Origin of the sequence: Actinokineospora sp. UTMC 2448 (assembly GCF_024760565.1) — a bacterium.
Lineage (GTDB): Bacteria > Actinomycetota > Actinomycetes > Mycobacteriales > Pseudonocardiaceae > Actinokineospora > Actinokineospora fastidiosa.
Window position 1 is genome coordinate 2,855,339 of record NZ_CP031087.1, and the last position, 57,671, is coordinate 2,913,009.

A 57,671-nucleotide genomic window follows, 5' to 3' on the forward strand; every position below is an offset into this window, starting at 1 on the left:
TCGTTGGTCCACCACACACCGGTCGCGCCGCGGTTGGTGGCCATGAGCGACTGGTCGATGCCGCCCGCCTGCGTCTCGATCGTCACCGACGGCTCCGGCTCGGACTTGCGGTCGCGCAGCCGCAGGATCAGGGCGAACCAGTCGCTCAGCGTCTGGTCGGACAGTCCGATCGCGCCGTCGGCCGTGAAGATCGACTCGCCCCGCTGGCGGGCGAAGATCTCCAGGCCCGCCTCGTTGAAGCCGATGTTCTGCACGCCGTGGACCTTGCCGCCGGTGTTGGCGGTGATCGCGGCGGTGGTGTCGACGAAGTCGTCCCACGACCAGGTCTCGTCGTCCGGGATCGGCACCCCGGCTTGTTCGTAGAGGGCGGTGTCGACGACGACGGTGTAGGCGTTGACGCCGGTCGGGATCGCGTAGGTGGCGTCCCCGACCTTGCCCGTGCCCGCGACGGCCGGGTCGAGCTTGCTCACGTCGACGTCGTACCTGCCGAGGTCCAGCAGCGCGTTGCGGTCGGCGTACTCGCGCACGTAGCGCGATTCCTGTTGCATGACGTCCGGGGCGTTGCCGCCCGCGGTGCTGGTGGCCAGCTTGTCCCAGTAGTCGGCCCAGCCGGTGAACTCGCCCTCCACCCGGATGTCGGGGTGCTCGGCGTGGAAGGCCTCGATGAGCTGCTGGGTCATGGTGTGCCGGGCGTCGCTGCCCCACCAGGAGAACCGCAGGGTCACCGGGCCGTCGCCGCCGGGGTCACCGCCGCCGCACGCGGTCGCGGTCAGCGCTGCGGCGGCGAGCAACGCGCCCAGTCTCAAGGTGCGCACGGTCGTGTCCTTTCACTTCAGGCCCGTGGTGGCGATGCCGCGCACCAGGTAGCGCTGTCCGGCGAGGAAGAACCCGAAGATGGGGCCGAGGGCCACCATCGACATGGCGAACACCGGGCCCCACGGGGTCTGGCTGGTCGCGTCGACGAAAGTCCGCAGCGCCACCGGCACGGTGTACATCTCCGGGTCGGTCAGGAAGATGAGCTGGCTGAAGAAGTCGTTCCAGGTCCAGATGAAGGTGAAGATCGCGGTGGTGGCCAGCGCGGGCACGCACAGCGGCAGGATGATCCGGAAGAAGATCCCCCAGTGCCCGCAGCCGTCGATGCGCGCCGCCTCGTCCAGCTCGCGCGGCAGCCCGCGGATGAACTGCACCATCAGGAACACGAAGAACCCGTCGGTGGCCAGCAGCTTGGGCAGGATCAGCGGCCAGAACGTGTTCACCATGTCGACCTGGGCGAACATCACGTACTGCGGGACGATGACCACGTGGATCGGCAGCATGATGCTGCCGATCATGATCGCGAACCAGAGCCGCTTGAACCGGAACTCCAGCCGGGCGAAGGCGTAGGCGGCCAGCGAGCAGGCGAACAGGTTGCCCAGGATGGACCCGAGCACCACGATGGACGAGTTGATCAGGTAGGTGCTGAACGGCTCGCCGAGCGCGGTCCAGCCCTCGACGTAGTTGTCCAGCGTCGGGTTGGACGGGATGAGGCCGGGTTCGGTGAAGATGTCCGGCGTCGGCTTGAACGAGCTCGCGAGCATCCACAGCAGCGGGTAGAGCATCGCCAGGCCGAAGAGGATCAGCCCGACGTGCGCCAGCGGCCTGCGTTTTCCGGTGGTGGTCCTAACCGTCGCCATAGAACACCCAGCGCTTCGCCGCGAGGAAGTTGACCGCGGTCAGCCCGCCGACGATGAGCAGCAGCACCCAGGCCAGGGCCGATGCGTATCCCATGTCGAAGTTGCCGAATCCGCGCTGGTACAGGTAGAGCGTGTAGAACAGGGTCGAGTCCGCGGGCCCGCCGGTCCCCGCGCTGACGATGAACGACTGCGTGAACGACTGGAACGCGCCGATGATCTGCAGCACCAGGTTGAAGAAGATGATCGGGCTCAGCAGCGGCAGGGTGATGTGGAAGAACCGGCGCGTCGGCCCGGCGCCGTCGACCGCGGCGGCCTCGTAGTACATCCGGGGGATCTGCCGCAGCCCGGCCAGGAAGATCACCATCGGCGCGCCGAAGGTCCACACGTTGAGCACGATCAGCGTGCCGAGCGCGAAGTCCGGTGTGGACACCCAGCCGGGCATGCCGGTGAGGCCGAGCGCGCCGAGCAGGCCGTTGAGCAGGCCGTCGGTGCCGAAGACCTGCCGCCAGAGGATCGCCACGGCCACGCTGCCGCCCAGCAGCGACGGCAGGTAGTAGGCCGAGCGGTAGACCGCCAGCCCGCGCACGCCCCGGTCCAGCACCAGCGCCAGGGCCAGCGCGAAGGCCAGTTGCAGCGGCACCGAGACCAGCACGTAGGTGAAGGTCACGCCCAGCGAGGTGAAGAACCGGGGGTCCTCCAGCATGCGGGCGTAGTTGTCCAGTCCGATCCACTCCGGCGCGCCGATGAGGCTGTAGTCGGTGAACGACAGGTACGCCGAGGCCGCGATCGGGCCGATGGTGATGAGGACGAGGCCGAGGAACCAGGGCAGCAGGAACAGGTAGGCGGCGGTGCCCTGGCGCATCTCACCCCGTCTCGGCGGGGCCGGGGCGGGTGTCGGTCCCCGCTCAGCGGCCCGCGGTCGTGCGGTCACTGACAAGCCGCTCACCTCGTTCCGGGTTGGGCAAGTAAGCGCTTTCTAGTCCGTCTGCCGGTGTGGCGTCAAGGTTTCCGTCGGTGTTCGCCGTCCGTTGAGATAGCGCTTTCTCGATCGGCCGCGACCGGTTATCGTCTCCGGGTGTGACAGTGGAGATCGTGTTGGTCGGGCTGCACGGCTACGGCCGGTCGCACCTGCGCGCGGTCCGGGCGCTGGACGGGGTGCGGCTGGGCGCGGTCTGCGATCCCCGGGGCTCGGACGTCGACGGCGTGCCCGCGTACCCGGCGCTGGCCGACGTGCCCGCGCCGTCCGGGGACCGGGTCACGATCATCAGCACGCCCCTGCACACCCACGCCGACCTGGCGTCGACCGCGCTCGCGCAGGGCTCGCACGTGCTGCTGGAGAAGCCGCCCGCCACGTCGCTGGCGGAGTTCGAGCGGCTCTGCGCCGCGGTGCGCGCGTCCGGCCTGCTGTGCCAGGTCGGGTTCCAGAGCCTGGGGTCGGCGGCCGTGCCCGCCGTCCGGGCGCTGGTGGCGTCCGGGGCGATCGGGACAGTGCGCGGCATCGGGGTGGCGGGCACGTGGCAGCGCGGCCGGGACTACTTCACCCGGTCGCCGTGGGCGGGCAAACGGCGGCTGAACGGGGTGGACGTGGTCGACGGGGCGCTGACCAACCCGTTCGCGCACGCCGTCGCCACGGCCCTGGCCATCGACGGCAGCACCCGCCGGGGCCAGGTCGCGGACGTGGAGGTCGAGCTGTTCCGCGCCAACCCGATCGAGTCGGACGACACCTCGGCCCTGCGCCTGCGCACGTCCCGGGGGACGGTCATAGTCGTCGCGGTCACGCTGTGCGCGAAGACGGTCCGCTCGCCCCACATCACCGTGCACGGTTCGGAGGGGACGATCACGTTGTTCTACAAGGAGGACCGCGTGCGCCTGCGGACGGCCGACGACGACGTCACGACGACGTACCCGACGACCGGCCTGCTGGCCGACCTGGTCGCCCGCGTCCGCGAGCCCGGCCCCCTGCTCAGCCCCCTGGCGGAGACCGGGGCCTTCATGGAGGTCCTGGAGGCGGTGCGGCTGGCCCCCGAGCCGCGCCCGGTGCCCGCGGCGGCCGTCGGCGACCGGATGGTCATCGACGGCGTGGACGACGCGGTCCTGCGCTGCTCGGCGGAACTGGCCCTGCTCTCGGAGGTCGTGCGGTGGACCTGACCGTCGCGGGCGTGCCGGTCGCCACGTACAACTCCGGGGCCGAACTGCACACGACCCTGTCGCCCCGCCCGTACCTCCACCCGGTGAGGACGCTGTCGGGCACGGTCGTCACCGACGCGCTGCCGGAGGACCACCGGTGGCACCTGGGCGTATCCATCGGGGTCCAGGACGTGAACGGCGCGAACCTCTGGGGCGGGCGCACGTACGTCCGCGACCGGGGATACACCTGGCTGGACGACCACGGCGCCATCCGCCACGTGCGCTGGCGGGAGCGGACGCCGTCGCGGCTGGACGAGGACCTGGCGTGGCTGGGACCCGACGGCGCCGTGCTCGCCCACGAACGCCGCGAGCAGAGCGCCCGCCCGATCGCGGGCGGCTGGGCGCTGGACGTCACGGTCACCCTCGCCGCCGACGGCGTGCGCCTGGGCAGCCCGGCCACCAACGGCCGCGCCCGCGCGGGCTACGGCGGCTTCTTCTGGCGGCTCCCGCTGCCCGACGGCCCGTCGACCGTCTTCACCGAACACGGGGTGGGGGAGGAGCAGGTGCACTACACGCGCTCCCCGTGGCTGGCCTACCACGGCGGCTCGCCGTCCCACCCGTTCACCGTCGTGCTGACGGCGTCGGTGGACGACCCGTGGTTCGTGCGGCAGGCGGGCTACCCCGGCCTCGGCTCGGCCCTGGCCGCGGAGTCGCCCGTGCTGGTCGACGGCGAGCTCCGCCGCTCCTTCACCGCGCGGGTGTACGACGGCCACCTGGCCGCGAACGAGTGGTGAGATAGGTCAAAGCCCGTGCTCACCCGGCGCGGGCGTGTGCCACGATGGAGCCGGTGCCTCGTGATGAGGTCCCCGGACGAGCGGGCGCCGTACCCGGCCAGCGACAAGACGGCGCTCAAGGAGCACATCGTGTCCTGGCTCGTCCTGATCGTCTCAGGTGTCCTGGAAGCCGTGTGGGCCACGGCGTTGGGCAAGTCGGAGGGTTTCACCCGGCTGGCGCCGTCGGTGGTGTTCGGGGTCTCGCTGGTCCTGAGCATGGCCGGGCTCGCCTACGCCATGCGGGAGCTGCCGGTCGGCACGTCCTACGCGGTGTGGGTGGGCATCGGCGCCGCGCTCACCGTCGCGTACGGCATGTGGTCCGGCGCGGAGGCCGTCTCCCTGGCCAGGATCCTTCTCCTGGTCGGGATCGTGGCGTGCGTGGTGGGATTGAAGATCCTCCACTGACACCCTTCACCCGCCGCGCAACGCGCGTTCCGCGCGCAGGGCGACCTCGATGTCGAAGCGTTGGTTGGGATCGGTCAGGCCGGGTCCGAAGAGGCGTTCCAATTGGCGCAGGCGATAGCGGACCGTCTGCGGGTGGACGTCCAACAGGGCCGCGATCTCCGGCGCGCTGCGGCGGGTCTCCAACCAGACCAGCAGGGTCTCGCCCAGCTTGTCGCGCTGCTTGCCCGTCAGTTCCGCCATCGGCGCCAGGGCCTTCGCGCCAATCTCCCGCACCAGGAACGGGTCGTTGAGCAGCCAGAGGACCGACATGCTGCGGTCGAACCAGGTCGGCGAGCCGTCCGCCAGGGTGCCCTCGGCGACCAGGGCCAGCGTGCGCCGCGCCCAGCGCAGCGACTGCGCGCACTCGACGACCGGGACGGCGGGGCCGACTGCCGCCTGCCAGCCGGGCAGCTCGGCGGGCAGTTCCGCCAGCAGGGGCCGGAACTCCTCGCTCAGCACCAGGCACGGGTCGGCCGACTCCAGATCGACCAGGTAGCGGGAGTCCAGGTTGGTGACGGGCAGGTCGGCGTCGGAGTCCCGGGGGCGCACGGCGATGGCCCGCACCCGCTCCGGCAGCGGCCAGCGCGCCGCCTCCGCCAGGTGCCCCAGCGGACGGCCGGGGCCGCCGCCGGGGGCGATGAGCGCCTGCAGGAGCTGTCGCCGCCGCCGTTCCAGCGCGCCGACCTCGCGCGCCCGCGCAGAGGCGTGGCCCTCGATGGACAGCGCCGACAGCTCGTCGATGTAGGCGAAGATCGCCTCCGCCAGCAGGCACAGCGTCGCGCTGGACACCCCCGCCGCCTCGCCCGCCGCCGCGATCCGCCGCCACGCCACCCGCGCGCCGATCCGATACGCCGTCTGCAGCACGTCCAGGATCGGGCCGTTGTAGATCTCGTGGCGGCCCATGTCGCGGAACACCTGGCGGCGTTCGTCCCGGGCGCTGCTCGGGTCCTCCAGCCGGTCGACGAACTGGGTCAGCGCCTGCTGGATGCCCTCGGTCACCGCGCGTCCGACGACGCCGTCGGGGTTGCGGGCGAACGCGGGGATCGCCTGGTTCAGCTCGCCGCGGATCTCGGCGACCAGGCGGGGGATGCTCGGGCGCAGCAGCGGGGCCAGCTCCCTGGGCAGTAGCGACCACAGGTTCGCCCCGTGCCCGGCGTCGGCGCGGCCCGGCGCGAGCAGCGAGTCGAACGCGATGCGCAGCGGGAATCCGGTCGGCTCCCCCGATTCTTCCGGCACCAGTGCCACCTCCGCGATCGCGAACTGGTCGCCGAATCTAGCGCGGCAGGTCGGGGGCTGGTCAAACATTCCGAGGAACAATTCCCCGATTCACCCGGCAGGCCGCCGGTAATTGTCACCGGAACACAACCCGCGCCGCGGCGATTCACCGCCGCGGCGCATCGGCGGCTATCCGGCCGCCCGGCCTTTTTCGTCGCCTTCGGACGTCCACAGCAGACGGTGGGCGCGCAGCGCGATCTCCAGGTCGAGCCGGGAGTCCGGGTCGGTCAGCTGATCGCCGAAAAGCTTCTCCACCTGACGCATGCGATAGCGCACGGTTTGTGGGTGGATGCGCAATCGCTCGGCGATCTCCGGCGCGCTGCCGCGGCTCTCCAGCCACGCCAGCAGCGTCTCCGCGGTGCGCGCCCGCTGCTTGACGGTGAGGTCGGCCAGCGGGGCCAGCGTGCGGTTGAGCAACTCGCGCACCAGGAACTCGTCGGCCAGCAGCCAGAGCGTCGACAGGTGGTCGCGGCACCAGGTGACCGGGCCGTCGCCGATGATGTCGCGCCGCACCAGGTTCATCGCCCGGCGCGCCCAGCGCAGCGAGGTGGCCGCGTCGCGCAGGCCGACCACCGGCCCGACGCAGGCGCGCCTGCCGCCCAGGTGCTCGCGGACGGTGCGCATCTGCCGCTGCGGGTCGGGCAGCACCAGGCACGGCAGGTCGCCGTCGAAGTCGGCCAGCACCTCCTCGGGCAGGCCCGCGGTGCTGAGGTCGTCGTGCTCGCCGTCCGGCGCGGGCTCGACCACCACGACGGCCACCGTCTCCGGCACCCGCCAGCGGGCCGTCGCGGCCAGCTTCGTGATCGACGTCGGCGACGCGGGCGGGTCGCTGAGCAGCAGTTCCACCAGTCTGCGGCGACAGCGCTCGATCATCCCGGCCGACTGCGCCTGCGCGGCGGTGTAGCCCTCGATCGACAGCTTCGAGATCTCGTCGACGTAGGCGAAGATGGCCTCGGCGGCGATGGTCAGCGTCGCCGTCGGCAGCTTCTGCGCCTGGCCCCACGCCGCGACGTGCCGCCACGCCACCCGGCCGCCCACCCGGTACGCCGTCTGCAGGCTGTCGAGGCTGCGGCCCTCGCTGAACTCCACCCTGCCCAGCTGGCGGAAGACGTTGGCCCAGTTCTCGTCCGGGGAGCCGCCGACGCCGATGGTGTCCATGATCCGCATGATCGCCTGCTCGACGCCCGCGACCATGATCGCGCCGAAGTGGCCCTCCAGCGGCTGGGCGTAGGCGGGGACCGCGCGCTGGATCTCGCGGATCATGTCCTGGGTGAGCTGCCCGACCATCGGGCGGAACCGGGACCCCAGATCGCGCGGCAGCGACGCCCACAGCATCGTCGCCTGGTCGTCCTGCCTGCCCGTGCGCGGCCTCGGCGCGGCGACCGGGCCTCGTCCCATGCCGGGTCGGGGGGAAGGGGGTCGGCTGCCCAGGTGAATCGCCATATCGTCCCCTTTGTCGCTGGCGCGCTCGCTTGGCGCGAATTCTTTCGGGTTCGGCTCGCCGCCGATCGTAACAATTTGTGACGACGACCATAAGTTCGGCGCGGGCGGCGTGTCAAATGCCCGTGTTACGTGACGCTGCGGACACCCGAACGGGTGACACCGAAGATCGGGGTTTTGCGGAAAAGGGCGGAGTTCGCCGTTCGGATTTTGCGCGTCCATGACAAACTCCGCCCGCCCGGCGTCGGCCCGGGGCGCGCAGTTGTGTCGGCCATGATCGCCGGGCGGGTGTGGAACAGCACGTCAGGTGGGTCTTTGACCAGCTATCAGCCGGTTCCGTCATGCCGGTGACTGGGGGAACACACAAAACGCCGACGGAGGGACTGTGCGCGTCTGATAAAACGGGCGGTCCGGCGCGGTTGCGCCGACCGGGTTCTTGCTCGGGTCGTCTGTGTGTCAGTAAGGTTTCGGCCAGATCGCCGCGGTCGGCAGGTCATCGGACTCGGGAGCCCCTATTCGGGCCCGCCGCGCAATTCGCCAAGCAGTCGTGAGGGAAGAATTCATGAAGCCTCGTTTGGTCGCCGCCGCGGTTTCCGCGGTCGCCGTCGTCGCGTTCGCGGGCGGCTGCAACTCCGATCCGGAGGCCCCGCCGCAGATCCCTGCCCCCGGCGCCGCCGCGGACGCCACCGGGCAGACCCAGGCGCCGCCCGCCGACCTCAGCGACCCGGCCGTGGCGTGGGCGGAGCAGGTGTGCACCGCGGTGGAGCAGGGCGGCAAGAAGCTCTCCGAGTTCCCCGCGGTCGACCCGAACGACCCGGCGAAGACCAAGCAGGCGATGCTGGACTACCTGCAGCGGATCTCCGACACCCTCGGCGAGCTCAGCGCGGGCATCAGCGCCGCGGGCGAGCCGCCGGTCGACGACGGCGCCGCCGCCGTGGACGCCGCCCTGACCCGCATCGACGACCTGCGCGGCGCGCTGTCCAACGCCCGCGAGAAGCTGTCCTCGGTCGAGGCGAGCGACCCCGTCGCCTTCCAGACCGCGCTGGCGGAGATCGGCCCTGAGCTGGAGGGCCTGAACACCACCGAGGGGCCGACCACCGACCTCAAGGCCAACCCCGAGCTCAAGGACGCCTTCGCGCAGGCCCCGGCCTGCAGGCGCGTCGAGGGCGTCTGAGTGGAGACCGCCATGCCCGTTTACCGCACCATCGTCGTCGGCACCGACGGCTCCCGCTCGTCGCTGCGCGCGGTCGAGCGGGCCGCCGAGGTGGCCCGCGACACCGCGGCCGTCCTGGTGGTCGCCTGCGCGTACGAGACCGCCGACCAGCGCGCGGTCGACCGGGCCGTGGACCGCCTCGGCGACGACGTCGGCTACCAGGTGGTGGGTGCCAGCCCGGCCGAGGAGACCGTCCGCACGGCCGCCGAGGTGGCGCTCAAGGCGGGCGCCGCCGACGTGCGCACGGTCGCGGCCGAGGGCTCGCCGGTGTCGGTGCTGCGCCGGGTGGTCCGCGACCACGACGCCGACCTGCTGGTGGTCGGCAACCGCGGCCTCAACACCCTCGCGGGCCGGGTGCTGGGCTCCGTGCCCGGCGAGGCGGCCCGCAAGTCCCGGGTGGACATCCTGATCGTCCACACCACCGGCTGATCAAGCCGCCGAAGCCCCGGTTCCCGTGCGGGACCGGGGCTTCAGCGTGCCCGGCGGAAGCCGTGGAAGGCCCAGACACCGCCGCCGACGGCCGCGGCGGCGGCCAGGGCGAGCGCCAGCGCGGGCGACCAGCCCGCTGGCCGGTCCAGGGAGAGCGCGCGGACGGCGTCGACGGCGTAGGTGACCGGGTTGACGCTGCTGAACCACCGCACCCAGGAGGGCATGGCCTCCAGCGGCAGGTACGCGCTGGAGCCGAACATCAGCGGCACCATGACGATGAACGACACCGCCTGCATCGCCTCCGGCTTCGGCGCCCAGCAGGCGATCGCGATGAACAGCCAGCTCAGGCCCCAGCCGACGACGATGGTCAGCAGCAGCCCCAGCAGCAGGCCGATCACGCTGCCCGGCCGGAACCCCAGCACCGGAACGGAGATGACGATGGCCACCAGCAGGTTCAGCGCCAGCCGGGCGGAATCGGCGACGGTGCGGGCGACGAGCACCGCGCCCAGCGTCAGCGGCATCGCCCGCAGGCGGCCGATGAACCCGGTGAAGACCTCGGTCAGCAGCCCGACGCCCGCGCCCACGGCCGTCGTCAGCGCGATGGTGACGAGGGTGGCGGGCAGCAGGTAGTTGATGTAGCCGTTGTACTCCGCGACGCCCGGCAGCGTGCCGATGCCGCTGAACACCTGGCTGAACAACAGCAGCAGCACGACCGGCTGCAGCAGGCCGAAGAACACGATCTTGCGGTCGCTGAAGGCCAGCCGGAGCGACCGTCCGGTGAGGACGGACACCTGGCGCAGCGGCGTCGCGGGCCGCCAGCGACCCGGCCGGTTCGGCGCGATGGCGCGGAAGCGCACGGTCTCCGGCTCCGCCGAGCGCGCCCGGCGGGGAGCGGCGTGGCGGCTCATGACTTGCTCGCGTGGTGCAGGGCCAGGTACACGTCGTCCAGCGTGGGTTCGGTGACGGTGAAGTCGACGATGTCCGGGCCCGCCGCGTCGAGCGCGCGGACGACGGCGGTGACGTGCCCGGGTTCGGCGAGCGCGACCCGCAGGATCGGCTCGACCGGGTCGGGCGTGGCCCGGATGCCCGCGTAGGCCAGCACCCCGAGGGCGTGGCGCACGGCGCGCTCGTCGGCGAGGCGGACGGCGGCGGCGCGCTGCCCGATCCCGGCCTTGAGCGCGGTGGGCGTGCCCGCGGCGACCACGTGCCCGCCCGCCAGCACGACGACCTCGTCGGCGAGCTTGTCGGCCTCCTCCAGGTACTGCGTGGTCAGCACGACGGTGGTGCCGTCGGCGACCAGGCCCGCCACCAGCGCCCACAGTCCCGCGCGGCTGACCGGGTCGAGGCCGGTGGACGGCTCGTCGAGGAAGAGGACGTCCGGGCGGCCGACGAGGCTGGCGGCGAGGTCGAGGCGGCGGCGCATGCCCCCGGAGTAGGTGCCCGCCTTGCGGTCGGCGGCGTCGGTGAGGCCGAACGCGGTCAGCAGCTCGTCGGCGCGGTCGCGGGCCTGCTTGCGGGTCGCGCCGAGCAGCCGGGCCAGCAGCACCAGGTTCGCCCGGCCGGACACGGCCTCGTCGACGCAGGCGTACTGGCTGGTCAGCCCGATGTGCCTGCGCACCTGGTGGCCGGAGCGGGTGACGTCGTACCCGCACACGCGGGCGGTGCCGGAGGTGGGCAGGGCGCGGGTGGCGAGGATGTCGATGAGCGTCGTCTTGCCCGCGCCGTTGTGGCCGAGGACGCCGAGGACCGCGCCCGGGGCCGCGGTCAGGGAGACATCGGTGAGCGCCGCCACCGGACCGTAGGCCTTGCCGAGCCGGGTCACCTCGATGCGGGGCCGGGGCATGGCCGCGACGATACCGGCGCGACCAGTCCCGGCACAGTATTCATCGCGGTATTCATACGGCGGTGACAAGTTTTCCGCACGGCATTTTTGTGCTCGGCTATGACAAAGCGGGGGATCGCCGATGGTATTTCGTTCCGCAATTGCGCGGCGAACGTCGACACCGCGGAATGGGCGTGGTTACCGTGCCGGACATGTCCCTGCTCCGCCGCGCACTCGTCGCCGCCGTCGCGGCCGCGACGACAGCAGTCCTGGTCTGGCCGATGGGCCAGGCGGCCGCAGCCGAGGTGCCGGTCGGCCCCGACGGCGACGCCTTCTACCTCGCCCCGAACCCGCTGCCGCCGGGCGCCGCGGGCGACCCGATCCACTACCGCGAGGTCAGCACGCCGATCGGCGGCCTGAGCGGCGCGAAGTCGTACCTGGTGCTGTACCGCTCGACCAACGCCACCGGGCGGCAGGTCGCGGTGTCCGGCACGGTGTTCGTGCCCAACCGCCCGGTCGGCGGCGTCCGCCCGATCGTCTCGCTCGCGCCCGGCACGCAGGGCCTGGGCGACAACTGCGCGCCGTCCCGGGCGTTCCGGTCCGGGGTGGAGTACGAGCAGATGATGGTCAGCGAGCTGCTCGCCAAGGGCTGGGCGGTCGCGGTCACCGACTACGAGGGCCTGGGCACGCCCGGCGACCACACCTATGTCGTCGGCCGCTCCGAGGGCCCGGCCGTGCTCGACGCGGTCCGCGCCGCGACCCGCATCCCGGCGCTGGGCCTGGCCGCTGGCGGCGAGGTCGGCATCGCGGGCTACTCCCAGGGCGGCGGCGCGGCCGCGTGGGCGGCCCAGCTCGCCGACGACTACGCCCCCGAGTTGAACGTGGTCGGCGTCGCGGCGGGCGGCGTGCCCGCCGACCTGATCGAGGTGTCCAAGCAGCTCGACGGCGGCCTGGGCTTCGGCCTGATGCTGGCCGCCGCGGTCGGCATGAACGCCGCCTACCCGGAACTCGACCTGCCCGGCTACCTCAACGAGGCTGGCAAGCGCGAGTACGACGCCCGCCACGACAAGTGCGTGGCCCAGATGATGCTGTACGCGGGGAAGAAGATCACCGACTACACGACCAGCAACCCGCTGGACACCCCGCAGTGGAAGGCCCGCCTGAACGAGAACAAGGCAGGCGCGGACGCCCCGGAGATGCCGATCTTCCTCTACCACGCCACGGGTGACCAGCTGGTGCCGTTCTCCCAGGCCAAGGCCCTGCGCCAGGCGTACTGCGGCGCGGGCGCACGGGTCCAGTGGCGGGAGTACTTCGGCGAACACCTGACGGTCTTCCTCGCAGGCCGCTCCGACGCCGTCCGCTTCCTGGAGGACCGCTTCGCAGGCAAACCGGCCCCGTCGAACTGCTGATGCCCACCCCCACGACGACCACCCCCTGCCGCGTCACCGGCGCGGCGGGGGTGGTCGCGTCGGCATGGCCCCGCCCGATCACGGCGGCCCTCGCAAACCTGCTCGCCCACCGCCACCACGCCCCCGCGAGCCCCACTCGGACGCCATCGGGACAGAACGAACCGCGGTCCTCGAGCGGAGGGTTGCGCGAGAAAGGACGTCCCGGACCCTGCTTCGGCGACGGGCGCCGGGCCCGGTGCCTTCGCTCGCTGGGCGTCGGTCGGCTCAGGCTGGGGCTCGGTGCTGCGTTGCGGCCCTGGGACCGACGGGTGCGAACGCACGTGCGGCCGGGACGGGGAGTCGGCGCCGACCCAGCCCGGGACGGCGTGGCACGCGAGGTTGGGCGGCTTGGGTCGGGTGGTGGGCGGTGGGCTTGGGACCTAGGGCGGCGAGAGGGAACACGGCTGGGTTTCGCTGGCTGGCCAGGGGCTTCGGGTGGAGGGGCGTGTGAGGTTGGGTGGCTGGGGTCGGGTGTTGGGCGGTGGGTCTGGAGCTTGCGGCGGCGAGGGGGATCGCGGCTGGGTTTCGCTGTCTGGTCGGGGGCTTTGGGTGGACGGGCACGTGAGGTAGGGCGCCCGGGGTCGGATGGTGGGGGCCTGGGGCGGCGAGAGGGATCGCGGCTGGGCTTCTCCGTCGGGCCGGACGGTTCGGGTGGAGGGGCGTGTGAGGAAGGGGCGCCCGGAGCGGGGTTTGGTAGCCGGTTGCCGCCGAGTGGTGGTCGGGGTGTGACGTGAGGGGGTTGTCGGCGCGCGCCCGGGTGTTCGCCACTGCGGGCGGGGTCGCGTTTCTCACCGCGGCGGACAACACCGTCGTGGCTGCGGCGGCGCCGTCTATTGGGGGTGATCTCGGGTTGGGGCTTGCCGCGACGCAGGCGATCACGGCTGCCTATCTGGTTCCCTTTGCCGGGTTGCTGCTCTCCGCGGGGGCGTTCGTCGATCGGGTGGGGGAGCGCAGGGCGTTGCGGTTGGGGCTGTTCGGGTTCGCCGCGGGGACCGTGCTCGCCGCGCTCGGTGCGCGGTTCGGGGTTGGGGTCCTGCTCGGTGGACGGGCGGCGCAGGGGGCGGCGGCGGCGTTGTTGGTGCCTGCCGCGCTCGGCGTCATCCGGACCCGGCTGAGCGACCACGACCGGCCGAAGGGTGCGGCGCTGTGGGCGGTGTGCCTCGCCGCCGCGCTCGCGGGTGGGCCCGCGCTGGGTGGGCTGACCGCCGAGCACCTGCACTGGACCTGGGTGTTCTGGGGATTCCTGCCCATCATCGCGCTCGGCGTCGCCGTGCTGCCCGAGCCCGCGCCGCCGCCGCGGCCGGGGCGGGTCGGGGTTCTCGGGGGCGGGCTGGCCGCCGCCGCGATGGCGTTGCTGACCGGCGGGCTGCTCGTCCTGGCCGACGGCCACGCCGTCGCCGGGCCGCTCGTCGCGCTGGGACTCGCCGCCGCCGCGGCGTTCGCCGTGCGGGAGCGCCACGCGCCGATCCTGCCCCGTGAGCTCCTCGCCAGCCGCACCGTGCGCGTCACCGTCGTCGCCCAAGCGCTCTGGGGATTGGGGGTGACCGGCGTGTCCGTGGTGACCCCGCTGGTGCACCAGCGCTGGCTCGGCCTGGGCCCCGCCGAGGCCGCGCTGCCGCTGGTCGCGGTCGCGGGCGCGCTCATCCTCACCGCGCCGTTCGTCCCCCGGCTGTCCCGGGCCCACGGCCAGGCCGCCGTGGCCGCGGGCGGGCTGGCCGTCGTCGCCGCTGGCCTGGTCGCCATCGCCGCCGTCGACCACATCCCGCTGCTGTGGCCCCGGATGCCCGGCCTGGTCCTGATCGGCATCGGCTCAGCGGCCACCGTCCCGCTCACCACCCTCGCGCTGGACGCGGCGGGGGAGCGGGCGGCGGGCGCGGTGTCCGGGCTGCTCGGCGCGGCCCGGGAGTTCGCTGGCGCGCTGGGCGTCGCGCTGATCGCGCTGGTCGTCGCGGCCGCCGACCTGGTCTCCGGCTACACCTGGGCGCTGGCGGCCGCCGCTGCCGGGCAATTGGCCGCCGCGGCGCTGGTGTGGACCTTGTGTCCGCTCGACAAGCCATCGCGGAATTCAGCTCATCAGGCTGACAAATCGACGCCCGCGCAATCGACCGCATGAGCGCGTCGTTGACGCGTCCCCGGCGTGACAATTAACGTGACGTTCCGAATTCGCCGAAAAAACGGTGGTGTGTTTTCTTTCATTTCCGGGGTGAAGGACAGAGCAGATGAGTTCACCGACCCTGCACGACCTCCCCGCGCTGCTGGGCGCGTGGGCCGCCCGGCTGCCCGACGCGGTTGCCGTGGACCACTGGGACTTCCGCACCCATTCCGGCGGCGCCCGGACGCCGATGACCTGGCGCGCCTACGACGAGCGCGCCCGCGCCGTCGCCGCCTGGCTGCAGCGCCGCGTCGCCCCGGGCGAGCCGGTGGCGATCCTGGCCGGGCAGACCCCGGACTACCTCGTGGCGTTCCTCGGCGCGCTGCGCGCCGGGGTGGTCGCGGTGCCGCTGTTCACCCCGGACCTGCCCGGCCACGCCGACCGCCTCGCCTCCTCGCTGCGCGACTGCGGCGCCCGCACGGTACTGACCACACAGGACAATGTCGACGGCGTCACCGCGTTCCTGCGCGCGAACCGCCTGCCCGACGACCGCGTCATCTGCGTCGACACACTGCCCGCCGCGATCGGCCCGCACTTCGACCCCGTCCGGCTCGACCCCGACGCCGTCGCGTACCTGCAGTACACCTCCGGCTCCACCGGCAATCCGCGCGGCGTGATGGTCACCCACGCGAACGTCGTCGCCAACGCCCAGCAGGCCGTCACCGCCTACCGCGCGGTGCAGGGGACCGTCACGGTGAGCTGGCTGCCGCTGTTCCACGACATGGGCCTGATGCTCTCCGTGGCCGCCCCGCTGCTGAACGGCCTGCGCACCGTCCTGATGGACCCGCTGGCCTTCATCGAGCGCCCGGAGCGCTGGCTGCGCGCCCTGTCGGCCAACCCCGGCTCGATCTCCGCGGCCCCCAGCTTCGCCTACGCCTACTGCGCCTCCCGGGTCAACGACTGGGAGAAGGCCCGGCTGCGCCTGGACGGCGTGCTCGCCCTCATCGACGGCAGCGAGCCGGTGCAGGAGAACGCGATCGAGCGCTTCCGGGCCGCGTTCGCGCTCTGCGGCCTGCGCCCGAACGTCCACCGCCCCTCCTACGGCCTGGCCGAGGCGACCGTGTTCGTCACCGCGGCCGACAGCCCGACCGTCCGCTCGTTCGACCGCGCCGCGCTCGCCGCCGGGCGCGCCGTCGAGGCCGGGCCGGACACCGCCGACCCCATGCGGGTCGTCGCGTGCGGCGTCCCGATCGGCCAGCGGGTCGAGGTCGTCGACCCGGCCACCCGCCGCCCCTGCCCGCCGGGCCGGGTCGGCGAGATCTGGGTCAGCGGCCCGAACGTCGCCGCGGGCTACTGGGGCAGGCCGCTGGAGACCGCTGCCGCGTTCGACAACGAGCTCGACGGCGACGGCCGGTGGCTGGCGACCGGCGACCTCGGCGTCGTCGTGGGCGACGAGCTCCACATCACCGGCCGGATCAAGGACCTCATCGTCGTCGACGGGCGCAACCACTACCCGCACGACGTCGAGCGCACCGCCGAGACCGCGCACGCCGCCATCCGCCCGCGCAACGCCGCCGCGTTCGCCGTGACGGGCCCGGAGGGGGAGAGCGCCGTCGTGCTGGCCGAGTGGGCGAAGAACGCTGCCGAGCACGACACCGACGCGGTGGTGGCCGCCGTCCGCGCCGCCGTCGCCCGCCGCCACGGGCTGCCACTCCGCGACGTGGTCCTGGTGCCCCCCGACTCCCTTCCCCGCACGTCCAGCGGCAAGATCTCGCGCACCGCCTGCCGCGACCGCTACCTCGCGGGCGCCCTCGACGCCGTGGCCACGGCATGAACGACATCACGGCGTGGCTGACCGCCTGGGTCACCGAGACCACCGGGGTGACCGACGTGCGCCCCGACCGCCCGCTGCACGAGTACGGGTTGTCCTCCCGCGACATGGTCCGCCTCGTCGCCGAGCTGGGCGACCGCGTGGGCGCCCCGCTCGCGCCGACCCTGGCCTACCAGCACCCGACGATCTCCGCCCTGGCCGCCGCGGTCACCGCCGAGTCCGGCGCCGCGCCCGTCGAGCGCGTCTCGGCGGCCCCCACCGAGCCCATCGCGGTCGTCGGCATCGGCTGCAGGCTGCCCGGCGGCGTCGAGGGCCCGGCCGACTTCTGGCGCCTGCTGGACGACGCCGCCGACGCGATCGGCGCCCGCCCGGACGGCCGGTGGACCGCCCCCGAGCACGTGCTCGCCGGGCTGCCGGTCCACGGCGGCTGGCTCGACGACGTCGCGGGCTTCGACGCGGGCTTCTTCGGCATCACCCCGCGCGAGGCCGCCGTCATGGACCCCCAGCAGCGCATCACGCTGGAGGTGGCGTGGGCGGCGCTGGAGCACGCGGGCATCGCGCCGAGCACGCTGCGCGGCAGCCGCACCGGCGTCTACATGGGAGTGTCCTCCACCGAGTACGGCACGTTCACCCTCGCCGACCCGGCCGCCGCCGAGGCGTGGGCCAGCTCGGGCGCTGCCGCGTCGGTCGTGGCCAACCGCCTGTCCTATCTGCTCGACCTGCGCGGCCCCAGCCAGGTGATCGACACCGCGTGCTCGTCGTCGCTGGTCGCCGTGCACACCGCGATCGCCGCGCTGCGCTCCGGCGAGGCCGACCTCGCGCTCGCCGGCGGGGTCAACGTGTTGCTCACCCCCGGCATCACGGCCGGGTTCCAGCGCGCGGGCGCGCTGGCCGCCGACGGGCGGTGCAAGGCGTTCGACGCGGCCGCCGACGGGATCGCCCGCGCCGAGGGCTGCGGCGTCGTCGTGCTGCGCCGCCTGTCCGACGCGCGCGCCGCGGGCGACCGCGTGCTCGCCGTCCTGCGCGGCAGCGCGGTCAACTCCGACGGCCGCTCCAACGGCCTGCTCGCCCCCAACCCCGCCGCCCAGGCCGCGCTGCTGGCCGACGTCTACCCCGAGGCGGGCGTCGACCCGGGCACCGTGGACTACGTCGAGGCGCACGGCACCGGCACGCTGCTCGGCGACCCGATCGAGGCGGGCGCGCTGGGCGCCGTGCTCGGCGCGGGCCGCGACCGGGACCGGCCGCTGCTGCTCGGCTCGGTCAAGTCCAACCTCGGCCACCTCGAGGCGGCGTCCGGCATCGCGGGCCTGATCAAGGTCGTGCTCGCCATGGCGCACGGCAGGCTGCCCGCCAGCCTGCACTTCACCCGGCCCAACCCGCACATCGACTTCGACGGGCTCGGGCTCCGGGTCGTCGACGAGGGCCGGGACTGGCCCCGCTACTCCGGCCTGGCCTGCGCTGGCGTGTCCGCGTTCGGCTTCGGCGGCACCAACGCGCACGTGATCGTGGAGGAGTGGCCCGCGCTGCCCGCCGCCCCCACGGTCGACAGTGGACTTCCTGAGATCCTGGCCGTGTCCGGGCCGGACGCCGCGGCGGTGCGCGAGCGGGCCGCGGTGCTGGCCGACTGGCTGGAGACCGCCGACGCGCCGGTGGCCGACGTCGCCGCCGTGCTCGCCGCCCGCCGCGACCACCTGCCCGCGCGGGCCGCCGTCGTGGCCGCCGACCGGGCCGAGGCGGTCGCCGGGCTGCGGGCCGTCGCCGACGTCCGGACCGCCGCCGTGGACCTCGCGGGCCCGGTGTTCGTCTTCTCCGGCTTCGGCTCGTCCTGGCCCGGCATGGGCGCGAAGCTGCTGGCCGGCGAGCCCGCCTTCGCCGAGGCCGTCGCCGACCTCGACCCGCTGTTCCAGGCCGACGCCGGTTTCTCGCTGCTCGACGTGCTGAGCGCGGACGGCGACGCCGACGCCCTGCCGGACCTGACCGTCGCCGCGCCCGCGCTGTTCGGCATGCAGCTCGCGCTGGCCCGGCTGTGGCAGGCCCACGACGTGCACCCGGCCGCCGTGCTCGGCCACTCCGTCGGCGAGGTCGCCGCCGCGGTGATCGCGGGCGCGCTCGACCCGGCGCAGGGCCTGCGCGTGGTCACCGCCCGCTCGGCGCTGCTGGCCCGCCTCGACGGCGGCGCGATGGCCGCGGTCGAGCTGTCCGACGCCGAGTTCGCCGACCTCGCCCCGCGCTTCCCGGGCGTGGGCATCGCGGTGCACGCCGCGCCGGGCCAGTGCACCGTCAGCGGCGACCGCGACGGTGTCGCGGCCCTGGTCGCGCACGTCGAGGGCATGGGCAGGCTGGCGCGGCCGCTCAAGGTCGTCGGCGCGGGCCACTCCCCGGACGTCGACCCGTTCCTCGGCGAACTGCGCGCCGCGCTCGACGGCCTCGCCGCCGCCCCCGCCGTCGTGCCGTGCTTCAGCAGCGTCCATGACGACCCGCCCGCGTTCGACATCGACTACTGGGCGGCCAACCTGCGCTCCCCGGTGCGCTTCCGGCAGGCCGTCGAGGCGGCCGCGGCCGCGGGCCACCGCACGTTCCTGGAGATCAGCCCGCACCCGATCGCCGCGGCGGCCGTCGAGCAGACCATCGGCGAAGGCGCGGTCATCGCCACGCTGCGCCGCGGCGGCGACTGGCCCCGCGCGGTGGCCGACCTGCACGTCGCGGGCGACTCCGCGGCCCTGCTCGCCCGCTACCCCGACGCCCCCGTGCTGGACCTGCCCGGCCCGGTCTGGCGGCACGAGCGGCACTGGACCGCGCCGCCGAGCGCGGGACCGGCCGGGCACCCGCTGCTCGGCGCGCACGTCGAGGTCCCCGACGACGGCAGGCACATCTGGCAGGCCGACCTCGGCGCGAACCCGCCGCCCTGGCAGCCCGACCACCACGCCTTCGGCGTCGGCGTGCTGCCCGGCACCGCGTTCCTCGAGGCCGCCATCGCCGCGGGCCGCCAGGCCACGGGCGCCGACCGGGTCGTGGTCACCGACCTCGCGCTGGCCGAGTTCCTCGCCCCGAACCCGGACACCGTCCTGTCGACCAGCCTGACCCGCGACGGCCGCGTCACCGTCTCCGCCAAGGGCAGCGACGCCGCCTGGGTCACCCACGCCACCGGCCACGTCGGCGTCGACACCGACGAGGACGTGCGCGCCCCCGCGGCCCCGGCGGCCCTCGCCCCGATCGACCTCTACGCCGCGTTCGCCGCCATCGGCCAGGACTACGGCCCGGCGTTCCAGGGGCTCTCGGAGGTCCGCGCCGCGCCCGGCTACGCCGCCGCCCGGGTGGCCCTGCCCGACGCCGCGGGCGGCCACGGCGCCTACGCCGCCCATCCCGCCCTGGTCGACGCCTGCCTGCAGGCCATCGGCGCGGCCGCGCTCGGCCTGCCGGGCGTGCGCGGACGGCACGTGCCCACCGGGTTCGGGCGCGTCCGGCTGCTCGGCGACGTCCGCATGGGCACCCGGTGCGTGGCCGAGGCCGCGCTCGGCGACTCCGGCCTGCTCGGCGCGGTCTACCTGCTCGACGACGCGGGCACGGTCCTGCTCGCCGCGACCGGGGTGCGGGTCACCTCGGTCGCCGACCCGGACGGCGCGCGCACGCTGGAGTGCCGCTGGGAGCCCGCCCCGCTGCCCGTCGGGTCGGACACCCCGAGGACCATCGCGTCCACAGTGGACGACGAGGACGCCACCGACGTGGTGCTCACCCTCTCCGGCGACGGCAGGGACGTGACCGCGCGTGCGGCGCGCGCCGCCGCCCGGCTGGCCGAGCGCGCCCGTCCGCCCCGGCTCTGGCTGGTCACCGAGGGCGGCAACGGGCCCGAGCCCGGCGACCCCGACCTGGTCTGCCTGCGCGGCCTGGTCCGCGTGCTGGCCTTCGAGCACCCCGAGCTGCGCGCCACCCTGCTCGACGTCGACGCCGCGTCCGGCCCGGCCGCCGTCGCGGCCGAGGTCCGCGCGGGCCGCCCGGACGACGAGGTGGCCTGGCGGGACGGGACCCGGCTGCGCGCCCGGCTCGCCCCGGTGACCGTCCCCGACCAGCCGCCGCCCGTCGGCCCGGGGGCCTACCTGATCACCGGCGGCCTCGGCGAGCTCGGCGGCCACATCGCCGCGTGGCTGGCCGAGCGCGGCGCCACCCGGATCGTGCTGGCCGGACGCACCGCGCGGCAGGCCCCGGACGTGCCCGGCGTCGAGGTCGTCGTCGGCGACATCGCCGAACCCGGCGTCGCCGAGCGGTTCGTCGCCCACGCCCGCCGCGACGGCGTGCCGCTGCGCGGCGTCGTCCACGGCGCGGCCGTGCTGGCCGACGAGCCGGTGGCGGCCATGACCGACGACGCGCTCGCCCGGGTCTGGCGGCCCAAGGCCGAGGGCGCGCTGCGCCTGCACGACGCCGTCGACGACCCGGACGTCTGGTGGCTGGCCCTCACCTCCGTCGCGGGCCTGATCGGCAGCCCCGGCCAGGGCGCCTACGCCGCCGCCAACGCCTGGGTCGACGCGCTGGCCGCCCGCCGCCGCGCCGCCGGGCTGCCCGCGCTGTCCATCGCCTTCGGCGCGTGGCGCGGCGCGGCGGCCGACGCCAGGGCCAACGCCGCGCTCGCCGACCTCGACCCGGCCGACGGCCTGGCCGCGATCGGCGCGCTCCTCGCCGACGGCCGCACCGGCGTGGGCGTGTCCCGCCTCGACGGCGCGCGCACCCTCGCCCTGTTCCCCGAGCTGGCGCGCAGGCCGTTCCTGGCCGCCGTCGCGGGCGCCCGGCCGGAACCCGAGCCCACCGGCTGGGCCGGTCCGGACGCCCTGCGCGCCCTGCCCGACCCGCGCGGCGCGGTCCTCGACCGCCTGGTCACCGGCCTCGCCGCGCTCATCGGCGCCGACCCCGCGCGCGTCGACACGACCACGCCCCTGATCAGGATGGGCCTGGACTCGCTGATGGCCATGCGCCTGCGCGCCGCTGTCCAGCGGGACTTCGACCGGGTGCTGCCCGTCCCGCTGCTGCTGCGCGGCGCGAGCCTGCGCGACGTCGCCGACCACCTCGGCGACGAGCTGGGCCTGCCGGCGGCCCGGACCCCGCGCGCCGACATCGGCCCGCGCGACACCGCCGAGCGCTGGGTGGCCCGCGTGTGGACGGACGCGCTGGGCGCGCCCGTGACCGACGTGCACACCGCGTTCGCCACGCTCGGCGGGGACGCGGCCGCGCTGGCCGCGGTCCGCGCCGCGCTGGCCGAGCGCCTGGGCGCGGACTTCGCGGTGTCCGAGCTGGACACGGTCGCGGGCGTCGCCGACCGGCTGCGCGACGACCTGGAGCGGCCCACCTCCGGCCTGGTCCACACGCTCCGCGCGGAAGGGCGGCGTCGACCGCTGTTCCTGTTCCACCCGGCGGGTGGACCGACCACGGTGTACCAGCCGCTGGTGGCCGAGCTGCCGCCCGGCTACCCCGTGCACGGGTTCGAGCGCATCGACGACGTGTCCACAGTGGAGGAGAAGGCGGAGCGGTACGCGGCCCTGCTGCGCGGCATCCAGCCGCGCGGCCCGTACCGGCTCGGCGGCTGGTCCTTCGGCGGCGTGCTCGCGTACGAGACCGCGCACGTGCTGACCGCGATGGGGGAGACCGTCGAGCAGGTCGTGCTGATCGACTCCATCCTGCCGGAGCGCGGCGGGGCCGCCGAGGACGCCGCGCTGCTCGCGGGCCGCTTCGCCCGGTTCGCCGAGCACGTCGAGCGCACCTACGGCGTCCCGCTGGACCTGCCTGCCGACCTCGCCGACCGCGACGAGGACGCCCAGATCGGCTGGGTGATGGCCCGCCTCGGCGCGATCCCCGGCATCGGCGACGCGGTGCTGCGCCACCAGTACACGTCCTATGTGGACGCCCGCGTCGCGGAGCGGTACCGGCCCCGGCCGTACGGCGGCCCGGTCGTGCTGCTGCGCGCGACCGACCCGCACCCGCTGACGACCACGCTCGACCCGCGCTACCTGCGCACCGACGACACCCTCGGCTGGGACGAGTTCTGCGCCGACCTGACCGTCCGCAGGGTGCCGGGCGACCACCTGTCCATGATCGACCCGCCCGCGGTCGGCGTGCTCGCCCGCCTGCTCGACGCCGCGGTGGAAGCCGTGGAGGTCTGAGATGCCCGACGCGACCCACGCCCGGATCGAGGACCTGGTCCTGCGCGCCGACGAGGCGGTGCGGCAGGCCGAGAAGCGCGCGGCCGACCGCCAGCACCCGCGCGGCAAGCTCACCGTGCGCGAGCGCGTCGAGCGGTTCGTCGACCCGGGGTCGTTCGTGCAGATCGACGCGTTCACCCGGCACCGGGGCGGGGAGGACGACCGGCCCTACGGCGACGGCATCGTCGCGGGCCACGCCACCGTGGACGGGCGGCCGGTGTGCCTGTACGCGCAGGACTTCGCGGTGTTCGGCGGGTCGCTGGGCGAGGCGTCGGCGGCCACCGCGCAGAAGGTGCTCGACCTCGCGGTCAAGATCGGCTGCCCGGTGGTCGGCATCAACGACGGCGGCGGCGCGCGCATCCAGGAGGGCGTGGCCGCCCTCGCCGGGTACGCGGGCCTGGCCCGCAGACACGCTGCCGCGTCCGGCGTCGTCCCGCAGATCTCGCTGATCCTGGGCCCGTGCGCGGGCGGTGCCGTCTACACCCCGGCGCTGACGGACTTCACCGTCGTGGTGCGCAAGACCTCGTACATGGTCGTCACCGGGCCGGACGTCGTGCGCGCCGCGACCGGGGTCGAGGCGACCCTCGACGAGCTCGGCGGCGCCGACACCAACGCCACCGTCTCCGGCAACGCCCACCACCTCGCCGACGACGAGGACGACGCGCTGGACTGGGTGCGCACGCTGCTCGGGTTCCTGCCCGCCAACAACCGCGACCCCGTCCCGGAGTACGCCGACGACACCTCGCCCGGGCTGACCGCCACCGACTACGAGCTGCGCGGCATCGTCCCCGACTCGGAGAACGCGGCCTACGACGTCACCGAGGTCGTCTCCCGCGTGGTCGACGACGGCGACCTGCTGGCCGTGCACGACGGCTTCGCCCGCAACATGTTCTGCGCGTTCGGCCGGGTCGCCGGGCGGACCGTGGGCGTGGTCGCCAACCAGCCCGCGCACAACGCGGGCGTGCTCGACATCGACGCCTCGGAGAAGGCCGCGCGGTTCGTCCGGTTCTGCGACGCCTTCGGCATCCCCATCCTGACCTTCGCCGACGTGCCGGGCTACCTGCCGGGCGTGGAGCAGGAGCGCGGCGGCATCATCCGGCGCGGGGCCAAGCTCGTCTACGCCTACTCCGAGGCCACGGTGCCGCTGGTGACCGTCGTGGTGCGCAAGGCGTACGGCGGCGGGTACGCGGTCATGGGGTCCAAGCACCTGGGGGCCGACGTCAACCTCGCCTGGCCGACCGCGCGCATCGCCGTCGTCGGCGCGGAGGGCGCGGTGCAGGTGCTGCACCGCCGCGAGCTGGCCGGGCTGAGCGGCGCGGCGCGGGCCGAGCGCGAGCGCGAGATCGCCGACCGGCTGCGGCACTCGCACAGCTCGCCGTACCTGGCCGCCGAGCTGGGCTACGTCGACGCCGTCATCGATCCCGCCGACACCCGCGTCGCCGTGGCCCGCGCCCTGCGGCTGCTGCGCGGCAAGACCGTCGGCGTCCCCTTCCGCAAGCACGGCAACATCCCGCTTTAGCCCGGAGGTCTCCCCATGTCCCGTGTCAGATGGATCGCGCTGGTGGCGGTGTTAGCCGCGGTCGCCGTGCCGTTGTCCGCGCCGTCGGAACGGGCGGAGGCCGCCCCGACCGCCGCGGTGGCCGACGACGGCGCGCGCGTGGTGTCCCAGACCCGCGTCGGCGAGCGCATCCTCGACCTGGAGATCCTCTCGCCCGCGCTGGGCGGCAAGACCGGGATGGTGCGGCTGCTTCTGCCGCGCGGGTTCGACACCCAGGACCGCACGTGGCCGGTGCTGTACCTGCTGCACGGCTGCTGCGAGGACGAGGACTACAAGTCCTGGACCGCCTACACCGACGTCGAGGAGTTCACCGCCGACAAGGACGTCATCGCCGTCCTGCCGACCGACGGCCGCGCGGGCATGTACTCGGCCTGGTGGAACTTCGGACTGTCGAACAAGCCGGACTGGGAGACCTTCCACGTCACCGAGCTGCGCCAGATCCTGGAGCGCGGCTACCGCGCAGGCGACCGGCGGGCCGTGGCGGGGCTGTCCATCGGCGGGTACGGCGCGATGGCGTACGCCTTCCGCCACCAGGGCATGTTCGGCGCGGCCGCGTCCTACAGCGGGGTCCCGAACACGACGCTGTACGGGGTGCCGAAGTTCATCCAGGGCCTGCTGACCACCGAGGGGCTGGCGGCGTTCAACCTGTGGGGCAGCGAGTGGCTGCAGGGGTCGATCTGGCGGGCGCGCAACCCCTACGACAACGTGGAGAAGCTACGCGGGATCGGGCTGTACGTCTCGTCGGGCAACGGACGGGGCGGCCCGCTGGACCCGGGCGGCTGGGACCTGATCGAGCCGCTGTCGGAGCTGTCGTCGCGGTCGTTCACCGACAAGCTGCGCCGCTCGGGCATCCCCGTGACGGTGAACTACTACGGCGACGGCACCCACAGCTGGCCGTACTGGGAGCGCGAGTTCAAGGCGTCCTGGCCGGTGCTCGCCCGGGGACTCGGGCTGCCGTCGTGACCGCCGCCGCGTCCGAGCGCGGGCTGAGCGCCCCGCCCATCTGGGCCGAGCTGGTGCCCGAGGGCGTGGCGAAGGTCCGGCCGCTGGCCGGGAAGATGATCGCCGACGTGGTGGCCGCGGTCCGCGACGCCGTCCCCGACTACCGCCGCCCGCTCACCGGCAAGTTCCGCGAGGTGCTGGTGGGCGGGGTCGAGATGGCGATCATGCAGTGCTTCCGCTTCATCGAGGACCCGCAGGCGTCCCGGGCGGAGTGGCTCGAGGTGTTCCGCTACGCCGGGCGGGTGGAGTTCCTCGAGGGCCGCACGATGGACTCCCTGCAGACGGCCGTGCGCGTCGGCGCGCGCACGGTGTGGCGGCACCTCGGCCGCGCGGGCCAGGAACTCGGCATGTCCGCCGACGCCCTGCTCACCCTGGCCGAGGCGATCTTCGCCTACGTCGACGACATCTGCGTGGTGGCTGTCGCGGGGTATACCGAGGCCCAGGCGCAGGCGAGCGGGTCGTACGAGCGCAAGCGGCGCCAGCTGCTCAAGCTGGTGCTGTCCGACCAGCCCGGCCAGGCCCAGCCCCTGGCCGACCTCGCCGCCGCCGTCGACTGGCCGCTGCCGGGCTCGGTGGCCGTCGTCGTGCTGGAGTACCGCCCCGACCACCTGCGCATGCCGCCGCCGTCCCTGGGCCGGGATGTGCTGGTGGACCTGGAGAGCACGGACCCGTGCCTGATCCTGCCCGACCCGGACCCGGCGGCCGTGGACGCCCTGCGCCCCGCCCTGGCGGGCAGGCGCGCCGCCATCGGCCCCGCGGTCCCGCTGGCCGACGCCCACCGCTCGCGCGCGGTGGCCCGCCGGGCCCTGGCCCTGCGCCACCGCAGGATCCTGCCCGACACCGACCTGATCCACTGCGACCGGCACCTGGGCACCCTCCTGATGTTCGCCGACGAGCCGCTGGTCGCCCACATGGCCGAACGCGTCCGAGCCGTCCTCCACCCCCTGACCACCAAGCAACGCGACCGCGCCGCCACCACCCTCCACGCCTGGCTCCGCGCCCGGGGCGACGTCAACACCGCGGCCACCCTCCTCGCCGTCCACCCCCAAACGGTCCGCTACCGCCTGACCCACCTCGAATCCCTCCTCGGCGACCACCTGGCCAACCCGGAGGACCGCTTCCTGATGGAGGTGGCCGCCCACGCCTGGCTCCCCCCAGCCCACCAACCGAAGCCCGCCGACCCCAGACCGGGCCCTACCGACCCCGCCCCCGGCGCTTGACCCGCCCTGGTCTGCCCGGTGGGCCGCTCTGCCGAAACGACGACTCCGGACTGGACCGAATCGCGGTATGACGGCCCGCCATGCCATGACGTGATCGGCGGCGGCTCGTCGCGGTTGGGGGACCGCCGGTCGCAGGTTGCTTTGCGGGATCGGGTCAGCCGGCTAGCGTGCGCCAGGTGACGGAGCCGCCACCGCCTTTCGCGACGGGACTGCGTGCCGCCATCGCCGGGGCGGGGGTGACGCTGGAGAAGTTGGCCGCCGAGCTGCGCGGGCGCGGCACGCCGGTCAGTCTGGCCACCCTCAGCTACTGGTGTTCGGGGCGCAGCAGGCCCGAGCGGGCGCGGTCGTTGGCCGCGCTCGCCGAACTGGAGGACCTGCTGGGTTTGCCCGCAGGCGGGCTACGGAGGCTGCTGCCCGAGCGCAGGCCGCGCGGCTGGGCGGCCAAGCGCGAGGTGGAGCCGATCACCGCGGCGGCGCCGTGGCACCGCGTCGAGCAGGTGCGCAGGCTCCTCGACCGGCACGACCTGAGCCGGGACGGCCAGCTCAGCAGGCTCAGCGCGCACGACCGCGTCGAGATCGGGGCGGACCGGGTCAAGCGGGTCCAGCACACCCGGCAGGTGCTGCGCGCGGAGCAGGACGGCATCGACCGGATCGTGGTCGTCTGCTGGGGCGACGGGCCGGACTCGCCCGCGCCGGTGGTCGTGCCCGTCCGCAACTGCTCGGTCGGCCAGGTCGACATCGACGACGAGGCGGGGCTCGTCGCCGCCGAGTTGGTGTTCGACCGCCCGCTGGCCCGCCGGGAGACGATCGTGGTCGAGCACGCGCTGCACAGCGCCACGCCGCCGATCGCGGTCAGCCACCAGCGGATCAGCAGGCTGCCGGTGCGCGAGTACCTGATCGAGGTCTGCTTCCACCCGGCGGCGCTGCCGCACCACTGCGTGCAGTTCTCCGAGGTCGACGGCATGGAGCGGGTGCGCGCCGTCGACCTGGACTCCGAGTACACCGCGCACGCGCTCGGCCTCGACCTGCCGCCCGGGAAATACGGGCTGCGCTGGTCGTGGTAATCCCGTACACTGTACGATATGGTTGACGAGATCCTGGCCTGGTTCGCCGAGTACGACGCCCGCGCCGCCCGCGGGGACGTCGAGGGGCTGGCCGACCTGGCCATCTTCCCGCTGAACGTCGTGACCGACATCCCCGGCGGCACCGCCGCCGCGCGCACCTGGGACCGCGCCGAGTTCATCGCGGTGATGAAGGAGGTCGTGGGCGAGGGCGCCGAGCTGCGGTCCGTGCGCACCCCGCACCTGTTGGGAGACAACCTGGCCGTCGTGTTCACCGACGCGACCTACGGCGACGTCCGGATGCGCTACGCCGACATCCTGGTCCGGACCCCGGACGGCTGGGCGTTCCAGACCATGGTCCAGCCCGGCCACGGGACCGGGTGGGAGCGCTCCGAACGCGGCTGATGTGGCAGGCTCTCCCTGCTGGAGAGGAGACGCCCAGGTGATCACCGTTGTTGGCGAGGCGCTGGCCGACCTGATCGCAGGCCCGGACGGCCGCACCTTCGTCGCCCACCCCGGCGGGAGCCCGGCCAACGTCGCGCTCGGCCTCGCCCGGCTCGGCGCCCCCGCCCGGCTGGGCACCCGGGTGGGCGACGACCTGTTCGGCCGGATGGTCCGCGACCACCTCGCCGCCGACGGCGTCGAGGTGGTCGCCCTGCCCGCGCTGACCGGGCAGACCAGCGTCGCCTTCGCCGCCACGGACGCCGAGGGCGTGGCCGCCTACGACTTCCGGCTCGACTGGGACGTCACCGACCTGACGGCGTTGCCGGTGGGGACCCACCTGCACACCGGCTCGCTGGCGACCCTGCTGGAACCGGGCGCGGCCGTGGTCGAGGACGCCATGCGGCGCGCCCGGGCAGCGGGCGCGACCGTCTCGCTCGACCCGAACATGCGCCCGTCGCTGGCGGGCGAGCACGACGCGGCGGTCTCGCGCGTCGAGCGCCAGGTCGCGATGGCCGACATCGTCAAGGTCAGCGAGGAAGACCTGGAGTGGCTGTACCCGGGGGCCGACCCGATCGAGGTCGCCCGGCGGTGGGCAGACGGGCCCGCGCTGGTCGTGGTGACGCTCGGCGCGAAGGGCGCGCACGCGGTCTCCGGCGGCGCGGAGACCGCCCGGCCCGGGCCCGAGGTGACCGTCGTGGACACCGTCGGCGCGGGCGACGCGTTCATGGCGGGCCTGCTGCGCTGGCTGTCCGGCCGCCTCGGCGCGATGTCCGCCCTGGACGAGGCCGCGCTGGCCGCCGCGCTGGACTTCGCCAACACCGTCGCCGCCCGCACCTGCGCCCGGCCCGGGGCGGACCCGCCGCGGCCCGCCGACCTGGCCGACGTGTGGGGACTGTTGCCCTGACGGTGACGCGCCTACCGCCGAAAGGGCGAAACCCGCGCGCCACGCGAGGGAGCAGGCCGTCCGCGGCGTGACCTGGAGTCCGGGGTTGGGTACGGTGCGTGTCCAAGGCTTCAGTCTCGACGGGGGAGCGCATGCCCGAACGGCCCGCGCGCAGCGGTGTCATCGACTTCGACCGGCCCAACCAAGCCCGGTTGGTCGACGCGCTGCTCGGCGGCCGCGACAACTACGCCGCCGACCGCGCACTGGTCAGCCTCCTCCTGGAGGTCGACCCCGGGGCCAGGCAGGCGGCCCGCGACCACCGCGACTGGGTGCTGCGCTGCCTGCGCCTGCTGGCGACCGCGCACGGCGTCGACCAGTACATCGACCTGGGGTCCGGCCTGCCGACGACGGACAACACCCACCAGATCGTGCAGCGCCACCGGTCGGACGCGCGCGTCGTCTACGTGGACAACGACCCCGTGGTGCAGGCGTACGGGCGGGCGCTGCTGGAGGACAACGACCTCACCCACATGGCCCCCTGCGACCTGACCGACCCGCACGCCGCGCTGTCGGCGCCGGAGTTGGCCCGCGTCATCGACTTCGACCGGCCGATCGGGCTGATGATGTGCTCGGTCATCCACCACATCCTGGACGACGCCGTCGCCGCCAAGGTCGTCCGCGGCTGGGTGGACCTGCTGCCCAGCGGGTCGTACGTGCTGCTGACCCACCAGTGCGACCCGGAGGACGGCGGCGAGCACAGCGCCCTGGCCCACCGGCTCGACGCGGCGCTGCGGGACACCCCGATCGCCGGGGTGCACCGCAGGCGGGCCACGATCGAGGGCTACCTCGACGGTCTGGAAATGGTGGAGCCCGGCCTGTCGTTGTTGCATGAATGGTGGCCGGACGGACCGCGGATGCTGCCGCTGACCGGCATGAACCACCTCATGCTCGGCGCGGTGGCCCGCAAGCCCTAACGCGGCTCGGTCAAGGCGCGGTGCGCGAGGAGCGTGCCGCCCGCCATCGCCGCGGGGAAGACGACCAGCGCGGCCAGCGGGATCAGGCACAGCAGGTAGACCGGCGTGCCGAAGCCCAGCGTCATTGCCCGCCGCCCCTTGAGGGCGCGCCGCCGCTCCTTGAGGCCCTGCCCCCTGCGCACGAACGGGATGGCCGTCAGCTCCACGGCCAGCAGCCACGCCCCGACGAGCACCGCCAGCACCGGCACGACCACCTGCCCGACCACCGGCACGAAGCCCAGCGCGAACAGCACGATCCCCCACAGGACGATCCGGGCGATCAGCAGGACCGCGTCCCGGACGCCGATCCACGCCGAGCGGCCCCAGCCGATCTGCTGGGCCGACGGCACCCCGCCCAGCTCGGTGTCCTCCACCTGCTCGGCGATGCTCTCGTAGAACGGGCCGCCGATGATCAGCGTCAGGGCGCCGAACACCAGCACCGACACGGCGACGGCGAGCACGGCGACGGAGATCCCGACGCCGATCCGCAGAATTGTCTGCCAGGTCTGCGACCATCCGTCGGCGAACGGGGTCATCCAGCTCACCAGGTCGCCGAGGTTCACCGCCAGCGCGACCAGCCCGCCGAACAGCACCAGGCTGCTCAGCAGGGCGGGGACGGCCCCCTTCAGCAGCATCGACCCAGACGACAGGACCAGCCGGAAACCCCTGGCCAGCAGCCCTACCCCGACCCCGAACTCACGCACCGCGTTGATCACCGGCGCAGTGTAGTGCCCCGGCCCCGCTGGCCTTGACTTCGACATTACTTGAGCTTCTACCTTCGACACCACACCCGACGACGGAGGAACAGCGTGGACATGCAGATGGCGGCGTGGTCGTCGCTCTACAACACGATGCGCGCGCGATCCGGGCCGGTGCCCACGCGGCAGACGCTGAAACGGGTGGTCGGGTTCGCCCGGCCGTTACGCGGCAGGCTCGCGGTCTTCGTCGGGCTGAGCACGGTGCTGGCCGCGCTGACCGTGGCCACGCCCGTGCTGGCCGGACGCGTCGTCGAGGCGATCGTGAGCGGCGACTCCTCCGGCGTCGTGGTGGTGCTGGCGCTGGTGATCGCCGGGGTCGCCGTCGCCGAGGCGGGGCTCGGCCTGGTCAACCGCTGGCTGTCCTCGACCATCGGCGAGGGCATGATCCTCGACCTGCGCACCAGGGTGTTCGACCACGTCCAGCGGATGCCGGTCGCGTTCTTCACCCGCACCCGCACCGGCGCGCTGGTCTCCCGGCTCAACAACGACGTCATCGGCGCGCACCGCGCCTTCGGCGACACGCTGGCGGGCGTGGTCGGCAACCTGGTCACGCTGATCCTGACGCTCGTGGTCATGATCGGGATCTCCTGGCAGGTGACGCTGCTGTCGCTGGTCCTGCTCCCGGTGTTCGTGCTCCCCGCCCGCCGCATGGGCACCCGGCTGGCCGCGCTGCGCCGCGAGGCCGCCGACCACGACGCCACCATGAACACGCAGATGACCGAGCGGTTCTCCGCGCCCGGCGCGACCCTGGTCAAGCTGTTCGGCAGGCCCGACGAGGAGTCCCGCGAGTTCGCGGTGCGGGCCCGGCGGGTGCGCGACATCGGTGTGCGGAGCGCGGTGCTGCAGTGGGTGTTCGTCACCGCGCTCACCCTGGTCTCGGCGCTGGCCCTGGCTCTGGTCTACGGCCTCGGCGGCGTGCTCGCCCTGGCGGGCAGCCTCGACGCGGGCGCGGTCGTGGCGCTCGCCCTGCTGCTGACCCGGCTCTACTCGCCGCTGACCGCGCTGGCCAACGCCCGCGTGGACATCATGAGCGCGCTCGTCAGCTTCGAGCGGGTGTTCGAGGTGCTCGACCTGCCGCCGCTGATCACCGACAAGCCCGACGCGCGGGAGGTCCCCGAGGGGCCGGTCTCGGTCGAGTTCGACAAGGTCCGCTTCGCCTACCCGGCCGCGGACAAGGTGTCGCTCGCCTCACTGGAGGAGGTCGCCGTGCTCGACACCCGGGGCGGCGAGGAGGTCCTGCACGAGGTGTCGTTCCGGGTGGAGCCCGGCCAGGTGGTCGCGCTCGTCGGGTCGTCGGGCGCGGGCAAGTCCACCATCGCGTCCCTGGCGCCGCGCCTCTACGACGTCGACTCCGGCGCGGTCCGGCTCTCCGGCGTCGACGTCCGCGACCTGCGCGCCGACTCGCTGCGCGGCGCGGTCGGCATGGTCACCCAGGACGGCCACCTGTTCCACGACACCATCGCCGCCAACCTGCGCTTCGCCCGCCCGGACGCCTCCGACGCCGACCTGTGGGACGCGCTGCGCCGGGCCCGGCTCGCCGACCTCATCGCCTCCCTGCCGGACGGGCTGGAGACGGTCGTCGGCGAACGCGGCTACCGGCTCTCCGGGGGCGAGCGCCAGCGCCTCACGATCGCCCGCCTGCTCCTGGCCCGCCCTCGGGTCGTGATCCTCGACGAGGCCACCGCGCACCTGGACACGACCTCGGAGGCGGCGGTGCAGGCCGCGCTCACCGAGGCCCTGCAGGGCAGGACGGCCCTGGTCATCGCCCACCGGCTGTCGACCATCCGCGCCGCCGACCAGATCCTGGTCATCGAGGCGGGCCGCGTCGTCGAGCAGGGCACCCACGACGACCTGCTGGCCCGCGACGGCCGCTACGCCGAACTGCACCGGACCCAGTTCGCCGAGGAGCCCGCGGCGGCCTGAGGAAATATCCTGGGGAGCACTGTCGATTCCGGCCGTCCCCGCCCGTCGGGTGGGTGACGGCCGGAACGCCCGGCCGGTGCGAACAGAGAAGGTTCGATCATGAAGGGCGAGAAGTTCGAGGTCCGCTACACCGCCGTCCTGCCCGCGACCCCGGCGGTCGTGTGGGACGCGCTCACCGTCAACGCGGGCGGCTGGCTCTGGCCGGTGAGCTACGAGCCCCGCGTCGGCGGCAGGCAGGAGGGCCTCGACGACGGCGTCGTCACCGAGTGGGACCCCGAGCGGCGGCTCGCGACCCACGCCTCCCGCGACGACGGCTGGTTCAACACGCTGACCTACACCCTGGAGAAGGTCCCCGGCGGGACCCGGCTGGACTACGTCCACCAGGGGGTGCACGAGAACGACTACGCCACCGAGCAGGCGTCCTGCGTGGCCCACACCGACCTCTACTTCCACACCCTGGGCCAGTACGTGGCGCACTTCCCCGGCCGCACGGCCACCTACGTCTCCGCCGACGCCCCGGCCGGGATGTCCTACGCCGCCGTCCTGGAGGCGCTGGGCCTGACCTCGGGGGAGGAGCGGGTCCGCTTCACCACCCCCGACGGGAGCGTGTCGGGAATCGTGGACTACCGCACCGAGAACTTCCTCGGCGTCCGCACCGAGGACGCGCTGTACCGCTTCTTCGGCCGCGACACCTGGGGCTGGCCGGTGGGCGTCGCCCACCACCTGTTCGGCGGCGGAGCCTCCAGCGAGGCCTGGGAGAAGTGGCTGGGCGCCCTCCGCGTGGGCGGCTGGGTCTAGGGCGGTGGGGGTCCCGCAGCCGGGACCCCCACCCCTCACTCCGCAGCGGCCTTCTGGTTGCTCAGGCCTTCGGTGATGAGGTTCATGACGGTTTGGTCGGCGAGGGTGGTGGTGTCGCCGAGTTCGCGGTTCTCGGCGATGTCGCGTAGGAGCCTGCGCATGATCTTGCCGCTGCGGGTCTTGGGCAACTCCTCGACGATCAGGATTTGGCGGGGTTTGGCGATGGCGCCGATCTCTTGGGCGACGTGGTTGCGCAGGGTGGTGATGTGGGTGTCGCGGTCGGCGGCGGCTTTGCCGCGGGGGATGACGAAGGCGACGATGCCCTGTCCGGTGGTGGGGTCGCTCGCCCCGACCACGGCGGCTTCGGCGACGGTGGGGTGGGAGACCAGCGCGGATTCGACCTCGGTGGTGGAGATGCGGTGGCCGGAGACGTTCATGACGTCGTCGACGCGGCCGAGGAGCCAGATGTGGCCGTCGTTGTCGTATTTGGCGCCGTCGCCTGCGAAGTAGTAGCCCTGCTCGGCATAGCGGGACCAGTACGTGTCGGTGAAGCGGTCGGGGTCGCCCCAGATGCCGCGCAGCATGCCCGGCCACGGCTCGGTGAGCACGAGGTAGCCGCCGGAGCCGTGGGGGACCTCGGTGCCGGTGTCGTCGACGACCTGGGCGCTGATGCCGGGCAGGGGGACCTGGGCGGAGCCGGGTTTGGTCTTGGTGACGCCGGGCAGGGGGCTGATCATGATGGCGCCGGTCTCGGTCTGCCACCAGGTGTCGACCACGGGGCAGCGGTCGCCGCCGATGTGGGTGCGGTACCAGACCCAGGCCTCGGGGTTGATGGGTTCGCCGACGGAGCCGAGCAGGCGCAGCGAGGACAGGTCGTGGGCGGCGGGGTTGTCGGTGCCCCATTTCATGAAGGTGCGGATGAGGGTGGGGGCGGTGTAGTAGATGGTGACGCCGTATTTGGCGATGATCTCGAAGTGGCGGCCCTGGTGGGGGGTGTTGGGGGTGCCTTCGTAGACGACCTGGGTGGCGGCGTTGGCGAGGGGGCCGTAGACGATGTAGGAGTGGCCGGTGACCCAGCCGATGTCGGCGGTGCACCAGTAGACGTCGGTGTCGGGTTTGAGGTCGAAGACCGCGTGGTGGGTGTAGGCGACCTGGGTGAGGTAGCCGCCGCTGGTGTGCAGGATGCCCTTCGGCTTCCCGGTGGTGCCGGAGGTGTAGAGGATGAAGAGCGGGTGCTCGGAATCGAACGCCTCCGCCTCATGCGTGGTCGGCTGGTCATCGACCAGGTCGTGCCACCACACGTCCCGGTCCGGGACCCAGTCGACCTCGGCGCCGGTCCGCCGCACCACGACCACGTGCTCGATGGACGGGGTCTGCGCCGTCGCCTCGTCGGTCAGGTTCTTCATCGGCACGGCCTCGCCCCGCCGGTACTGGCCGTCGGCGGTGATCAGCACCCGGGCCTGCGCGTCGTTGATCCGGGACTGCAGGGCGGCCGGTGAGAACCCGCCGAACACCACGCTGTGCACCAGGCCCAGACGGGCGCAGGCGAGCATCGCGACGATGGCCTCCACCAGCATCGGCATCTGGATCGCCACCCGGTCCCCGGCCCGCAGCCCCAGGAACGCCAGCCCGTTCGCCGCCTGGCACACCATGTCCCGCAGCTGGCCGTACGTCACCGTCCGCGTGTCACCGGGCTCGCCCTCCCAGTGCAGCGCCACCCGCTCGCCCAGCCCGGCCTCGACGTGCCGGTCCACGCAGTTGTAGGCGACGTTGAGCCTGCCGCCGACGAACCACTTCGCGAACGGGGCGTCCGACCAGTCCAGCACCTGGTCCCACTCGGTGTCCCAGGCCAGCCTCCGCGCCTGCTCGGCCCAGAACGCCAGCCGGTCCGCCGACGCCTCCGCGTACGCCGCCGCCGACAGGTTCGCCTGGGCGGAGAAGCCCTCGGGCGGGGCGAACTCCCGCGTCTCGGTCGACAGGTTGTCCAGGGTCTTTCCGCTCATCGATCCTCCGAACCGCGCCGGGCCTGGGGGTGGGTCGCCGGGTGTGGCTGGTCACAGTAGGAGGAGCGCGGGGCCGATCGACGGTCCGCGCGACGGATGGTCCGGGGACGGGGACGAACGGTCCACGAGCGTTGTCCGAAGAAGGTGAGACAGGACATAACATCTACCCCGACACGTCCGGGACGACAGGGGAGCTGATGGCGGCACCGCAGCCTGGGGAGCCCCCACGCGCCTGGCTGCCCTGGTCGCGGACCGACCCGGCGGCGGTGCTCGCCTCCGCCCGGCACATCGCCGACGACCTGGCCGACGGCCTCGCGGGCACCCGCGTCCGCGCCGCCGCCCGGGGCGTGCGCAGGCTCCTCGGCGCGAGCGGCGTCGGGCTCGCCGACCTGTCCGGCCGCCCGGTCTGGGCCGGGACGGTCCCGCACGGGCCGCGCTGGGTGGAGCTGGTCGACCAGGTCCTGCACAACGAGACCCGGGCGGGCCGCCCGCCCCTGGTCGTCACGCCGCTGCACGTCCACGACGAGCTCGCCGGGGTGCTGGTCGTCGCCGGGCAGGTGCGCCGCACTGCGGTCGCCGAGGTGGCCGACTGGATCACCGCCGCCCTCGAACGCGCCCGCCTCGAGGCCAGCGCCGAGCACGCCGCCCAGGCCGAGTTACGCGCGCTGCGGGCCGAGATCTCCCCGCACTTCGTCTACAACGCCCTGACCGTCATCGCCTCGCTGGTCCACTCCGACCCCGAGCGCAGCCGGGAGCTCATGCTCGACTTCGCCGACTACAACCGCTACAGCCTCGCCAGCCACGGCGAGTACACCACCGTCGCCGACGAGTTCCACGCCATCGAGACCTACCTGGCGCTGCAGCGGGCCGTCCTCGGCGACCGGCTGCGCGTGCAGGTGCGGGTCGCGCCCGAGGTGCTGGCCGTGGCGATCCCGTACCTCGTCCTGCAGCCGCTGGTCGAGAACGCCGTCCGGCACGGCATCGAGCCGCGGTCGGCGGGCGGGACCGTGCAGGTCACCGGCGAGGCGGAGGGCAGCGACTGCGTGATCACCGTCGAGGACGACGGCGTCGGCATGGTCCCCGCCAAGGCCGAGGCGCTGCTGGCGGGCCGCGACGCCGCGGGCAGCGTCGGCCTGGCCAACGTCGATCGGCGGCTGCGTAACGTGTACGGCTCCTGGTACGGATTGGTCCTCGAAACCGCAGAGGACGCCGGGACGAAGGTGATCGTCCGAATGCCGATGTTCTCCCCGGGAGTGATGCCGTGATGGGCAGGGACCCGAGAAGCGGCGGTGGTCTGCGCGTGCTCGCCGTGGACGACGTGCGCGCCGCGCTCGACGAGCTGTGCAGGCTGCTGCGCGCCGCCCCCGAGGTGGACGACGTCCGCGCGGCCGCCGACGCGCTCAGCGCGCTGAAGATGATCCAGGCCGAGCCGTTCGACGGCGTCTTCCTCGACATCTCCATGCCCGGCCTCAACGGCCTCGAACTCGCCTCGCTGCTGGCCAAGCTCAGCGAGCCGCCCGCGATCGTGTTCGTCACCGCCTTCGACGGGCACGCCGTCTCCGCCTACGGCATCGGCGCGCTGGACTACCTGCTCAAGCCGGTCCGCGCCGAGCGCCTGGCCGACGCGCTGGCCAGGGTCGAGCGCTTCGTCGCCGCCCGCAGGGCCACCGAGGCCAGCGAGCAGGCGCCGCCGCCCAAGCCGGACGCCATGCCCGTGCTGCCGGTGGAGACCGACGGCCGCATCCGCTACGTCCGCCGCGGCGACGTCCGCTACGCCGAGGCCCACGGCGACTACGTCCGCCTGCACACTGCCAGCGGAGTGCACCTGGTCCGCATGCCGATCTCGCGGCTGCAGGAGTACTGGGAGGAGTCCGGCTTCGTCCGCGTGCACCGCGGCTACCTGGTCGCCATCGACGGCGTGCGCGAGCTGCGCAGCGACTCCGTGGGCGGGATGCTCGCCCACACCGACCTCGGCGACGTGCCCGTGAGCCGCCGCCACGCCCGCGAGCTGCGCGAACGCCTGCTGCAGGCGGCCCAGCGCGGGGAACTGGGCAGACGGTGAACGGGCGGGGGCCGCGGTGAGCCCGCACCGGCGCCAGGTCGTCACCAGCCCGCAGACCCGGCTGGCGCACGCGCGCCGCAGGCACCGCACGTCCTGGCGCCCGCCCGCGCTCGACCCGGCCGACGCGCGCCGCGCGCTGGCGGTCTACAAGGCGCAGCGGGTGCGCGCGGTCTCCGCCGTCGCCGCCCTGCTCGTGCTCATGGTCGGCCTGCCCCTGCTGCTGCGCGCCTATCCCGGCCTCGACGACGTCCGGCTGCTCGGCATCCCGGTGTCGTGGCTGGCGCTGCTGGCGCCGTACCCGGCGATGGTCGCCCTCTCCTGGTGGCAGCTGCGCCGCGCGGAGAAGGCCGAGGAGACCGCGGAGCCCGACCCGTGATCGTCTTCGCGGTCGTGCCGGTCGTCCTGGTCACCCTGCTGATCGGCCTGCGCGGGGTCGCGGCCATGCGCACCACCTCCGACTTCCTCATCGCCTCCCGCCGCGTCTCGCCGCTGCTGAACTCCGCTGCGGTGTCGGGGGAGTACCTGTCGGCGGCGTCGTTCCTGGGCGTGGCCGGGCTCGTGGTCAAGGACGGCATCGGCGCGCTGTGGTACCCGGTCGGGTTCACCGCGGGCTACGTCGCCATGCTCGCCCTCGTCGCCGCGCCCATGCGCCGCTCGGGCGCGGTCACCGTGCCGGACTTCGCCGAGGCGCGGCTGGCCTCGACCTCGCTGCGCAGGCTGGCCGCGGTGGTGGTGCTGGTGATCGGCGGGCTGTACCTGGTGCCGCAGTTCCGCACCGCGGGCCTGGTGCTCAGCGCGGTCGGCGGCAGCCCGTACTGGGTCGGCGTCGTCATCGCCGCGTTCGCCGCCGCGATGACCCTCGCGCTCGGCGGGATGCGCGCGGCGACCTACGTGCAGGCGTTCCAGTTCGTGTTCAAGCTGGTGCTGTTCATCATCCCGGCGATCTGGCTGCTGATCGCGGTCGGCCCGCAGGTCCGGCACGAGGCAGTGCACCCGGTCGAGTTCACCCACTTCGCGCGGGACACCCCGGTCGCGTTCGAGCTGGAGGTCACCCTCGAACTCGACGAGCCCACTTCGGTGCGCACCGCCGACGGCAGCATGTCGGTGCTGCCGCCGGGGGAGTTCGCCGTCCCGCAGGGCACCACCATCGTCTTCGCCGACGGCGCGCCCGTGCCCGGCGTGCGCGGCGGGTCCCCGCCCGGCGCCGAGGGCTGGCAGCGGCCGCTGCTGGACCTGCGCGACGCGGGCTACCCGCTGCTGGGCACCCTCGCCGTCCTCGTCGCCACCATGCTCGGCACGATGGGCCTGCCGCACGTGCTGATGCGCTTCCACACCAGCCCCAACGGCCGCGCCGCCCGCCGCACGGCCGCGCTCACCGTCGCCCTGCTCAGCGTCTTCTACCTGTTCCCCGGCATCTACGGGACGTTGGCGAAGGTCCTGGTCCCGCAGCTGTACCTGTCGGGGGCGACGGACACGGCCGTGGTGGCGCTGCCGTCCCAAGTGGACGCCGGGCCGTGGGGGCCGGTGTTCACCGGGCTGCTCACCGCGGGCGCGTTCGCCGCGTTCCTGGCGACCTCGCTGGGCCTGCTGCTGGTCGTGGCGGGCGCGATCTCGCACGACCTGCTGCCCGGCGGGCTGGCCCGGCTGCGTTTCACCGTGATCGGCGCGGCCGCGGTCGTCGTGCTGCTGGCCCTGCCGTCCGCGCGCATCGACGCGGGCGTGCTCGTCACGTGGGGCTTCACCGTGGCGGCCTCGACGTTCTGCCCGCTGCTGGTGCTGGGCATCTGGTGGTCGCGGCTGACGGTCGCGGGCGCGTTCGCAGGAGTCTCCGCCGGTCTGCTCGCCTCGGCGGGCGCGATCGCGGCGACGCTGTTCGCGCCGCCGGTCGATGGCTGGCTGTCGATCCTGATCGCCCAGCCAGCGCCCTGGTCGGTCCCGCTCGCCTTCGCCACCATGGTGGTGGTGTCGCTGTTCGGCCGTCCGCCCGCGTGGTCCGGCGCGGCCATGCTGCGCCTGCACCTGGGGGAGCGGCACGCCCCGTCGGCGCACCGCGGACGTGACCTGGGCCACTCGTCTTGGTCGGCGCGCCGCTCGTCTGCCGTTCGTCGCATCACCCGTCGTTTGGACCGCTGACGCTTCAAGCGGCCGTGCGCCCTCCCTAGCGTGACGCGGACCACCCCGTCGGAGGAGGCGCGCATGAGCACCACCGAGTCCCAGGCTCGGCCCCCAGACAACGCAGACCAGTGGACCGAGGTCCAGTCCAGTGCGGAGTTCGTCGAACTGCGCAGGCGGCTGCGCACGTTCGTCTTCCCGATGACCGCCCTGTTCCTGGTGTGGTACCTGCTGTATGTCCTGCTGGCCGACTACGCGCCGGAGTTCATGTCCACCAAGCTCCTCGGCAACATCAACGTCGGCCTGGTGCTCGGGCTGCTGCAGTTCGTCTCCACGTTCCTGATCACCACGCTCTACGTCCGCTACGCCAACCGCAAGCTCGACCCGCTGGCGCAGAAGCTCCGCGAGTCCGTCGGGGAGGACCAGGGATGACGACCCTCGCGCAAGGGGTGGAGGGCAACAGCCCCATCCTGAACATCAGCATCTTCGGCGCGTTCGTCGTCATCACGCTGATCGTGGTGTTCCGGGCCAGCCGCAACACCAAGACCGCCGCGGACTACTACGCCGCGGGCCGCTCGTTCACCGGCCCGCAGAACGGCGTCGCGATCTCCGGGGACTACCTGTCGGCTGCGTCGTTCCTCGGCATCGCGGGCGCGATCGCGCTCAACGGCTACGACGGCTTCCTGTACTCCATCGGCTTCCTCGTCGCCTGGCTCGTCGCCCTGCTGCTGGTGGCGGAGCTGTTGCGCAACACCGGCAAGTACACGATGGGCGACGTCCTGGCGTTCCGCATGAAGCAGCGCCCGGTGCGCGCGGCGGCGGCGACCTCCACGCTGGTCGTGTCGTTCTTCTACCTGCTCGCCCAGATGGCGGGCGCGGGCGGCCTCGTCGCCCTGCTGCTCGGCATCACCGGAGCGGGCGGCCAGGCCGTCGTCATCGCCGCCGTCGGCATCATCATGATCGTCTACGTGCTGGTCGGCGGCATGAAGGGCACCACGTGGGTGCAGATCATCAAGGCCGCCCTGCTGATCACCGGCGCGCTGGCCATGACGATCTGGGTGCTGGCCCAGTTCGGCTTCAACCTCTCGGCGCTGCTCGGTGGCGCGGTCGAGACCGGCGCGGCCAACGGCGGCGAGGCGCTGCTGAACCCGGGCAAGGCCTACGGCGCCACCGAGACCAGCAAGCTGGACTTCATCTCGCTGGCCCTGGCACTGGTGCTGGGCACCGCCGGCCTGCCGCACATCCTGATGCGCTTCTACACCGTGCCCACGGCCAAGGAGGCCCGCCGCTCGGTGGTCTGGGCCATCTGGCTGATCGGCATCTTCTACCTGTTCACCCTGGTGCTGGGCTACGGCGCGGGCGCGCTCGTCGGCCCCGACGCCATCAAGGCCGCGCCCGGTGGGGCGAACTCCGCGGCGCCGCTGCTGGCCCAGGCCCTCGGCGGACCGGTGCTGCTCGGCTTCATCGCCGCGGTCGCCTTCGCCACGATCCTGGCGGTGGTCGCGGGCCTGACGATCACCGCGTCGGCGTCGTTCGCCCACGACATCTACGCCAACATCATCAAGAAGGGCCAGGTCGACGACAAGAACGCCGAGGTCCGCGTCGCCCGGATCACCGCGGTGGTCATCGGCGCGGTCGCCATCGTCGGCGGCATCGTCGCCAACGGCCAGAACATCGCGTTCCTGGTGGCGCTGGCCTTCGCGGTCGCGGCGTCGGCGAACCTGCCGACGATCCTGTACTCGCTGTTCTGGAAGCGCTTCAACACCAGCGGCGCACTCTGGAGCATCTACGGCGGCCTGGCGGTCTGCGTCCTGCTGATCGTCTTCTCGCCCGCGGTCTCCGGCAAGGCCAGCGCGATGTTCCCGGACGCGGACTTCGCCTGGTTCCCGCTGGCCAACCCCGGCATCGTCTCGATCCCGGTCGCCTTCGTCCTCGGCTGGCTGGGCACCGTGATCGGCGGCAAGGCCGACGAGAAGAAGTACGCCGAGATGGAGGTGCGCGCGCTGACCGGCGCGGGCGCCGAGAAGGCGGTCGTCCACTGAGGACGCCGCAAGCGAGCCGACGGCTCCCGCCCGCCCGAGCACGGCGGGCGGGAGCCGTCACCATCGCCACCGCTGTGATCACATCGAGCTTCCACCCCGGCGACTGATCACGTAACAGTGGACGCATGCCGTCCCGGTTATCGCTCGCCCTGCTGACCCTGGTCGCGGGCTGCTCGCTCCCCGTCACCGCCACCGCCCCCGAACCGCAGCCCGCCTCCGAACCGCCGCCCGCCCTGGTCGACCTCGGCGAGCCCCGGCCCGAGGACACCGGGGCGCACTACCGCCGCGCCGACTGGGGCGACTGGGACTACGACCCCGCCAGCAAGTGCAACACCCGCGAGCGCGTCCTTGCCCGCGACGGCCGCGGCCTCAAGGTCGACGCGCAGTGCAGGCCCGCCTGCCCCAAGGGCGACTGCTGGACCAGCCCCTACGACGGCGTGGCCGTGGACGACGCGAGCGACCTGCAGATCGACCACATCGTGCCGCTGGCCGAGGCCAACCGCTCCGGCGCGCGGCGGTGGACCAAGGACGAGCGGGAGACCTTCTACAACGACCAGGACAACCTCGTCGCCGTCACCGCCCGGTCCAACCAGAGCAAGGGCGACGACGACCCCGGCCGGTGGCGGCCCGTGCGCGGGCACTGGTGCGACTACGCCACCCGCTACGTCACGATCAAGGCCCGCTACCGGCTCTCCGTCGACCCCGTCGAGCACGCCGAGCTCGCCCGCATGCTCAACACGTGCTGATGGCGGGGCCGCGCGCAGCGGCCCCGCCATCACCGAGAACGGCCGTCAGACGCCCGCGATGCTGGAGATCCAGCTGCGGTAGCGGGTGACGTTCGTGTAGTTGGTGACCGACTGGCGGTCGCTGGTCGAGGCCACGCCCACCTGGCGGCCGTTGGCCATCATCGGGCCGCCCGAGTCGCCACCGGCGGCGATGCCGTCGACGCGGTAGGCGCGGATGGCGAGGCCGCCGTAGGCGTCGCTGGCGGTGGTGGACTGGACCCGCACGGTCGCGACCTTCAGGTAGCGCGACTGGCAGTTGATCTCCGAGCCGCAGCGCGAGGTCGCGCCCCAGCCGTAGATCTGCACGTTCTGCCCGACGGCCACGTCCGAGGTCGTGCCGAGCGGGGCGTAGGTCGCGTTCACCGACCGGTCGAGCCGGGCGATGGCCAGGTCCGAGGTGTGCCGGTAGATCTGCACCGCGTTGGCCACCACGCCGCCGGAGTGCTGGTCGAGGCTGCCGATGCGGAAGCTGATCCCGCCACCGGACACGCAGTGGCGCGCGGTCAGCACGTACTGCGGCGCGATGATGCTCGCCGAGCAGGTCTCGCGGCCGTTGGAGAACAGGCGGGCGGCCCACGGGGCGTTGCTCGCGTAGCCGCCGCCGATGATCATCGGTGTGACCTCGTGGTCACCGGCGGGCGGCGCGGCGGGAGCCGCGGTGGCGGCGGGGGCCAGGCCGAGCAGCGTGCACGCGGCCGCGGTGACGGCCAGTGCCAGCTTCGTCATCTTCATGGAATTACTTCTCGATTCCGCGGATCGCTCCGCTAGGCAGGGATGAATCGGGAAATGGGTCACCAGCGATACCGCGATTGCGGCAACCCCGGCAGGTCGCCGGGTCTGGACCTGCGGGTTTGCCGCTTTCACCGGAACGATAATGGCCCGTTCGCAACTTTTACAGCAGCGGCTGGGTGATGCAAGTGCCGGTTGTTCACACCATTCCCGGTTGACCCCGACAAATGACGGGGGTGAATATCTCGATGATCGGGATGATCCGGGACTAGCATTGCCCCGACGAGCGGCAACGACCTGCCGCCGCGAGCACGGGAGGCGAACTCGATGGCGCTGCTGCGCAGCTACGTCGGCGGACACTGGCACACCCCCACGGCGGAGGGGGCGCCGCTGCACGACGCGGTGACCGGGGAGGAGATCGCCCGGATCTCCAGCGCGGGGATCGACATGGCCGCCGCGCTCGACCACGGCAGGCGCACCGGCGGCCCCGCGCTGCGCGAGCTGACCTTCCACCAGCGCGCCGCCCTGCTCAAGACGCTCGCGCTGCACCTCACCGAGCACAAGGACGAGCTCTACGCGCTCTCCGCGCGCACGGGCGCGACCCAGCGCGACTCGCTGATCGACGTCGACGGCGGCATCGGCGTGCTGTTCGCCTACAGCGGCAAGGGCAGGCGCGAGATGCCCAACGCCAAGGTCTACGTCGAGGGCGCCGTCGAACCGCTCGGCAAGGGCGGCACGTTCCTCGGCCGCCACATCCTGACCCCGCTGCACGGCGTCGCGGTGCAGATCAACGCGTTCAACTTCCCCGTGTGGGGGCCGCTGGAGAAGTTCGCCCCCGCCTTCGTCGCAGGCGTGCCGAGCCTGATCAAGCCCGCCAGCCAGACCGCCTACCTCACCGCGCGCCTGGTGGAGCTGATCGTCGAGTCCGGCATCCTGCCCGAGGGCAGCGTCCAGCTCGTCTGCGGGAGCGCGGGCGACCTGCTCGACCACCTCACCCCGCAGGACCTGGTCGCCTTCACCGGCTCGGCGTCCACCGCGCAGCGGCTGCGCACCCACGAGGCCGTCGTCCGCCACGCCGTGCGGTTCAACGCCGAGGCCGACTCCCTCAACTGCTCGATCCTCGGCCCCGACGCCCGCCCCGGCACCCCCGAGTTCGACCTGTACGTCAAGCAGCTCGTCACCGAGATGACCGCCAAGGCCGGGCAGAAGTGCACCGCCATCCGCCGCGCGCTCGTCCCGGCCGAGCTGATCGACGACGTCGCCGCCGCGACCGCGGAGCGCCTGGCCAAGGTCGTGATCGGCAACCCGGCGAACCCGGACGTGCGCATGGGCGCGCTCGCGGGCCTTGAGCAGCGCGAGGAGGTGCGCCGCTCGCTCAAGGCGCTCACCGCCGCCGGTCAGGTCGTCTTCGGCGACCCCGAGCGGGTCGAGGTGGTCGACGCCGACCCCGAGCGCGGCGCGTTCCTCTCGCCGGTCCTGCTGCGCGCCGACCCCGACCGCGCCGAGCCGCACGAGGTGGAGGCGTTCGGCCCGGTGGCGACGCTGCTGCCGTACGACTCCGCCGAGCACGCCGTCGAGCTGGCCGCGCGCGGGCACGGCAGCCTCGTGGGCTCGGTCGTCACCGGGGACGCGGAGTTCGCCGCGTCCGTCGTGCTGGGCGTCGCCCCCTGGCACGGGCGCGTCCTGGTGCTCGACACCGAGGACGCCAGGGAGTCCACCGGGCACGGCTCGCCGCTGCCGCCGCTGGTCCACGGCGGCCCCGGCCGCGCGGGCGGCGGCGAGGAGATGGGCGGCATCCGCGCCGTCCTGCACCACATGCAGCGCACCGCCGTGCAGGCCAGCCCGAAGGTGCTCGCCGCGATCACCGGCCAGTGGGCGGCGGGGGCGCCGCGCCGCGAGGACGTGCACCCGTTCCGCAAGACGCTGGCCGAGCTGCGCGTCGGCGACGCGGTGGTGGCGGGCCCGCGCGAGGTCACCCAGGCCGACATCGACCACTTCGCCGAGTTCACCGGCGACACCTTCTACGCGCACACCGACCCGGCGGCCGCGGCGGCCAACCCCCTCTTCGGCGGGATCGTCGCGCACGGGTACCTGGTGGTGTCCTTCGCCGCGGGCCTGTTCGTCTCGCCGGAGCCCGGCCCGGTGCTGGCCAACTACGGGCTGGAGAACCTGCGGTTCGTCACCCCGGTCTACCCCGGTGACGCGCTGACCGTGACGCTCACCTGCAAGCAGATCACCCCGAGGGAGAACGCCGACTACGGCGAGGTCCGCTGGGACGCCGAGGTCACCAAGCAGGACGGGACCATCGCGGCCCAGTACGACGTGCTGACACTGGTCGCGAAGGCGTGACACAGGGGAAGGGGGCCCGCGTCGCGGGCCCCCTTCGTCATTGCCGGACTACTTGCCCGCGGCGTCGGTGATGACCACCGGCTTGCTGTCGACCTTGGTGCCGTACCAGCCGGAGTAGTTGCGCTCCACCGCAGCCCGCTCCGCCGAGCTGGGCTGGGCGTTGGCGCAGCTCACCGGGGCCGAGCTGCCCGACATCAGGTCCGAGCACAGCCCGGTCCGCCGGTCCGGCAGGCCCAGCGAGTGGCCGAGCTCGTGGGTGGCGATCCGGACCACGTTGTAGCCCTGGTTGACGGCGGTGCGGCCCATCCAGACCGTGACGCTGCCGTAGGACCGCACCGGGCCGAGCGTGGCGCGCGGCCAGCCGTTGTCGGCCAGGATCCGGATGTTCGCCCGCTGGCCGGGCTGGGCCTTGACGATCTGGACGTTGCTGACGGCGCTGTTCCAGATCTGGACGGCCGCGGCCACCTCGTCCTTGAACTCGGCGGCGTACGAGTCGTCGTATGTGAGCGTGGTGGCGAAGGCCGACGGCGGCAGTGTCTGCGCGGCGGCGGGGGTCGCGGTGATGCCCGCGACCAGGGCTGCGCCGAGGGCCACGTTCGTGACCAGCAGCGCAAGGGTGCGTCGAAGCATGGGACTACTCCCTCAATTGAGCGGCCCCGGGACGGGGGCCGACCTCGTGGTGACTGCAGGGGCGAGGGGTCTCAGCCGAAGGGACGGCGACGACGTAGATCTCCTCCGGTAGTTAGCCCTACCCGGTGCGTGATCCACCCAGTAGAGATAGTGACCGCGATCACAGGAACCTCGTGCGCGCTCACTGCCGGTGATGAGCGAGCCCGTCCGGAGGCCACCCATCTGGCGGTTGAACTGCGAAAACGGTTCGTCCGACGCCCGTTCTGCGCGGTTCGCCCGAGTTCGGCGGTTGTGGCGCGCGCGGGCCGACGGGCGCTCGGGATTTCCTTGGCGCACAAGGGAATCCGCGCCCGGCTGGGGCGGCTCGACGGCTAACCGACCCCCCGATTTGATCCTGGTTTGGCGGGGGTGTAACTTTCTCTCTGTCAGCGCGACACGGGCCGGAAAGAGCGGAACGGGCGCGACAAACAAGACCTAGCGATACCAGCCTTCCTCGGAAGTCGCCTGCGGCGGATGAGGTTGAGCGTGTGTTGTTTGAGAACTCAACAGTGTGCCGATGAAAGCCAGTAGAGCTTTTATGAAGTGAACCCCTGTTTGTGGGTTCCTTTGAGTATATTTTGACCAGATACGTCTGGTTGCTATGGATCATTGTTGGAGAGTTTGATCCTGGCTCAGGACGAACGCTGGCGGCGTGCTTAACACATGCAAGTCGAGCGGTAAGGCCCTTCGGGGTACACGAGCGGCGAACGGGTGAGTAACACGTGGGTAATCTGCCTCATACTCTGGGATAAGCCTGGGAAACTGGGTCTAATACCGGATAGGACCATTGCGGGCATCCGTGGTGGTGGAAAGTTCCGGCGGTATGGGATGAGCCCGCGGCCTATCAGCTTGTTGGTGGGGTAGTGGCCTACCAAGGCGACGACGGGTAGCCGGCCTGAGAGGGTGACCGGCCACACTGGGACTGAGACACGGCCCAGACTCCTACGGGAGGCAGCAGTGGGGAATATTGCACAATGGGCGAAAGCCTGATGCAGCGACGCCGCGTGAGGGATGACGGCCTTCGGGTTGTAAACCTCTTTCGCCAGGGACGAAGCGCAAGTGACGGTACCTGGAGAAGAAGCACCGGCTAACTACGTGCCAGCAGCCGCGGTAATACGTAGGGTGCGAGCGTTGTCCGGAATTATTGGGCGTAAAGAGCTCGTAGGCGGTTTGTCGCGTCGGCCGTGAAAACCTGGGGCTTAACTCTGGGCCTGCGGTCGATACGGGCAGACTTGAGTTCGGTAGGGGAGACTGGAATTCCTGGTGTAGCGGTGAAATGCGCAGATATCAGGAGGAACACCGGTGGCGAAGGCGGGTCTCTGGGCCGATACTGACGCTGAGGAGCGAAAGCGTGGGGAGCGAACAGGATTAGATACCCTGGTAGTCCACGCCGTAAACGTTGGGCGCTAGGTGTGGGGAGCATTCCACGTTCTCCGTGCCGTAGCTAACGCATTAAGCGCCCCGCCTGGGGAGTACGGCCGCAAGGCTAAAACTCAAAGGAATTGACGGGGGCCCGCACAAGCGGCGGAGCATGTGGATTAATTCGATGCAACGCGAAGAACCTTACCTGGGCTTGACATGCACCGGAAACCGGTAGAGATATCGGCCCCCTTGTGGTCGGTGTACAGGTGGTGCATGGCTGTCGTCAGCTCGTGTCGTGAGATGTTGGGTTAAGTCCCGCAACGAGCGCAACCCTCGTTCCATGTTGCCAGCACGTAATGGTGGGGACTCATGGGAGACTGCCGGGGTCAACTCGGAGGAAGGTGGGGATGACGTCAAGTCATCATGCCCCTTATGTCCAGGGCTTCACACATGCTACAATGGCCGGTACAGAGGGCTGCGAGACCGTGAGGTGGAGCGAATCCCTTAAAGCCGGTCTCAGTTCGGATCGGGGTCTGCAACTCGACCCCGTGAAGTCGGAGTCGCTAGTAATCGCAGATCAGCAACGCTGCGGTGAATACGTTCCCGGGCCTTGTACACACCGCCCGTCACGTCACGAAAGTCGGTAACACCCGAAGCCCATGGCCCAACCCGCAAGGGGGGGAGTGGTCGAAGGTGGGACTGGCGATTGGGACGAAGTCGTAACAAGGTAGCCGTACCGGAAGGTGCGGCTGGATCACCTCCTTTCTAAGGAGCACCTCGACACGGACCCGTTATTCCCGGGTCTGTGGAGGACCACGGCCATCAGCGAATGTCTGGTGCGTGGTTGCTCGATGGATTGTGGAACTACTGGTGGAGCGTGGTCGTCGGCCTGGTGCCCGGTGTCCTAGTACTGGCCCCCTGTGGGGGGTTCGTGGAACGGAGCGGGTGGCGGGTCGAGGACGACGCGTGCGGCACACTGTTGGGTCCTGAGACAACACCCGCCTTGGTGGGGTTGCTCGAGGGAAGTGTCACTACAGGGTTCCTGTGCAGTCAGACGGCCGCGGGTGCGGTGCTGTGGTTGCGGTATGCGGGGATCTCTGGTTGGTGTTTGAGAACTGCACAGTGGATGCGAGCATCTTTGTGGCAAGTGTGTAAGGGCATACGGTGGATGTCTTGGCACCAGGAGCCGATGAAGGACGTGGGAGGCTGCGATAAGCCTCGGGGAGCTGTCAACCGAGCTGTGATCCGAGGATGTCCGAATGGGGAAACCCGGCACCAGTCATGTGGTGTCACCCGCACCTGAATGTATAGGGTGTGTGGAGGGAACGCGGGGAAGTGAAACATCTCAGTACCCGTAGGAAGAGAAAACAACATGTGATTCCGTGAGTAGTGGCGAGCGAAAGCGGATGAGGCTAAACCGTGCGCGTGTGATACCCGGCAGGGGTTGCGTGTGCGGGGTCGTGGGACCTGTCGATCAGTTCTGCCGGGCTGATAGAGAGTCAGAAAGCATCGTGGTTAGTCGAACGTCTCTGGAATGGGCGACCGTAGTGGGTGAGAGTCCCGTAGGCGAAAACCTGATGTCTCTCGATGGTGTTCCCGAGTAGCAGCGGGCTCGTGGAATCTGCTGTGAATTTGCCGGGACCACCCGGTAAGCCTGAATACTCCCTGGTGACCGATAGCGGACTAGTACCGTGAGGGAAAGATGAAAAGTACCCCGGGAGGGGAGTGAAAGAGTACCTGAAACCGTGTGCCTACAAGCCGTCAGAGCCGTGATGGGTGATGGCGTGCCTTTTGAAGAATGAGCCTGCGAGTCAGTGCTGCGTGGCGAGGTTAACCCGTGTGGGGGAGCCGTAGCGAAAGCGAGTCCGAAGAGGGCGGTTGAGTCGCGTGGTCTGGACCCGAAGCGGGGTGATCTACCCATGGCCAGGGTGAAGCAGCAGTAAGATGTTGTGGAGGCCCGAACCCACCAGGGTTGAAAACCTGGGGGATGAGCTGTGGGTAGGGGTGAAAGGCCAATCAAACTCCGTGATAGCTGGTTCTCCCCGAAATGCATTTAGGTGCAGCGTCATGTGTTTCACGCCGGGGGTAGAGCACTGGATGGTCTAGGGGGCCTACAAGCTTACCGAAATCAGCCAAACTCCGAATACCGGTGTGTGAGAGCGTGGCAGTGAGACTGCGGGCGATAAGGTTCGTAGTCGAGAGGGAAACAGCCCAGAACACCAGCTAAGGCCCCTAAGTGTGCGCTAAGTGGGAAAGGATGTGGGGTCGCCCAGACAACCAGGAGGTTGGCTTAGAAGCAGCCATCCTTGAAAGAGTGCGTAATAGCTCACTGGTCAAGTGGTCCTGCGCCGACAATGTAGCGGGGCTGAAGCGCGCCGCCGAAGCTGTGTCATTCACACAATACATCCGCCCTGTCTCTTTGGGATGGGGTGCAGTGGTGTGGATGGGTAGGGGAGCGTCGTGTGGCCTTGGAAGCGGCAGCGTGAGCTAGCCGTGGAGGCCATGCGAGTGAGAATGCAGGCATGAGTAGCGAAAGCAGAGTGAGAATCTCTGCCGCCGGATGACCAAGGGTTCCTGGGGCAGGTTCGTCCGCCCAGGGTAAGTCGGGACCTAAGGCGAGGCCGACAGGCGTAGTCGATGGACAACGGGTTGATATTCCCGTACCCGTGTGGACGCGTCCCTGACGAGGCCGTTGATACTAACCGCCCAAAGCCGCCGCAGCTTTCGGGTTGTGGTGGTGGAGCGCGGGATCTGATTCGGTAGTAGTCAAGCGATGGGGTGACGCAGGAGGGTAGCTCCGCCAGCTGTTGGTGACTGGTGCAAGCGTGTGGCCCGCAGCATAGGCAAATCCGTGCTGCATCAAGGGTGAGGCGTGATGCGTAGCCGATTGAGGCGAAGTAGAGTGATCCCATGCTGCCGAGAAAAGCCTCTAGCGAGTGTCCGTGCGGCCCGTACCCCAAACCGACACAGGTGGTCAGGTAGAGAATACCGAGGCGTTCGGGTGAACTGTGGTCAAGGAACTCGGCAAAATGCCCCCGTAACTTCGGGAGAAGGGGGGCCGGTGTGCTTGAAGCCCTTTGCGGGCTAGGGTGTGCCGGCCGCAGAGACCAGCGAGAAGCGACTGTTTACTAAAAACACAGGTCCGTGCGAAGTCGTAAGACGATGTATACGGACTGACTCCTGCCCGGTGCTGGAACGTTAAGAGGACCGGTTAGCCCGTAAGGGCGAAGCTGAGAATTTAAGCGCCAGTAAACGGCGGTGGTAACTATAACCATCCTAAGGTAGCGAAATTCCTTGTCGGGTAAGTTCCGACCTGCACGAATGGAGTAACGACTTCTCGGCTGTCTCGACCACAGGCCCGGTGAAATTGCACTACGAGTAAAGATGCTCGTTACGCGCGGCAGGACGGAAAGACCCCGGGACCTTTACTATAGCTTGGTATTGGTGCTTGGTTCGGTTTGTGTAGGATAGGTGGGAGACTGGGAAGCGCTCACGCCAGTGGGTGTGGAGTCGTCGTTGAAATACCACTCTGATCGTACTGAGCATCTCAACCTCGGACCGTGATCCGGTTCAGGGACAGTGCCTGGTGGGTAGTTTAACTGGGGCGGTTGCCTCCCAAAGGGTAACGGAGGCGCCCAAAGGTTCCCTCAGCCTGGTTGGCAATCAGGTGTTGAGTGCAAGTGCACAAGGGGGCTTGACTGTGAGACTGACGGGTCGAGCAGGGACGAAAGTCGGGACTAGTGATCCGGCGCTGGCTGGTGGAAGCGGCGTCGCTCAACGGATAAAAGGTACCCCGGGGATAACAGGCTGATCTTGCCCAAGAGTCCATATCGACGGCATGGTTTGGCACCTCGATGTCGGCTCGTCGCATCCTGGGGCTGGAGTAGGTCCCAAGGGTTGGGCTGTTCGCCCATTAAAGCGGTACGCGAGCTGGGTTTAGAACGTCGTGAGACAGTTCGGTCCCTATCCGCCGCGCGCGTTGGAGACTTGAGGAAGGCTGTCCCTAGTACGAGAGGACCGGGACGGACGAACCTCTGGTGTGCCAGTTGTCCCGCCAGGGGCATGGCTGGTTGGCTACGTTCGGAAGGGATAACCGCTGAAGGCATCTAAGCGGGAAGCCTGTTCCAAGATGAGGTCTCCCACCCCTTTGAGGGTTAAGGTCCCCAGTAGACGACTGGGTTGATAGGCCGGAGATGGAAGCACTGTGAGGTGTGGAGTTGACCGGTACTAATAGGCCGAGGGCTTGCCACGAACATGTTACGCATCCACTGTGTGGTGTCTGAGACACCAACCACCCCCCAGCACCCGAGGTGAGACTCGGTGTGCGGGATGTGGGGGTTGTTTGTTTCATAGTGTTTCGGTGGTTTTAGCGGTGGGGAAACGCCCGGTCCCATTCCGAACCCGGAAGCTAAGCCCATCAGCGCCGATGGTACTGCACTCGTGAGGGTGTGGGAGAGTAGGACACCGCCGGACTTCATTACCTGAAGGCCCGTTCTTGTAACGGCTCCGAGAGTTTTCTCGGACTGTTACAAGAACGGGCCTTCAGGCGTTTCCCTTTTTGTCGAGGTGGCCTAGCGGACGCCCAGGCGCTCCAGCAGTTCGGCCGTGTCAGCCACGAACCAGACATGGCGGCCTCGGTTGCTCTCGCGGACATAGGCGGCCAAGGCGGAGCTGCGGGAGACGTGCGTGGTGATGTCGCCGACGATCGCCACGTTCAGGTGGTAATTCAGCAGCTTCTGCACCATCTCCCCGGCTATCCGGGTGCTCAGGTCGAAGAACTCCGGCGTCAGCCGCGACACCGGGAGGGCCACCCAGTCGACCGACTGGCCGTAGAGGCCGGGGACGATCGTGTCGAGCACATCGTCGGCTCCGGTCAGGACCGGCGCGTCCTCGGCGTACTCGAAGACGGGACCGTTCCGGGCTCCCATGGGGACCGCCAGCTCCGCCACCATCCGCCCGTCCTCGGGGTGCACCGCGGCGCCGCAGGACGCCAGGACGCCGAGGGCGGCCGCGTTGTCCGGCGTCGTCTCGGCGACGAGCACGCGGTGGCCAGCGCGGCGGGCGATGGTCAGGAGCGCGCGGACGGCGGCCGTGCCGATGCCCCGCCCCCGCGCGTCCCGGGCGAGCCACAGGCCGACCTCCGCCGTCGCCTCATCGACCGCGCGCATGCGGATGACGCCGACCGCGTCCTCTGCCCGGCAGATCGCGAACGACGTCGTGGTGGGGTCGGCGAGCTGGGCGTCGAGGAACGCGCGGTAGGCGGCGCGGGCCCCGGCGGTCCAGGTCTCGTGTCCCGGGGGCATGACCTCGGTCGTCGCCGCGGCCGTCGCGGCGACGGCGACGACGCGGTCGACGAGCGGGGCCAGCGGGGTCAGCTGGACCGCTGGGTCGGCGGTAGTGGTGTCCACCCCTCCGATTGTCCGGACCGGACAACCGGATTTCGGCCGCCGACGCCCACCACGCGCTCGCCCGACATCGCGCGGGCCACCTCGTGCAGGACCCGGCGCGCCGCCATGAGGTCGGCGGGGTCGCAGCGGTCCAGGGCGCTCAGGGCGTCGTGGGTCGAGTCGATCGCGAGGCCGCCGAGGTCGATCGCCCTGGCGTGCACGGACAGCAGCACGCGGCGCCGGTCGTGGTCGTCGCGGGTGCGGGTCACCATGCCCGCGCGGACGAGCCGGTCGACCAGCGCGGTGACCGATGCGGAGTTGAGGCCCAGGCGGCCGCACAGCCAGCCCGGGGTGGCCGGGACGCCGGTGCGCCTGGCCTCCAGCAGATGGATCAACGCGCGCAGGTCGGTCGGGTGCAGGTCGTGCTCCGCGGCGAACCGGGCGTCGAGCAGGTCCAGGCGCGCGGCGATGGTGCGCAGCAGCCGGACGGTGTGCAGGCGGGGGTCGAGGTCGTCCACCCGGGCCCTCCTTCGGGTCGGGATCGGCGGCCTGGTGACCACGGCCACGTGGACAGGTCGCCAATGCAAGTTAGGCTAACCTAAGTTGATACTGGAGGTGCGAGCATGGCCGTCCCCCTCGTCGAGCCGTACGACATGTCCGCCGCGGCGAAGCTGCCCCGCAACACCGTCGCGTGGCGCGTCGACGCCCAGCGCGCGGTTCTCGTCGTCCACGACATGCAGGACCGCATCGTCGCCTCCTTCGACGGAAGCCGTTCTCCTGCCATCGAGCTGGTGCACAACGTCGGCAAACTGCGCGACACGTGCCGTGATGTCGCTGTGCCGATCGTCTACACGCTCCGCGGCCGTCAGGCCGGGGAACCGGTGTACGTGCCGCGCCCGTGCGACCTGGTGGTCGACGCGGGAGCGGGCGAGCCCTACGCCGCGCTGCGCGACGTCCTCGACGCCGGTGGCCGCGACCAGCTCGTCCTCGTCGGGGTCCGCGCCCACGCCGCCTGCCTCATGGCCGCGGGCGGGTCGTACCTGGCGGGGACGCAGGTGTTCGCGGTGGCCGACGCGATCGCCGACCTGAGCCTGGACGAGCACCGCCAGGCCGTCCGGTCCGCGGCCGAGTACGGCGCGATGACCACGACCACCGGCCGGGTCATCGGCGAACTCCTCGGCGTGCTCGCCTGAGAGCCCGCCACGCGGGTGAGCGTCCCGCCAGGAGAACCTGGCGGGACGCCCACATCCGGCCCGTCCCGGCCGGAGCCTAGCCGCGCATCGCGGTGATCAGCTCACCGTTGGTGGTGTCGCCGGACAGCTCCCAGAAGAACATGCCGCCGAGACCCTGCTGCGCGCTGTAGCTGCGCTTGCCCGCGATGGTCGCCGGGGTGTCGTAGCTCCACCACTGGTTGCCGCAGTGCGCGTACGCGGTGCCAGCGACGGTCCCGTTGGCCGGGCAGCGCGTCTTGAGGACCTTGTAGTCCTCGATGCCCTGCTCGTAGGTGCCGGGCGCGGGGCCCGTCGCCGTGCCGCCGGGGGCCGACTGCGTGACGCCGGTCCATCCTCGGCCGTAGAACCCGATGCCGAGCAGCAGCTTGCTCGCCGGGATGCCCTTGGCCTTGAGCTTCTGGATGGCGGCGTCGGAGTTGAAGCCGTCCTGCGGGATGCCCGGGTAGGCCCGCAGCGGGGAGTGCGGGGCCGTCGGGCCCTGCGCCGCCCACGCGCCGAAGAAGTCGTACGTCATCGGCATGTACCAGTCGACGTACTGGGCGGCGCCCGCGTAGTCGGTGGCGTCGATCTTGCCGCCGTTGGAGGCGTCCGCGGTGATGGCCGCGGTGACCAGGTTGCTGGCGCCGAAGCGGGACCGCAGGGCCCGCATCAGGTTCTCGAACGCCTCGGGGCCGCTGGTGTCGCACTCCAGGCCGCAGGCGTTCGGGTACTCCCAGTCGATGTCGATGCCGTCGAACACGTCGGCCCAGCGCGGGTCCTCGACCAGCTTGTAGCAGCTGTCGGCGAACGCGGTGGGGTTGCGCGCCGCGTCGTCGAACCCGCCGGACCAGGTCCAGCCGCCGAAGGACCACACGACCTTGATGTGCGGGTACATCTTCTTCAGCTTGCGCAGCTGGTTGAAGCTGCCGCGCAGCGGCTGGTCCCAGGTGTCGCCGACGCCGTCGACGCTCTGGTCGGCCCCGTAGGACTTCTCGTAGTCGGCGAAGGAGTCGCCGATCACGCAGCGGCCGCCGGTGACGTTGCCGAACGCGTACATGATGTGCGTCAGCTTCGAGGCCGAGCCCGACGTGTGGATGTTCTTCACGTGGTAGTTGCGCCCGTAGACGCCCCACTGCGCGAAGTAGCCCACGACCTTGGAACCGGGCGGCGGCGGGGTGTCCGTCGTCGTCGTGGTGGTGGTCGTGGTGGTCGGGTCGTCCGAAGTGGTCGTGGTCGTCGTCGTGGTCGGCGGGATGGTGCCGTCGCACGACGCGCCGTTCAGGGTGCAGTTGGTCGGCGTGCCCGCACCCGAGCCGATGAAGCCGAACGACACGCTGGCGCCGGGGGCGACGGTGCCGTTCCACGACAGGTTCGAGAAGGTGTACTTGGTGCCCGACACCGAGCGCTGGGCGTCCCAAGAGGACGAGATGGTGCCGGGGCTGAGGGTGAACTCGATCCGCCAGTTCGTCAGCGCGGTGTCACCGTTGTTGCGGATCGTGTACTTGGCCTGCCAGCCCGAGCCCCAGTCCTGGGTCTTCTCGAACACGGCGGTCGGGGCGGCGGCGCCGCTGGCCGGGGCCGCTACTACCAGGCCCAGAGTGATCGTGCCAGCGGCCACCAGGGCCGCTGTCACATGCCATCGGGTTCTGGACACGTGGGTCACCTCGCAGGGAGAGGATCGGTGGGGGATGTTGGGTTGACTTTGGTCCAGACCACCTGACGGGGACAAGGTCTAGACCACTGGTCTCACTCGAATGGAGTAAGGCCGGTTCTAGTGTCGACAGGCCTCGGCCACCGTTTCGGCCGCTGCCCGCAGACTGGGGCGGGACGCCCCGAACGTGTCGATCCGCGCGCTGGCCCCGAGATCGGGGCCGGGCACGCCGGTCTCCACGTGGACGGTGACTGGATTGGTGTGGACCAATTCAGCCACCAGGGCGCGCACGGCCGGGTGCCGGTGCGCGTCCCGGGTCACGATGACGACCCCCGCCGCCGTGCGCGCGGCGGCCAGCGCATCGGCGGGCTCGGCCGCGTCGACGCGCAGGACGGTCGTCTCGGGGACCAGCTCGCTCAGGTGCGGGCCGAGCCCCCACGGCACGGGCCCGGCGGCGATGGTCGGATCGACCTCGACGTCGAGCACGAGCGGGTCTTCCAACTCGGGCAACGCGGTCGCGCGGATCGCCTTGCGCGCCACGGTGATGCCCAGTCGGTGGCGGTGGCTGTCCGGCCCCCCGCCGCCAGGATATGCGGGGGAGGAGGGTGGGGGCGAGGGAGGTTCGGCGGGTGTGGACAGCCGCTCGCCGGTTGTCCACAGGCCCGTGGTCGTGTCAGCACTGCCGTCCCCGCGCCCGATATCCTGGCGGCGGGGGGCCGGGTGCTCGCGATGCTCCGGCGCCGTGCCCAGCGCGCGGGTGCGGGCGGCGGCCTCGGCGAGGCGTTGCTCGTCCAGGGTGCCGTCGGCGACGGCGGCGGCGATGCGGGCGACGATGCGGTCCAGGACCTCCGGGCCCGCTTCCTCGCCGCCGATGCACAGGGCGTCGGCGCCCGCGCGCAGGGCGCGGACGGCGGCCTCGGTGAGGCCGTCGGTGTCGCCGAAGGTGCCCGCGACGGCGCCCATCTCCAGCGCGTCGGTGATGACGGCTCCGGTGAAGCCGAGTTCGCCGCGCAGGATCTCGTTGATGGCCACCGAGTTGAGCGTGACCGGGTCGTCGCCCCACCCTGGCACCACCAGGTGGCCGGTCATCACTGCCCGCACCCCGGCGGCCAGCGCGGCCCGGAATGGGACCAATTCGCAGGCGCGCAGCTCCTCCGGGGTGCGGGGCAGGACCGGCAGCGCCACATGCGAATCCGATGTGGACGCCCCGTGACCGGGGAAGTGCTTGGCGCAGGCGGCCACGCCGACGCGCTGGTGCCCCCGCACGAACGCCCCGACGTGCGCGGCGGCGGCGTACGGGTCGGACCCGAACGCGCGCACGCCGATGATCGGGTCGTCCTGGGACAGCGTCAGGTCCGCGCACGGGGCCAGGTTCACCGTCACCCCGCAGGCGGCGAGCCTGGCCCCGAGCGCCGCCCCCACCTCGGCGGTCAGGGCGAGGTCGCCCGCCGCGCCCATGGCCAGCGGGCCGGGCAGGTCGCTGCCGGTGGCCGCGTCGAGGCGGGTGACGTCGCCGCCCTCCTCGTCGATGCCGACCACGACGTCGTCGCGCTCGGCGCGCAGCGCGGCCGTCAGCGCGGCCACCTGCCCGTCGTCGACGACGTTGCGGCCGAACAGGACCACGCCGCCGAGCCCGGCGGCCACCCGCGCCCGCACCCAGTCCGGGGCGGTGGTGCCCCGGAACCCGGGCAGCAGCACCGCCTCCGCCATCGCGCGCACCGAGTCGTCCACTCCGGAACGCGCCGTCATCGGATTCGCCATCAGCCCTTCACCGCCCCCGCGGTCGCGCCGGACACCAGCTTGCGCTGGACGAACATGAAGAAGACCAGGGCGGGCA

43 protein-coding genes, 3 rRNA genes and 1 riboswitch (2 of these 47 running past the window's edge) are annotated in these 57,671 nt (G+C 71.9%); of the genes, 30 read left to right on the plus strand and 16 right to left on the minus strand.

The features are described from left to right. The 3 genes in view from Actkin_RS13355 to Actkin_RS13365 are tightly spaced (at most 12 nt apart) and all read right to left on the minus strand, a layout consistent with a single transcriptional unit that may run on beyond the window. Positions 1-815, minus strand: the 5' portion of a protein-coding gene (locus Actkin_RS13355) for an ABC transporter substrate-binding protein (protein ID WP_258907424.1). Its footprint begins 454 nt before the window's first position; only the first 815 of its 1,269 coding nucleotides appear in the window; the start codon lies at positions 813-815; the stop codon falls past the left edge of the window. A gap of 12 nt (positions 816-827) precedes the next feature. After that, a complete protein-coding gene (locus tag Actkin_RS13360) occupies positions 828-1,673 on the minus strand; it encodes a carbohydrate ABC transporter permease (RefSeq protein WP_189212931.1) in 846 nt (281 codons plus the stop codon). Beyond that, positions 1,660-2,535, minus strand: coding sequence for a carbohydrate ABC transporter permease (locus Actkin_RS13365; protein ID WP_189212932.1), 876 nt, complete (start codon positions 2,533-2,535; stop codon positions 1,660-1,662). Before Actkin_RS13365 ends, Actkin_RS13360 begins: the two co-directional genes overlap by 14 nt. A gap of 215 nt (positions 2,536-2,750) precedes the next feature. Here Actkin_RS13365 and Actkin_RS13370 point away from each other — a divergent pair, with 215 nt between their 5' ends. The 3 genes from Actkin_RS13370 to Actkin_RS13380 all read left to right on the plus strand — a co-directional run bounded on the left by Actkin_RS13370 (position 2,751) and on the right by Actkin_RS13380 (position 5,038). Beyond that, complete coding sequence (locus Actkin_RS13370; protein ID WP_258907425.1) at positions 2,751-3,821, plus strand: Gfo/Idh/MocA family protein; 1,071 nt, start codon at positions 2,751-2,753, stop codon at positions 3,819-3,821. Then, entirely contained in the window at positions 3,812-4,594 is a 783-nt protein-coding gene (locus tag Actkin_RS13375) for a DUF6807 domain-containing protein (RefSeq protein WP_258907426.1), read from the plus strand. The genes Actkin_RS13370 and Actkin_RS13375 overlap by 10 nt, the downstream gene beginning before the upstream one ends. Positions 4,595-4,644: 50 nt before the next feature. Continuing rightward, a riboswitch (guanidine-III (ykkC-III) riboswitch) is annotated at positions 4,645-4,712 on the plus strand. Between the two features lie 11 nt (positions 4,713-4,723). Further along, positions 4,724-5,038, plus strand: a complete 315-nt coding sequence (locus Actkin_RS13380) for a DMT family transporter (RefSeq protein WP_258907427.1) — start codon at positions 4,724-4,726, stop codon at positions 5,036-5,038. Positions 5,039-5,044: 6 nt separating this feature from the next. On the opposite strand, the gene Actkin_RS13385 is transcribed toward Actkin_RS13380, so the two are convergent. Together Actkin_RS13385 and Actkin_RS13390 are read right to left on the minus strand one after the other, a co-directional pair. After that, on the minus strand, positions 5,045-6,313 hold the full coding sequence (locus Actkin_RS13385) for a PucR family transcriptional regulator (RefSeq protein ID WP_189212935.1): 1,269 nt from the start codon (positions 6,311-6,313) through the stop codon (positions 5,045-5,047). Positions 6,314-6,481: 168 nt separating this feature from the next. Continuing rightward, the gene (locus Actkin_RS13390) at positions 6,482-7,750 is read right to left on the minus strand and encodes a PucR family transcriptional regulator (RefSeq protein WP_189212936.1); all 1,269 of its coding nucleotides are present in this window, start codon (positions 7,748-7,750) and stop codon (positions 6,482-6,484) included. Between the two features lie 604 nt (positions 7,751-8,354). Here Actkin_RS13390 and Actkin_RS13395 point away from each other — a divergent pair. Together Actkin_RS13395 and Actkin_RS13400 are read left to right on the plus strand one after the other, a co-directional pair. After that, a complete protein-coding gene (locus Actkin_RS13395) occupies positions 8,355-8,966 on the plus strand; it encodes a hypothetical protein (RefSeq protein WP_258907428.1) in 612 nt (203 codons plus the stop codon). Between the two features lie 12 nt (positions 8,967-8,978). Next, positions 8,979-9,434 (plus strand): universal stress protein, encoded by a 456-nt coding sequence (locus tag Actkin_RS13400; RefSeq protein WP_189212938.1) that lies wholly within the window; start codon positions 8,979-8,981, stop codon positions 9,432-9,434. 41 nt (positions 9,435-9,475) lie between these two features. Here the strand turns inward: Actkin_RS13400 and Actkin_RS13405 are convergent, their stop codons facing one another. Together Actkin_RS13405 and Actkin_RS13410 are read right to left on the minus strand one after the other, a co-directional pair. Then, positions 9,476-10,342 carry an ABC transporter permease gene (locus tag Actkin_RS13405; protein WP_258907429.1) on the minus strand — a complete coding sequence of 289 codons (867 nt, stop codon included), beginning with the start codon at positions 10,340-10,342 and terminating at the stop codon, positions 9,476-9,478. Beyond that, positions 10,339-11,277 (minus strand): ATP-binding cassette domain-containing protein, encoded by a 939-nt coding sequence (locus Actkin_RS13410; protein WP_189212940.1) that lies wholly within the window; start codon positions 11,275-11,277, stop codon positions 10,339-10,341. Before Actkin_RS13410 ends, Actkin_RS13405 begins: the two co-directional genes overlap by 4 nt. A 191-nt stretch (positions 11,278-11,468) precedes the next feature. Between Actkin_RS13410 and Actkin_RS13415 the strand changes: the two genes are divergently transcribed. From Actkin_RS13415 to Actkin_RS13465, 11 genes are all read left to right on the plus strand, one after another. Next, entirely contained in the window at positions 11,469-12,665 is a 1,197-nt protein-coding gene (locus Actkin_RS13415; RefSeq protein ID WP_258907430.1) for a lipase family protein, read from the plus strand. Between the two features lie 769 nt (positions 12,666-13,434). Next, complete coding sequence (locus Actkin_RS13420) at positions 13,435-14,817, plus strand: MFS transporter (RefSeq protein ID WP_258907431.1); 1,383 nt, start codon at positions 13,435-13,437, stop codon at positions 14,815-14,817. Positions 14,818-14,923: 106 nt separating this feature from the next. Beyond that, complete coding sequence (locus tag Actkin_RS13425; protein ID WP_258907432.1) at positions 14,924-16,630, plus strand: fatty acyl-AMP ligase; 1,707 nt, start codon at positions 14,924-14,926, stop codon at positions 16,628-16,630. Beyond that, on the plus strand, positions 16,627-22,773 hold the full coding sequence (locus tag Actkin_RS13430) for a type I polyketide synthase (protein WP_258907433.1): 6,147 nt from the start codon (positions 16,627-16,629) through the stop codon (positions 22,771-22,773). The genes Actkin_RS13425 and Actkin_RS13430 overlap by 4 nt, the downstream gene beginning before the upstream one ends. 1 nt (position 22,774) lies before the next feature. After that, positions 22,775-24,331 carry an acyl-CoA carboxylase subunit beta gene (locus tag Actkin_RS13435; RefSeq protein WP_189214443.1) on the plus strand — a complete coding sequence of 519 codons (1,557 nt, stop codon included), beginning with the start codon at positions 22,775-22,777 and terminating at the stop codon, positions 24,329-24,331. Positions 24,332-24,346: 15 nt separating this feature from the next. Then, the gene (locus Actkin_RS13440; protein ID WP_189214444.1) at positions 24,347-25,333 is read left to right on the plus strand and encodes an alpha/beta hydrolase; all 987 of its coding nucleotides are present in this window, start codon (positions 24,347-24,349) and stop codon (positions 25,331-25,333) included. After that, on the plus strand, positions 25,330-26,592 hold the full coding sequence (locus tag Actkin_RS13445) for a PucR family transcriptional regulator (RefSeq protein ID WP_258907434.1): 1,263 nt from the start codon (positions 25,330-25,332) through the stop codon (positions 26,590-26,592). The genes Actkin_RS13440 and Actkin_RS13445 overlap by 4 nt, the downstream gene beginning before the upstream one ends. 176 nt (positions 26,593-26,768) lie before the next feature. Continuing rightward, complete coding sequence (locus tag Actkin_RS13450) at positions 26,769-27,656, plus strand: helix-turn-helix domain-containing protein (protein WP_189214446.1); 888 nt, start codon at positions 26,769-26,771, stop codon at positions 27,654-27,656. Between the two features lie 18 nt (positions 27,657-27,674). After that, on the plus strand, positions 27,675-28,058 hold the full coding sequence (locus Actkin_RS13455) for a nuclear transport factor 2 family protein (RefSeq protein ID WP_258907435.1): 384 nt from the start codon (positions 27,675-27,677) through the stop codon (positions 28,056-28,058). Positions 28,059-28,095: 37 nt separating this feature from the next. After that, a complete protein-coding gene (locus Actkin_RS13460) occupies positions 28,096-29,001 on the plus strand; it encodes a carbohydrate kinase family protein (RefSeq protein ID WP_258907436.1) in 906 nt (301 codons plus the stop codon). Positions 29,002-29,132: 131 nt separating this feature from the next. Next, a complete protein-coding gene (locus tag Actkin_RS13465; RefSeq protein WP_189214449.1) occupies positions 29,133-29,954 on the plus strand; it encodes an SAM-dependent methyltransferase in 822 nt (273 codons plus the stop codon). On the opposite strand, the gene Actkin_RS13470 is transcribed toward Actkin_RS13465, so the two are convergent. Then, on the minus strand, positions 29,951-30,709 hold the full coding sequence (locus Actkin_RS13470) for an EI24 domain-containing protein (RefSeq protein WP_258907437.1): 759 nt from the start codon (positions 30,707-30,709) through the stop codon (positions 29,951-29,953). The genes Actkin_RS13465 and Actkin_RS13470 overlap by 4 nt on opposite strands. Positions 30,710-30,808: 99 nt before the next feature. Here Actkin_RS13470 and Actkin_RS13475 point away from each other — a divergent pair, with 99 nt between their 5' ends. After that, positions 30,809-32,674 carry an ABC transporter ATP-binding protein gene (locus Actkin_RS13475; protein WP_396122987.1) on the plus strand — a complete coding sequence of 622 codons (1,866 nt, stop codon included), beginning with the start codon at positions 30,809-30,811 and terminating at the stop codon, positions 32,672-32,674. 99 nt (positions 32,675-32,773) lie between these two features. Then, positions 32,774-33,472 (plus strand): SRPBCC family protein, encoded by a 699-nt coding sequence (locus tag Actkin_RS13480; RefSeq protein ID WP_258907438.1) that lies wholly within the window; start codon positions 32,774-32,776, stop codon positions 33,470-33,472. A gap of 35 nt (positions 33,473-33,507) precedes the next feature. On the opposite strand, the gene acs is transcribed toward Actkin_RS13480, so the two are convergent. Next, the gene (acs, locus tag Actkin_RS13485) at positions 33,508-35,475 is read right to left on the minus strand and encodes an acetate--CoA ligase (RefSeq protein ID WP_258907439.1); all 1,968 of its coding nucleotides are present in this window, start codon (positions 35,473-35,475) and stop codon (positions 33,508-33,510) included. Positions 35,476-35,672: 197 nt separating this feature from the next. Between acs and Actkin_RS13490 the strand changes: the two genes are divergently transcribed. The 7 genes from Actkin_RS13490 (at position 35,673) to Actkin_RS13520 (ending at position 42,437) form a co-directional block, all read left to right on the plus strand. Next, entirely contained in the window at positions 35,673-36,740 is a 1,068-nt protein-coding gene (locus Actkin_RS13490) for a sensor histidine kinase (RefSeq protein ID WP_189214453.1), read from the plus strand. Further along, complete coding sequence (locus Actkin_RS13495) at positions 36,740-37,537, plus strand: LytR/AlgR family response regulator transcription factor (RefSeq protein WP_189214454.1); 798 nt, start codon at positions 36,740-36,742, stop codon at positions 37,535-37,537. Before Actkin_RS13490 ends, Actkin_RS13495 begins: the two co-directional genes overlap by 1 nt. 16 nt (positions 37,538-37,553) lie before the next feature. Continuing rightward, positions 37,554-37,913: a hypothetical protein gene (locus Actkin_RS13500; protein WP_189214455.1), complete on the plus strand. Its 360-nt coding sequence runs from the start codon at positions 37,554-37,556 to the stop codon at positions 37,911-37,913. Next, positions 37,910-39,670 (plus strand): sodium/solute symporter, encoded by a 1,761-nt coding sequence (locus tag Actkin_RS13505; protein ID WP_229787850.1) that lies wholly within the window; start codon positions 37,910-37,912, stop codon positions 39,668-39,670. The genes Actkin_RS13500 and Actkin_RS13505 overlap by 4 nt, the downstream gene beginning before the upstream one ends. A 63-nt stretch (positions 39,671-39,733) precedes the next feature. Further along, on the plus strand, positions 39,734-40,081 hold the full coding sequence (locus tag Actkin_RS13510; protein ID WP_189214456.1) for a DUF485 domain-containing protein: 348 nt from the start codon (positions 39,734-39,736) through the stop codon (positions 40,079-40,081). After that, positions 40,078-41,691, plus strand: a complete 1,614-nt coding sequence (locus Actkin_RS13515) for a monocarboxylic acid transporter (RefSeq protein ID WP_189214457.1) — start codon at positions 40,078-40,080, stop codon at positions 41,689-41,691. Before Actkin_RS13510 ends, Actkin_RS13515 begins: the two co-directional genes overlap by 4 nt. 125 nt (positions 41,692-41,816) lie before the next feature. Beyond that, positions 41,817-42,437 (plus strand): HNH endonuclease family protein, encoded by a 621-nt coding sequence (locus Actkin_RS13520; protein ID WP_258907440.1) that lies wholly within the window; start codon positions 41,817-41,819, stop codon positions 42,435-42,437. A gap of 45 nt (positions 42,438-42,482) precedes the next feature. On the opposite strand, the gene Actkin_RS13525 is transcribed toward Actkin_RS13520, so the two are convergent. Next, positions 42,483-43,208, minus strand: coding sequence for a S1 family peptidase (locus tag Actkin_RS13525; RefSeq protein ID WP_189214459.1), 726 nt, complete (start codon positions 43,206-43,208; stop codon positions 42,483-42,485). A gap of 324 nt (positions 43,209-43,532) precedes the next feature. Between Actkin_RS13525 and paaZ the strand changes: the two genes are divergently transcribed. Further along, the gene (gene paaZ, locus Actkin_RS13530) at positions 43,533-45,554 is read left to right on the plus strand and encodes a phenylacetic acid degradation bifunctional protein PaaZ (protein ID WP_258907441.1); all 2,022 of its coding nucleotides are present in this window, start codon (positions 43,533-43,535) and stop codon (positions 45,552-45,554) included. A gap of 48 nt (positions 45,555-45,602) precedes the next feature. Here paaZ and Actkin_RS13535 read toward each other — a convergent pair whose 3' ends face one another. Then, entirely contained in the window at positions 45,603-46,184 is a 582-nt protein-coding gene (locus Actkin_RS13535) for a snapalysin family zinc-dependent metalloprotease (protein WP_258907442.1), read from the minus strand. A gap of 648 nt (positions 46,185-46,832) precedes the next feature. Here Actkin_RS13535 and Actkin_RS13540 point away from each other — a divergent pair. The 3 genes from Actkin_RS13540 (at position 46,833) to rrf (ending at position 52,058) form a co-directional block, all read left to right on the plus strand. Further along, a 16S ribosomal RNA gene (locus Actkin_RS13540) occupies positions 46,833-48,350 on the plus strand. Between the two features lie 376 nt (positions 48,351-48,726). After that, positions 48,727-51,836 (plus strand): 23S ribosomal RNA (locus Actkin_RS13545). Between the two features lie 105 nt (positions 51,837-51,941). Further along, positions 51,942-52,058, plus strand: a 5S ribosomal RNA gene (rrf, locus tag Actkin_RS13550). The 16S, 23S and 5S rRNA genes sit together here, the layout of an rRNA operon. A gap of 98 nt (positions 52,059-52,156) precedes the next feature. Here rrf and Actkin_RS13555 read toward each other — a convergent pair. Both Actkin_RS13555 and Actkin_RS13560 read right to left on the minus strand, forming a co-directional pair. After that, positions 52,157-52,993, minus strand: a complete 837-nt coding sequence (locus Actkin_RS13555; protein WP_258907443.1) for a GNAT family N-acetyltransferase — start codon at positions 52,991-52,993, stop codon at positions 52,157-52,159. Then, the gene (locus Actkin_RS13560) at positions 52,957-53,490 is read right to left on the minus strand and encodes a MarR family transcriptional regulator (protein ID WP_189213798.1); all 534 of its coding nucleotides are present in this window, start codon (positions 53,488-53,490) and stop codon (positions 52,957-52,959) included. Before Actkin_RS13560 ends, Actkin_RS13555 begins: the two co-directional genes overlap by 37 nt. Before the next feature lie 105 nt (positions 53,491-53,595). On the opposite strand from Actkin_RS13560, the gene Actkin_RS13565 reads away from it, so the two are divergent. Continuing rightward, a complete protein-coding gene (locus Actkin_RS13565) occupies positions 53,596-54,165 on the plus strand; it encodes an isochorismatase family protein (protein ID WP_189213799.1) in 570 nt (189 codons plus the stop codon). A gap of 76 nt (positions 54,166-54,241) precedes the next feature. Here Actkin_RS13565 and Actkin_RS13570 read toward each other — a convergent pair whose 3' ends face one another. The 3 genes from Actkin_RS13570 to Actkin_RS13580 form a co-directional block, all read right to left on the minus strand. Further along, a complete protein-coding gene (locus tag Actkin_RS13570) occupies positions 54,242-55,837 on the minus strand; it encodes a glycosyl hydrolase family 18 protein (protein WP_189213800.1) in 1,596 nt (531 codons plus the stop codon). A gap of 117 nt (positions 55,838-55,954) precedes the next feature. Further along, positions 55,955-57,583, minus strand: a complete 1,629-nt coding sequence (locus Actkin_RS13575) for a glycoside hydrolase family 3 N-terminal domain-containing protein (protein ID WP_258907444.1) — start codon at positions 57,581-57,583, stop codon at positions 55,955-55,957. An 11-nt stretch (positions 57,584-57,594) separates the two neighbouring features. Next, positions 57,595-57,671 carry the 3' portion of a carbohydrate ABC transporter permease gene (locus Actkin_RS13580; RefSeq protein ID WP_189213802.1) on the minus strand. The gene runs 754 nt beyond the window's last position, so only the last 77 of its 831 coding nucleotides appear in the window; its start codon lies beyond the right edge, outside the window; the stop codon is at positions 57,595-57,597.

Coding starts and splice junctions, on each gene's coding strand:
- Actkin_RS13360 (WP_189212931.1), bottom strand. CDS start 1,673: ATGGCGACGGTTAGGACCACCACCGGAAAACGCAGGCCGCTGGCGCAC.
- Actkin_RS13365 (WP_189212932.1), bottom strand. CDS start 2,535: ATGCGCCAGGGCACCGCCGCCTACCTGTTCCTGCTGCCCTGGTTCCTC.
- Actkin_RS13390 (WP_189212936.1), bottom strand. CDS start 7,750: ATGGGACGAGGCCCGGTCGCCGCGCCGAGGCCGCGCACGGGCAGGCAG.
- Actkin_RS13395 (WP_258907428.1), top strand. CDS start 8,355: ATGAAGCCTCGTTTGGTCGCCGCCGCGGTTTCCGCGGTCGCCGTCGTC.
- Actkin_RS13400 (WP_189212938.1), top strand. CDS start 8,979: ATGCCCGTTTACCGCACCATCGTCGTCGGCACCGACGGCTCCCGCTCG.
- Actkin_RS13405 (WP_258907429.1), bottom strand. CDS start 10,342: ATGAGCCGCCACGCCGCTCCCCGCCGGGCGCGCTCGGCGGAGCCGGAG.
- Actkin_RS13410 (WP_189212940.1), bottom strand. CDS start 11,277: ATGCCCCGGCCCCGCATCGAGGTGACCCGGCTCGGCAAGGCCTACGGT.
- Actkin_RS13415 (WP_258907430.1), top strand. CDS start 11,469: ATGTCCCTGCTCCGCCGCGCACTCGTCGCCGCCGTCGCGGCCGCGACG.
- Actkin_RS13425 (WP_258907432.1), top strand. CDS start 14,924: ATGAGTTCACCGACCCTGCACGACCTCCCCGCGCTGCTGGGCGCGTGG.
- Actkin_RS13430 (WP_258907433.1), top strand. CDS start 16,627: ATGAACGACATCACGGCGTGGCTGACCGCCTGGGTCACCGAGACCACC.
- Actkin_RS13435 (WP_189214443.1), top strand. CDS start 22,775: ATGCCCGACGCGACCCACGCCCGGATCGAGGACCTGGTCCTGCGCGCC.
- Actkin_RS13440 (WP_189214444.1), top strand. CDS start 24,347: ATGTCCCGTGTCAGATGGATCGCGCTGGTGGCGGTGTTAGCCGCGGTC.
- Actkin_RS13455 (WP_258907435.1), top strand. CDS start 27,675: ATGGTTGACGAGATCCTGGCCTGGTTCGCCGAGTACGACGCCCGCGCC.
- Actkin_RS13465 (WP_189214449.1), top strand. CDS start 29,133: ATGCCCGAACGGCCCGCGCGCAGCGGTGTCATCGACTTCGACCGGCCC.
- Actkin_RS13475 (WP_396122987.1), top strand. CDS start 30,809: ATGCAGATGGCGGCGTGGTCGTCGCTCTACAACACGATGCGCGCGCGA.
- Actkin_RS13480 (WP_258907438.1), top strand. CDS start 32,774: ATGAAGGGCGAGAAGTTCGAGGTCCGCTACACCGCCGTCCTGCCCGCG.
- acs (WP_258907439.1), bottom strand. CDS start 35,475: ATGAGCGGAAAGACCCTGGACAACCTGTCGACCGAGACGCGGGAGTTC.
- Actkin_RS13490 (WP_189214453.1), top strand. CDS start 35,673: ATGGCGGCACCGCAGCCTGGGGAGCCCCCACGCGCCTGGCTGCCCTGG.
- Actkin_RS13495 (WP_189214454.1), top strand. CDS start 36,740: ATGGGCAGGGACCCGAGAAGCGGCGGTGGTCTGCGCGTGCTCGCCGTG.
- Actkin_RS13510 (WP_189214456.1), top strand. CDS start 39,734: ATGAGCACCACCGAGTCCCAGGCTCGGCCCCCAGACAACGCAGACCAG.
- Actkin_RS13515 (WP_189214457.1), top strand. CDS start 40,078: ATGACGACCCTCGCGCAAGGGGTGGAGGGCAACAGCCCCATCCTGAAC.
- Actkin_RS13520 (WP_258907440.1), top strand. CDS start 41,817: ATGCCGTCCCGGTTATCGCTCGCCCTGCTGACCCTGGTCGCGGGCTGC.
- Actkin_RS13525 (WP_189214459.1), bottom strand. CDS start 43,208: ATGAAGATGACGAAGCTGGCACTGGCCGTCACCGCGGCCGCGTGCACG.
- paaZ (WP_258907441.1), top strand. CDS start 43,533: ATGGCGCTGCTGCGCAGCTACGTCGGCGGACACTGGCACACCCCCACG.
- Actkin_RS13535 (WP_258907442.1), bottom strand. CDS start 46,184: ATGCTTCGACGCACCCTTGCGCTGCTGGTCACGAACGTGGCCCTCGGC.
- Actkin_RS13565 (WP_189213799.1), top strand. CDS start 53,596: ATGGCCGTCCCCCTCGTCGAGCCGTACGACATGTCCGCCGCGGCGAAG.
- Actkin_RS13575 (WP_258907444.1), bottom strand. CDS start 57,583: ATGACGGCGCGTTCCGGAGTGGACGACTCGGTGCGCGCGATGGCGGAG.